This window comes from Methanosarcina sp. (genome assembly GCF_049706645.1).
In the GTDB taxonomy this organism is placed as follows: Archaea; Halobacteriota; Methanosarcinia; order Methanosarcinales; family Methanosarcinaceae; genus Methanosarcina.
Genome location: NZ_JBNAKP010000026.1, coordinates 57,672 through 108,283, shown reverse-complemented (window position 1 = coordinate 108,283; position 50,612 = coordinate 57,672). Strand labels below are relative to the sequence as shown.

Annotated in this window: 40 protein-coding genes and 2 pseudogenes (1 of these 42 only partly in view); 32 read left to right on the top strand and 10 right to left on the bottom strand. The window is 40.5% G+C overall.

The genetic code is table 11. The features are described from left to right. The first annotated feature begins 1,546 nt into the window (after positions 1-1,546). The 10 genes from ACPK8D_RS10915 to ACPK8D_RS10870 all read left to right on the top strand — a co-directional run bounded on the left by ACPK8D_RS10915 (position 1,547) and on the right by ACPK8D_RS10870 (position 11,704). Positions 1,547-1,723, top strand: coding sequence for a 4Fe-4S binding protein (locus ACPK8D_RS10915; protein ID WP_424717878.1), 177 nt, complete (start codon positions 1,547-1,549; stop codon positions 1,721-1,723). 569 nt (positions 1,724-2,292) lie between these two features. Further along, a complete protein-coding gene (locus tag ACPK8D_RS10910; RefSeq protein WP_424717877.1) occupies positions 2,293-2,784 on the top strand; it encodes a rubrerythrin family protein in 492 nt (163 codons plus the stop codon). 179 nt (positions 2,785-2,963) lie between these two features. After that, a complete protein-coding gene (locus ACPK8D_RS10905; RefSeq protein WP_424717876.1) occupies positions 2,964-3,659 on the top strand; it encodes a DUF6064 family protein in 696 nt (231 codons plus the stop codon). A gap of 533 nt (positions 3,660-4,192) precedes the next feature. Further along, positions 4,193-5,308 carry a PQQ-dependent sugar dehydrogenase gene (locus tag ACPK8D_RS10900; protein WP_424717875.1) on the top strand — a complete coding sequence of 372 codons (1,116 nt, stop codon included), beginning with the start codon at positions 4,193-4,195 and terminating at the stop codon, positions 5,306-5,308. 1,181 nt (positions 5,309-6,489) lie between these two features. Beyond that, a complete protein-coding gene (locus ACPK8D_RS10895) occupies positions 6,490-6,735 on the top strand; it encodes a hypothetical protein (RefSeq protein WP_424717874.1) in 246 nt (81 codons plus the stop codon). A gap of 200 nt (positions 6,736-6,935) precedes the next feature. Continuing rightward, positions 6,936-8,651 carry a circadian clock protein KaiC gene (kaiC, locus tag ACPK8D_RS10890; RefSeq protein WP_424717873.1) on the top strand — a complete coding sequence of 572 codons (1,716 nt, stop codon included), beginning with the start codon at positions 6,936-6,938 and terminating at the stop codon, positions 8,649-8,651. Between the two features lie 186 nt (positions 8,652-8,837). Then, positions 8,838-9,188 (top strand): circadian clock protein KaiB, encoded by a 351-nt coding sequence (gene kaiB, locus ACPK8D_RS10885; protein ID WP_424717872.1) that lies wholly within the window; start codon positions 8,838-8,840, stop codon positions 9,186-9,188. Beyond that, complete coding sequence (locus ACPK8D_RS10880; RefSeq protein ID WP_424717871.1) at positions 9,185-9,565, top strand: circadian clock KaiB family protein; 381 nt, start codon at positions 9,185-9,187, stop codon at positions 9,563-9,565. Before kaiB ends, ACPK8D_RS10880 begins: the two co-directional genes overlap by 4 nt. Positions 9,566-9,590: 25 nt before the next feature. After that, positions 9,591-10,844 (top strand): sensor histidine kinase, encoded by a 1,254-nt coding sequence (locus ACPK8D_RS10875; protein ID WP_424717870.1) that lies wholly within the window; start codon positions 9,591-9,593, stop codon positions 10,842-10,844. Between the two features lie 368 nt (positions 10,845-11,212). Next, positions 11,213-11,704 (top strand): serine protease, encoded by a 492-nt coding sequence (locus ACPK8D_RS10870; RefSeq protein ID WP_424717869.1) that lies wholly within the window; start codon positions 11,213-11,215, stop codon positions 11,702-11,704. A gap of 782 nt (positions 11,705-12,486) precedes the next feature. On the opposite strand, the gene ACPK8D_RS10865 is transcribed toward ACPK8D_RS10870, so the two are convergent. After that, on the bottom strand, positions 12,487-12,795 hold the full coding sequence (locus tag ACPK8D_RS10865; RefSeq protein WP_424717868.1) for a hypothetical protein: 309 nt from the start codon (positions 12,793-12,795) through the stop codon (positions 12,487-12,489). A 483-nt stretch (positions 12,796-13,278) separates the two neighbouring features. Here ACPK8D_RS10865 and ACPK8D_RS10860 point away from each other — a divergent pair, with 483 nt between their 5' ends. The 3 genes from ACPK8D_RS10860 (at position 13,279) to ACPK8D_RS10850 (ending at position 14,586) form a co-directional block, all read left to right on the top strand. Then, the gene (locus ACPK8D_RS10860) at positions 13,279-13,443 is read left to right on the top strand and encodes a BadF/BadG/BcrA/BcrD ATPase family protein (protein ID WP_424717884.1); all 165 of its coding nucleotides are present in this window, start codon (positions 13,279-13,281) and stop codon (positions 13,441-13,443) included. A 7-nt stretch (positions 13,444-13,450) separates the two neighbouring features. Beyond that, the gene (locus tag ACPK8D_RS10855; protein WP_424717867.1) at positions 13,451-13,855 is read left to right on the top strand and encodes an acyl-CoA dehydratase activase; all 405 of its coding nucleotides are present in this window, start codon (positions 13,451-13,453) and stop codon (positions 13,853-13,855) included. Positions 13,856-13,932: 77 nt separating this feature from the next. Beyond that, positions 13,933-14,586: a class I SAM-dependent methyltransferase gene (locus tag ACPK8D_RS10850; RefSeq protein ID WP_424717866.1), complete on the top strand. Its 654-nt coding sequence runs from the start codon at positions 13,933-13,935 to the stop codon at positions 14,584-14,586. Between the two features lie 136 nt (positions 14,587-14,722). Here the strand turns inward: ACPK8D_RS10850 and ACPK8D_RS10845 are convergent, their stop codons facing one another. Together ACPK8D_RS10845 and ACPK8D_RS10840 are read right to left on the bottom strand one after the other, a co-directional pair. Next, positions 14,723-14,992, bottom strand: a complete 270-nt coding sequence (locus ACPK8D_RS10845) for a carboxymuconolactone decarboxylase family protein (RefSeq protein ID WP_424717865.1) — start codon at positions 14,990-14,992, stop codon at positions 14,723-14,725. Positions 14,993-15,099: 107 nt separating this feature from the next. Continuing rightward, a complete protein-coding gene (locus ACPK8D_RS10840; protein ID WP_424717864.1) occupies positions 15,100-15,309 on the bottom strand; it encodes a hypothetical protein in 210 nt (69 codons plus the stop codon). Between the two features lie 575 nt (positions 15,310-15,884). Between ACPK8D_RS10840 and ACPK8D_RS10835 the strand changes: the two genes are divergently transcribed. Continuing rightward, complete coding sequence (locus ACPK8D_RS10835) at positions 15,885-17,111, top strand: Cdc6/Cdc18 family protein (protein WP_424717863.1); 1,227 nt, start codon at positions 15,885-15,887, stop codon at positions 17,109-17,111. A 417-nt stretch (positions 17,112-17,528) separates the two neighbouring features. Here ACPK8D_RS10835 and ACPK8D_RS10830 read toward each other — a convergent pair whose 3' ends face one another. Then, positions 17,529-17,768 carry a hypothetical protein gene (locus ACPK8D_RS10830; RefSeq protein ID WP_424717862.1) on the bottom strand — a complete coding sequence of 80 codons (240 nt, stop codon included), beginning with the start codon at positions 17,766-17,768 and terminating at the stop codon, positions 17,529-17,531. Between the two features lie 788 nt (positions 17,769-18,556). Between ACPK8D_RS10830 and ACPK8D_RS10825 the strand changes: the two genes are divergently transcribed. Further along, complete coding sequence (locus ACPK8D_RS10825) at positions 18,557-20,092, top strand: PKD domain-containing protein (protein ID WP_424717861.1); 1,536 nt, start codon at positions 18,557-18,559, stop codon at positions 20,090-20,092. Between the two features lie 135 nt (positions 20,093-20,227). On the opposite strand, the gene ACPK8D_RS10820 is transcribed toward ACPK8D_RS10825, so the two are convergent. Then, positions 20,228-20,443 (bottom strand): YjbQ family protein, encoded by a 216-nt coding sequence (locus ACPK8D_RS10820; protein WP_424717860.1) that lies wholly within the window; start codon positions 20,441-20,443, stop codon positions 20,228-20,230. Between the two features lie 338 nt (positions 20,444-20,781). Next, entirely contained in the window at positions 20,782-21,267 is a 486-nt protein-coding gene (locus tag ACPK8D_RS10815) for a hypothetical protein (protein ID WP_424717859.1), read from the bottom strand. A gap of 790 nt (positions 21,268-22,057) precedes the next feature. Between ACPK8D_RS10815 and ACPK8D_RS10810 the strand changes: the two genes are divergently transcribed. The 10 genes from ACPK8D_RS10810 (at position 22,058) to ACPK8D_RS10765 (ending at position 37,110) form a co-directional block, all read left to right on the top strand. Continuing rightward, positions 22,058-22,765, top strand: coding sequence for an HAD family hydrolase (locus ACPK8D_RS10810; protein WP_424717858.1), 708 nt, complete (start codon positions 22,058-22,060; stop codon positions 22,763-22,765). 408 nt (positions 22,766-23,173) lie between these two features. After that, positions 23,174-24,508 (top strand): glutathione-independent formaldehyde dehydrogenase, encoded by a 1,335-nt coding sequence (locus ACPK8D_RS10805; protein WP_424717857.1) that lies wholly within the window; start codon positions 23,174-23,176, stop codon positions 24,506-24,508. Between the two features lie 352 nt (positions 24,509-24,860). Further along, positions 24,861-25,277 (top strand): transposase, encoded by a 417-nt coding sequence (locus ACPK8D_RS10800; RefSeq protein WP_424717856.1) that lies wholly within the window; start codon positions 24,861-24,863, stop codon positions 25,275-25,277. A gap of 700 nt (positions 25,278-25,977) precedes the next feature. After that, complete coding sequence (locus tag ACPK8D_RS10795; protein WP_424717855.1) at positions 25,978-27,279, top strand: hypothetical protein; 1,302 nt, start codon at positions 25,978-25,980, stop codon at positions 27,277-27,279. Between the two features lie 414 nt (positions 27,280-27,693). Further along, positions 27,694-29,064, top strand: a complete 1,371-nt coding sequence (locus tag ACPK8D_RS10790) for an MBL fold metallo-hydrolase (RefSeq protein ID WP_424717853.1) — start codon at positions 27,694-27,696, stop codon at positions 29,062-29,064. Between the two features lie 74 nt (positions 29,065-29,138). Continuing rightward, complete coding sequence (locus tag ACPK8D_RS10785) at positions 29,139-30,323, top strand: DUF1015 domain-containing protein (RefSeq protein WP_424717852.1); 1,185 nt, start codon at positions 29,139-29,141, stop codon at positions 30,321-30,323. A gap of 522 nt (positions 30,324-30,845) precedes the next feature. Further along, on the top strand, positions 30,846-30,992 hold the full coding sequence (locus tag ACPK8D_RS10780; RefSeq protein WP_424717851.1) for a DUF1328 domain-containing protein: 147 nt from the start codon (positions 30,846-30,848) through the stop codon (positions 30,990-30,992). A 555-nt stretch (positions 30,993-31,547) separates the two neighbouring features. After that, the gene (locus ACPK8D_RS10775; RefSeq protein WP_424717850.1) at positions 31,548-33,761 is read left to right on the top strand and encodes a PGF-pre-PGF domain-containing protein; all 2,214 of its coding nucleotides are present in this window, start codon (positions 31,548-31,550) and stop codon (positions 33,759-33,761) included. 1,402 nt (positions 33,762-35,163) lie between these two features. Then, complete coding sequence (locus tag ACPK8D_RS10770; protein WP_424717849.1) at positions 35,164-35,529, top strand: hypothetical protein; 366 nt, start codon at positions 35,164-35,166, stop codon at positions 35,527-35,529. 21 nt (positions 35,530-35,550) lie between these two features. Beyond that, complete coding sequence (locus ACPK8D_RS10765) at positions 35,551-37,110, top strand: flippase (RefSeq protein ID WP_424717848.1); 1,560 nt, start codon at positions 35,551-35,553, stop codon at positions 37,108-37,110. Between the two features lie 157 nt (positions 37,111-37,267). On the opposite strand, the gene ACPK8D_RS10760 is transcribed toward ACPK8D_RS10765, so the two are convergent. Continuing rightward, a complete protein-coding gene (locus ACPK8D_RS10760; RefSeq protein ID WP_424717847.1) occupies positions 37,268-37,624 on the bottom strand; it encodes a DUF488 domain-containing protein in 357 nt (118 codons plus the stop codon). Positions 37,625-37,959: 335 nt separating this feature from the next. On the opposite strand from ACPK8D_RS10760, the gene ACPK8D_RS10755 reads away from it, so the two are divergent. The 3 genes and pseudogenes from ACPK8D_RS10755 to ACPK8D_RS10745 form a co-directional block, all read left to right on the top strand. Continuing rightward, positions 37,960-38,790, top strand: a complete 831-nt coding sequence (locus tag ACPK8D_RS10755; RefSeq protein ID WP_424717846.1) for a YihY/virulence factor BrkB family protein — start codon at positions 37,960-37,962, stop codon at positions 38,788-38,790. A gap of 742 nt (positions 38,791-39,532) precedes the next feature. Continuing rightward, entirely contained in the window at positions 39,533-42,874 is a 3,342-nt protein-coding gene (locus tag ACPK8D_RS10750) for a cell surface protein (RefSeq protein WP_424717845.1), read from the top strand. A 502-nt stretch (positions 42,875-43,376) separates the two neighbouring features. Beyond that, a pseudogene (locus tag ACPK8D_RS10745) lies at positions 43,377-43,745 on the top strand (IS5/IS1182 family transposase); the annotation flags it as partial. Positions 43,746-43,878: 133 nt separating this feature from the next. On the opposite strand, the pseudogene ACPK8D_RS10740 reads toward ACPK8D_RS10745, so the two are convergent. Further along, positions 43,879-44,184, bottom strand: a pseudogene (locus ACPK8D_RS10740) (MscL family protein). A 358-nt stretch (positions 44,185-44,542) separates the two neighbouring features. Between ACPK8D_RS10740 and ACPK8D_RS10735 the strand changes: the two are divergent. Further along, positions 44,543-44,725, top strand: a complete 183-nt coding sequence (locus tag ACPK8D_RS10735; protein ID WP_424717844.1) for a hypothetical protein — start codon at positions 44,543-44,545, stop codon at positions 44,723-44,725. A gap of 118 nt (positions 44,726-44,843) precedes the next feature. Here ACPK8D_RS10735 and ACPK8D_RS10730 read toward each other — a convergent pair whose 3' ends face one another. Beyond that, on the bottom strand, positions 44,844-46,124 hold the full coding sequence (locus ACPK8D_RS10730) for a hypothetical protein (RefSeq protein ID WP_424717843.1): 1,281 nt from the start codon (positions 46,122-46,124) through the stop codon (positions 44,844-44,846). 403 nt (positions 46,125-46,527) lie between these two features. Beyond that, complete coding sequence (locus ACPK8D_RS10725; protein WP_424717842.1) at positions 46,528-46,851, bottom strand: cupin domain-containing protein; 324 nt, start codon at positions 46,849-46,851, stop codon at positions 46,528-46,530. 572 nt (positions 46,852-47,423) lie between these two features. On the opposite strand from ACPK8D_RS10725, the gene ACPK8D_RS10720 reads away from it, so the two are divergent. From ACPK8D_RS10720 to ACPK8D_RS10710, 3 genes are all read left to right on the top strand, one after another. Next, positions 47,424-47,987 carry a GNAT family N-acetyltransferase gene (locus tag ACPK8D_RS10720; protein WP_424717841.1) on the top strand — a complete coding sequence of 188 codons (564 nt, stop codon included), beginning with the start codon at positions 47,424-47,426 and terminating at the stop codon, positions 47,985-47,987. A 526-nt stretch (positions 47,988-48,513) separates the two neighbouring features. Beyond that, positions 48,514-48,813: a carboxymuconolactone decarboxylase family protein gene (locus ACPK8D_RS10715; RefSeq protein WP_424717883.1), complete on the top strand. Its 300-nt coding sequence runs from the start codon at positions 48,514-48,516 to the stop codon at positions 48,811-48,813. Positions 48,814-50,025: 1,212 nt separating this feature from the next. Continuing rightward, a protein-coding gene (locus ACPK8D_RS10710) for a trypsin-like serine peptidase (RefSeq protein WP_424717840.1) crosses the window boundary here: on the top strand, positions 50,026-50,612 show its 5' portion. Its footprint extends 409 nt past the window's final position; 587 of the gene's 996 nt are visible here — the first part of the coding sequence; the start codon lies at positions 50,026-50,028; its stop codon lies beyond the right edge, outside the window.

Below are 50,612 nucleotides of genomic sequence, written 5' to 3'. Positions count from 1 at the left end.
CAATTTTGATTTTGGTAAAAAATAAGATGTACTTTTTTTGGGAAAACTACCAGTATCCTTAATTAATGGAATAAAAGAGAAATAGCCTTCAGTTTGATGATGAATTTAAGAGGACCCTATATCTTCATCATCGTTGCGAAGATCTTCCCATACTTTTCTATCTCCATAAAAAGATAAAGAAGAACAGATTATATTTTTAGAAAAGTTGACAACGATATATGGATAGTACGCTTCTGGACTAACAATAAGCTTTCATAAATTAATCTTTCAAAAAAATAAAAAATTTTATCTATACTACACAGGCATACTCATTTGTATAATCGGATTATAAATGTTCATGCAGAGTTAGTAATGGAACTTAGCAAATTTATTGACCTACAGAGCCACTTTAAAGTAGGTCAATAATAAATCTGAGTTTTATAAATGAATATTTATCATAGCCTCAATTACGTCGACCCATTTTTTAGAAAAATTAAACAGGTTTTTAAATAATTTATAATTTTAGCGAGATATATACAATATATAAAAATTGGAGAGTGTTTATTCTTCTCCCATTTCTTTTCTAAATTCGACGTAATCTCTTTCGACGTCTTCGAGCTCGTATTCCATTTTTATCCCCCTCATTTTATGATTCTTCATTTAGACTTCTCATCCGTAAATCATTATTGAATCGAGTCTTGCAGTACCTACTTTTGTCCAGTAACTGCAAATACTACAATACTGTGTCTCGCCATCTGAGCGCAATTTAAGGTTAGCATTGCATTTTGGACATATTTTTAGATGCTTCATGAATAAAACCTCTTGAAATTTGAAATCAGCAATCTCTGGGAAATTCTTTTTTTATCCCAACTCTAGCACATAGTAATAATCATAAATTATATTAAATAAATGACATCAAAAATTGTATTCAAGCAAAAAATTATTTGACGTAAAAAATTTCAGGTTCATTATAGACTAAGACTTACTTGAACTTAAGAAACAAGATGTCGGACTAAAAACATGTTGAAGTAAGCCAAAGTAGAAGGAAAAAAGCAAAAAATATAAAAGAAGCAAAGATAAAAAAATGTAGGATCATCTGGAATATAATTAACATAAGTGTCCATACGTCTTTTTGAGGAAACAAATTCATCATAAATGTTTTTTATCGCCATCAAATTTGTTTTCAAGATTTTGAGTAAATGGAAAGCAAAATTAAGAACAGTAAAACAATTATCAATAGGCTTATTTTCAGAATACACTATTTATAAAGAGAATCAGAGAGTGTTTTTCAAGATTATTAAATCTTAAAAACGTATTAATTCCAATTTTAGCATTTTTTGGTCTACTGACATTAAAATATTAGAAAATTATACAGCTAGATAGATATTTATAATATTAAATCAGAAAAAGGAAATGGGCTTCCGAAAGTGTAAATACTTGATGCGCCCCAGCTATACTTACTGAAAATTTAACCTGGCCTTTAAACTACACAGAACCATCAACTATATTCATATATAAAATTCAATAAATGAAATTAACTTACTGATGAAATAAGGAGTGAAAAACCATGGTAGCAAAAATTAATGCCGACTACTGCGCTGGTTGCGGAAGCTGTATAGGCCAATGCCCTGCACGTGCAATTTCCTTCAATGACAATGATGTTTCATTTGTGATTGAAGAAAAATGCAATGACTGCGGCTCATGTTTAGATACATGCGCACATGGGGCAATTACCATCGTATAAGGCTCTAAAAAACTTTTTATTTAGAAGTAAACGAATCAAGTTCAAGGATTACCCAGCCCGATCAAAGGCGCCGGACTTAAGATCCGGTTCGAAAGATTTCGTGGGTTCGAATCCCATCCCTCGCACTAACTTTTTGGGATGTATACAACTCTAAAAAAGTGTACGCTTTTGGAGAGATGATGCACAACCCTAGTTTTTTAAAGTGCCCTAAATAAAATAACAAAAAACGCTTATTTTATAAAGAATGCTTAATAGAAAGCCTCATTCATTTCTGATGAATAAATAAAACCAGAAATAAATAAAACCAGAAATTAACGTTGATATTTAAGATGCTGTCATAAATCATTAATAAATTCCTTATCATACGCCTTATCAAAGAGCTTTTGATCCGGCTGAAACTGATATTTCCTGAAAGTACATTGTAGATTTTTTTGAGTTTCCGTTCCATAGAAGACTACTCATCGTTAATATAGATGCTTTGATAATTTAACTACAGGCATTCCGGGCGCTAAAATGATATACGACCCGGTAGATAGGATAAAAAAGCTTTCAAATTAAGGGGAATATGTATGAGTTCTAAGGATAATCTTAAAGCTGCATTTACCGGCGAATCGATGGCAAACAGAACATACCTGGCCTTTGCAAAAAAGGCCGATGCAGAAGGGTATCATCAGATAGCCAAGCTCTTTAGAGCCGCAGCCGCTGCGGAAACGGTCCATGCTTTCAATCATTTCCAGCGTATGGGCGGAGTCGGAACTACAATGGAAAACCTGAAAGATGCCATTAGTGGCGAAACATATGAATTTACGAAAATGTACCCGGAATTCATAGAAGAAGCAAAGAAAGAAGAGGATAAGAGGGCCCTCTGGAGCTTTGAGGTGGCAAATCAGGTGGAGAGAATCCATGCCGCACTATACGAAAAAGCCCTGAATGAAATCGGCCAGAATGAAGAGGTTGATTACCATGTCTGTAGCGTCTGCGGATATACTATGGAAGGCGAACCTCATGATAAATGCCCTATTTGTGGGGCAGCCCCATCCAGATTCGAGAAAATTGACTGAAAAACAATTAAGAGAATAACGTTTCTGACGGTCAGTGGGACATATCGAGAGCTAACAAATTAGAAAGAGTAGAAAGAGCTCTCCATTTACTTTTTTACTATCTCATATCTCATCTGATACAGTATCTCTAAAGAGCCGAAAATCTTTTTCAAGATACTCCGCTTATATAGAGTAAATTTATGAAGATTAAAACAAATACAACTTTTATGAACCTGCCTTTTACACCTGAACAATTTTTTGGAGTTTTTGAGCAGTACAATGAGGCGGTATGGCCAGCTCAGGTGGCTATCTACATTGCCGCTGGTACTGCCTTTTACCTGATGCTCAGGCCCGGGAAGTATTCTAATAAAGTTGTTTCCGGTATTCTTGCCTTATTCTGGTTATGGATGGGCATAGTCTACCAATGGTCATTCTTTGCATCCATTAACCCGGCTGCCCGCGTCTTTGGCGCCCTTTTCGTGCTCCAGGGATTGATCTTCGTTTTTGAAGGACTTGTCAGAAACAGCCTGGCCTTTTCATTCAGCAAAAACTGGCGTTCGGCTGCCGGTATAACCCTGATGCTTTTTGGTCCTATCGTATACCCTATTCTGGGGCATTTCCTGGGCCATACTTACCCCAGCTCTCCGACTTTTGGTCTCCCTTGCCCGACAACCATCTTTACTATCGGGGCCCTCTTGCTTGTCAACAGACCCCTCAGGTATATAGCGGTAATTCCTCTGCTATGGTCAGCTATCGGCTTTTCGGCCGCAATATCCTTAGGTGTAGCAGAAGACGTATCTTTGCTTATAGCCGGTTTGATTGGAATGGTTGCCATTATGTTTAAACGTGCGAAGGTGAATAAGAAAACTGAAGCTGGAGTTTCGGGCTTGGTTTGAAGAAACTCTATTTGTAGATTTACTCAAGTGAATCTCTTTACAAAAGTCAGAAAAATTTTTACATTACCGAATCCCCAAATTTCTTTCAGGCAGACATGAAATCTTATATAGTTTAAATAGTCCTGGCGAAAACAATATAAAATTTCCGATAATGCTTGAGAAAATATTTCTATAAAGCCGAGAAATATATAACCCGGATAATCATTTCACTCCTTTTTCTTCTGGTTTCAAACGGGGGAAGCTTAATGAAAGCAGAGCAGGGGAGTTTAAAACAGGATGAGAAAATTAACCGATCGGGTGCAGATACTGGATAATATGGAAAAATTATCGGTCAACCTTTTTCGGATGTCAAACCAAAATCTCTTGCATAAGAGGTTATAGCCCGTCGGGAAGTGTCCGCCGAAAGAGCAGGGATCCAGGCCTTGAAATCGAAAAAGAGCGTATAGGGCTGTAGAGGCTTTTATACGACAATTAATTCTAAGTAACTGGTGGGGAAAATGAAAAGATCAAAGATAATATTTGGGTTTTTTTCTGTGATTGTACTTATTTTCGTGGCTTATGCCGCCCTGATAACCGTTTCTATTAATGACTGCGGGGAAAATGGTACAGGAATTGCATGTATTGAGCTTCCGCCCGGCTTTTCCATTGATTATTACGCTGAAGATGTTGAATGGGCAAGATCTATGACCCTAAGTCCAAACGGAACACTTTTTGTAGGGAGTCGGAATGCAGGAAAAGTTTATGCGATCCTTGACCGGAACCATGACAATAAAGCCGATGATGTGCTTGTACTTGACGAGGAACTGGATTTGCCAAGTGGGGTGGCGTTCAGGAACGGCTCTCTATATGTTGCTGAGGTTTCCAGAGTGATTCGCTATGATGATATAGAAGCAAGGCTTGAAGATCCGCCCGAACCTGTTGTGGTTAACGATAATTTCCCAATTTTATCCGACCGTATTCACGCTTGGAAATACATTAAATTCGGTCCAGACGGGAAGCTGTATGTGCCTGTCGGAATGCCATGCAACATTTGTAATAAGGAAGGGGAGGACGAGCGTTATGGAACGATCATGAGGATGCAGCCCGATGGAAGCCAGTTTGAGATTTTCGCAAAGGGAATAAGGAATACTGTTGGTTTTGACTGGGATCCCAATACCAAAGAATTGTGGTTTACTGACAACGGAAGAGATATGCTCGGAGATGACCTTCCTCCGGACGAACTTAACCGGGCACCTGTACAGGGAATGCATTTCGGTTTTCCCTACTGTCACGGGGGAGATATTCCTGATCCTGAATTCGGGAAACTAAGGAACTGCTCGGAATTCACGCCTCCTGAAATTAAGCTGGGTCCACACGTAGCTGCCCTTGGAATGACCTTTTACACAGGCACAATGTTTCCTGATGAGTACAGGAACCAGATCTTTATCGCCGAGCACGGTTCATGGAACCGGAAAATCCCAATCGGATACCGGGTCTCCCTTGTCAGGACAGAGAACGGAAAGCCTGTAAGTTACGAACCTTTTGCCGATGGCTGGCTCCAGGGACTTGCAGCCTGGGGAAGGCCTGTGGATGTCCTTGTAATGCCTGACGGAGCCTTGCTTGTTTCAGATGATAAGAATAACGTAATTTATAGAATCAGCTATAGCTGATTCGAATACTTTGCAAGTATAATTAGAGCTAGAGCAATTAAAAAAACGATTAAAGAACAAAATAATTAAAAACTTTCCGGATTTAGTAAAAACATTTCTGATTGATTACGCCTGCATATTACAGTAAGCAGGGGTGGTCGTTTGTTATCCAGAATGCCTGTAGATATTAAAAACGTCTAAGGAAAAATTGAAGAGATTCTCAGAGCCGGAATAATTGTCGAGCTTGATGCCGTAAACCTTTATGAGCATATGGCAAACTTAACGAAAACTGGTATAATCGCAGACAAAAAAGCAATGAGAACTGGAATTAATAACTGTGAATATATATTTAACGAATTGTCGATAATCGTTTCCAACCTATACCACATTGTTCATTAAGAACGTGAAAAAAACATGTTTTTTAATTTTTTACTAAATTTAAACAACGAGATTTATCAAAACTTCCATCAAGATTTATTTTCTCGGTGATTTCTGAGAGCTTAATGTTTTACTTACTATTCTCCTGAATCAGCATTTGAATGTCGTTTAACTCAAAACCCTTAGGGTAATCAGCTCTCTTAATGCATTCTTTATTTATAGGAAAAAACTATTTCTTTTTAAAAATTCTCTTTTTAAAATAAATGTTATCCATGAATTCCTAAAACTAAATTCTTCCATGCTTTAACCCTCTGCAAAACATGGCTATCAGGATGAAGAGCTCACTACTTCTGGCATTTTGCTTCACATAATGCAAAGCCTTCTTAAAAAACCCCAGTTCTTTCCAATCAGAATAAGAAATGCTGAGAATTTTTTGTCTAATTTCTTTAATTAATCCTCAAAACCCTAAATTCAGGGCTAAGAAAATCCAGCTTTCCGGCTTGAATTTTGCAGCAACGCCAGGGTAAAAACCTCAGGGTAAAAACGTTAATATATGCCAAACTTCATTATAGAATATTAAAATTACCAGGCAGACTTGCTACTTTTTAAAATGTCAAACATTACTTTGTATAATAGAATGAGAATTTCAGATAAGTTTTCTTGCCTCAAAAATAAAAAAATCACTCACATAGAATTAAACTGATCTCTAAAATTAATCCACATAAATTATATTTAATAGTCAGAGAAAAAGCTAGCTGAATCTAAATTGAGAAGTCTGTAATTCTGGTATCGATATTACTGGATGTGCTCTGGGGAACACATTTTTGTTAATTCCACCGGAAAAAAGAAGATTTGATGGACGTATTTCTCCTTACTCCAGATCAGGACTGAAAAATAACGGGTTTTTACCTGAACGACACAAATTTCGGAAGAAAATGAGTCAAAATTGCTCTCAAAAGTCTCTCTTAAAAGGTTCAATCAAAAGTCTTCCTCAAAAGGCTATTCCTGAAATTGATGTTTACCTGGGAAAGGGGCAAATCAAAACACTTTCTATATTAATTAGTATCTAAAAGGATGAAAGAGAAGGTTCAATTCAATTTGCTAAGAATCGGTTTAGAGAATTGGATAGATAATTTGGGTAAATAATTTGGTAAATAATTTGGTAAATAATTGGATAAATAATCTGGATGAATAATTGGATGAGAAAGTTGGATGAGAAAATTTGAGCATAAATAAAAGTGCAGTCAATTTCTGAGCTGAGGAGCATTAAATGACTGAAGAGAAAAACACGGCTTTAAAAGAAAAAAGCCTTGAAAAAACCCCCACAGGCATAAAAGGTCTGGACGAAATTACCTTTGGCGGACTGCCAAAGGGTCGCCCAACCCTGGTAACCGGAAGTGCAGGGTCGGGAAAAACCCTTTTTTCCATGGAATTCCTGATAGAAGGAGCCAGAAAGTACGGCGAGCCTGGCGTTTTCATGGCATTTGAGGAAACCGAAGAAGAGCTGGTTAAGAATTTCGCCTCCCTGGGATTTGATCTGGACAGCCTGGAGGCAGAGAACAAGCTTACAGTTGATTATGTCCACATTGATAAAAGCGAGTATGAGGAGACAGGTGACTACGACCTTGAAGGTCTGTTCATAAGGCTCGGGCTGGCCATAGATTCCATAGGTGCCAAACGTGTGGCTCTGGACACGTTAGAGGTTCTGTTCTCAGGATTCCAGAACGAAACCATATTGCGTTCTGAACTTCGCAGGCTCTTTCGCTGGCTGAAGGATAAAGGTGTAACTGCTATCGTTACCGGCGAACGGGGAGAATCGTCCCTTACTCGATACGGGCTTGAGGAATACGTTGCAGATGCTGTCATCCTTCTTGACAACAGGATGGAAGAGCAGATAGCTACCAGGCGCTTACGAATCATTAAGTACAGAGGCTCGAAGCACGGCACCAATGAATACCCCTTCCTGATAGAAGAAGACGGTATATCGGTCCTGCCCATTACTTCACTGAGCCTGGAACACGAAGCATCTGCAGAGAGGGTATCGACGGGCATAAAGCGCCTGGATAAAATGCTCGGGGGCAAGGGCTACTACCGTGGAAGCTCTATCCTGATCTCAGGAACTGCAGGCACAGGCAAGACCAGCTTTGCAGCCGAGTTTGCGAGAGCTGTCTGCGAAAGGGGAGAACGCTGCCTGTATTTCGCCTTCGAAGAATCACCAGGCCAGATCATAAGGAATATGAAATCCATAGGCGTAGATCTCCAGCCTTATATTGACACTGGACTTCTGCAAATCAACGCCTCACGGCCCATGGCCTACGGCCTGGAGATGCATCTGATATCCATGCGCAGGCTCATAGACAGGTTCGAGCCAAGTGCCGTAATTATAGACCCCATATCCAACATGACCAACGTTGGTACTCAGACCGATGTCAAGTTCACACTCACCAAGCTCGTCGACTATTTAAAGCTCAAGAATATCACAGCCGTGTGCACAAGCCTTGTAGAACAGGAGAGTATCGAGGGTGTTAATGCCCAGGGCGTATCTTCCATCATAGATACCTGGATCAACCTCCGCTTCTTTGAGAATGACAACGAGCGCAATCGCGGCATCTCGGTAGTCAAGTCAAGGGGCATGGCGCACTCCAACCAGATCAGGGAATACCTGCTGACTGATCATGGCGCGGAAATTCAGGATGTATACCTGGGACCTTCAGGAGGCCTGCTTATGGGCTCTTCAAGAATTGCCCAGGAAGCTAAGGAAATGACCGAGGCTGTAGCTGAAAGTCAGAATATGGCACGGAAGAAAAGAGATCTGGAGAGCAAGCTCAAAGCCCTGGATGCCCAGATGGCAACATTGAGCTCGGAGTTTGAGATGCAGAAAGAGGAACTCAATAAGCTAATTTCCGAGGATGAACTTAGAACCAGGTCACTCGCAAATAGCAAAAACAGGATGGCTTGTATAAGAAAGGCTGATGAGCCTGAATGAGCAGTACGATTTCAGGGCTATGAAGGAAACAAGCCGGCCTTATCAAAAATCAAAGATAAAGGCTAGATAAATGGGCATTTTTGTCCCATAGCCTGTATAGTTATAATCTATGGATTCCAAGAGTTGTATGGAAAGAGCCTGTTCAGGAAAGGGGTAGCCTTCTCAGGCTCAAGTGGTGGGTATTTGATGAAAGAAGCAACGCAAAATTGTGACGGACCTCAAGCTATTGAGTCCGATACCGTGCCTGAAGATGACATTTACATCCTGAGACTTTATGTGGCCGGGCAGACCAAGAAAAGCCTGGCAGCCTTTGCCAACTTAAAGAAAATCTGCGAGGAACATCTGGGCGGCAGGTACAGGATCGAGATTATAGATCTTGTGGAAAATCCTCAGCTAGCCAAGGGCGATCAGATACTCGCTGTCCCAACGCTGGTCAGGAGGCTCCCTCCACCGATAAAGAAGATCATAGGAGACCTCTCGAATACTGAGCGTGTGCTGGTTGGACTGGATTTGCTTCCCGAAAGGTGTACGCAATGACCCGGACTGAAAAGAGGACTGAAGAGATCATCTTGTCGGACGTCAAAGATGCTATAACGGACTTTGAGGAAGCTCTAACCAGAACTGAAGGCGGAAAATACGTTCTGCACCTCTATGTTGCGGGCATGGGCCCCAAATCCGTGCAGGCGATTGAGAATATCAAACGCATATGTGAAGAATACCTTCCAGGCAAGTACGAGCTGGAGGTCATCGATATTTATCAGTATCCGATCCTGGCCAAAGATGGTCAGATAGTGGCAGCTCCCACTCTCATAAAAGAGCTTCCGCCACCCTTAAGAAAGCTAATAGGAAGCATGGCGGATACAAGGAGAGTTCTGGTTGGAATGGACCTGAAACTCAAAACCGATAAAGAATAATCGATCTCTGGAAGGACAGTGTGATATGAGTTCTAAAGCGGAAAAAGGCCAGGAGCCCGTACCATACAAGGCATTGTTAGATGAGAACGACGCCTTACGAGACGAGGTAGAGACCCTGAAAGCAAGTCTGGCAGAAGCTGAAGAACTGAGGCGCGCCATCAGTGAGGGGGATCTGGATGCCCTGGTAATACCCGGGCCCCAGGGAAAAATGATTTTCACCCTGGATAGTGCGGATTATGCGTACCGCGTCCTGGTTGAGACAATGAATGAGGGCACTGCCACCCTGGCCTGCGATGGCACCATCCTTTACTGTAACCGCCACTTTGCAGAACTCCTGAGGATACCTCTACCTGCCATAGTAGGCACATCTATCTATCAATTCATTGCGCCTGAGAGCACGAAAATCTTTAAGGCGCTTCTGGAGAATGAGAAGAGCAGGGGGGAGATCAATCTCCAGGCTGATGGAGGCAAATTTTTGCCCGTGCATCTGTCCATCAGCTTATTGCAGACCAGGGGATTTGCGAATGCCTGGTGCCTCGTGGTCACAGACCTGACCGAACAGAAAAAGAATGAAGAGATACTCGCAAATATTGAGACCGCCCGTAAAAAGGAAATTCACCACAGGATCAAGAATAACCTTCAGGTAATTTCTTCCCTGCTGGATCTCCAGGCTGAAAAATTCAATAACAAAGGATGCATCAAGGATTCGGAAGTCCTTGAAGCCTTCAGGGTGAGCCAGGACCGGGTCATATCCATGGCGCTTATCCATGAGGAACTGCATGAAGGCGGAGAGATCGATACCCTGAGTTTTTCACCATATCTGGAGAGACTGGTTGAGAACCTTTTCCATACTTATAGACTTGGAGATTCCAGTATTAGCTTAAATACGGATCTTGAAGAGGACATTTTCTTTGATATGGATACTGCAGTGCCTTTAGGGCTGATTGTCAATGAGCTTGTTTCCAATTCTTTAAAATACGCATTTCCAGGCAGGCAAAAGGGAGAGGTTCAAATCAAGCTCTTTAGCCAGGAGGCTGGAAATGGGCTGAATGATAAAAAGGACCCTGGCGGAAAAGCTGGCAGGTATACTCTCATAGTCTCAGATAATGGAACTGGCATTCCCGAAAATATCGATCTTGAAAATCCGGATACTCTTGGTCTGCAGCTAGTATCCATTCTTGTTGATCAACTGGACGGTGAAATCGAGCTAAAACGAGATAATGGGACGAAATTTATTATAAAAATCAGTACAGCAGAAAAATTAACAGATAAATTCTAATTCTTTGCTTACTTTCTTTATATCCTGAATAAGTTTTTTAGTTTTCTCTTTTTCGATAAAGGCTTTTACTCTTCTTACAGGATATATAAAGGCATAGCCAACGATTTATAATGGCATAGCTAGCGATTATTTATAAAGGCGTAACAAGGACACGATCCAGAAGAGCCGGGTTTAAAAACTCCCCAACTTTTTTTAATCAGAGTAAGAAATATTTTAAGAAAAATCTAAGAGATAAGCAGGACTATACCCTATTTTTGGAAATGCCAGCTATCCGGGTTCCGTAAACATAAATAGAGCATAATTTAACATAAATATAGGAAATGCTATGAAATAGGTTTAAGTGAAATCAGCAGCTTGATGAAAGGTTTATGATAAAAGCAGGCGGTATTTTTTTCTATAAGGGAAAACGCTGTATTGTCGGCGCTGTTGTCTCACTCAAAGGGTTACCTTACATGGTCACGGTTTCTCATATATTTCGTGGGGCAGGAGACCATTTGTTAGTGGACGGAATGGAAGTCGCTGTTACAAGCGTTTTGAAAGCTCACGATTTGGCCCTGATAGAGCTTCCTCCTGACAGCGCGGTTAAAATTACCGAGCTTGGCAGTGCAGCTGAGCTGGAGGAAGCTTTTCTTGCCAATGATATCCATACTATCCGATGCAGGGTAGTTAATGCCGGAGCTTCGTTGCTTTATCTGGGTTTTCGGTGCCTCGATATGCCGGAACCGGGGGATAGTGGATCCCCTATCCTGCAGGCAGGGAAGGTAATAGGGCTTATATCCTCGGTAATGCTGGACAATTGCATGGGAATTGCAATAAGTACTGCACAGTTCCCGCATTTGTTTGACTATGCTTTAAAATAGACTTATTATTTTAATAAAATATATAATGTGTTTAGTGGAGACCGTGATACTATACATATTAAGGATAATAGCTAGTCTCTCGGGATGGTAAGAGTGATCCTTGGTGGATCAGTCTACCGCATCCAAAAGTATTCATGTTCTGGAACTTTACTGTATTTTAGGGAGAAAAATAGAGGGGCGCTATGCCTGGAGGAACTTTTATGATCTCTTCGTCTGAAAGGGGTTCATCAGGGGGAGACCATTACTTCCGCAACTAAAGGGCTGCGGTTTCAAGTCCCGAACAGTCTACTTAAAAACATTTAATAGTCCTGGATATTTAATAGTCTAGATATATTACTATGTATTCAAGTCTCTTTTACTCTTATCAACACTTTGCAAAAGCAGATAGTAGCTAGAAACTTTCCTTTCCCCCAGAATATCCTTTTCGCTTAATGACAGAACATTTTTAAAGAATTGAAGCAAAAAAGCTGAAGGCTCCAAACCCACTCTCGTACGCTACAGGGAATGCATAGTAGACAACGGATTCCGATGCAGATTACCTTCCTTCCAGACATTAGGCGCAACAAAGCTCGATATGATTACCTATTGAGGGCTATGCATCCAATCTTTGCTTTTTCTTCCTAATAGAGGAGCTTGCAGGCATCATTCGTTGCCTGTCCTACATTCGAGGATTCTGAACACTGAAATATCCAGGGGGGCTGTTTCTGTACTTCCTGCTTTTGTATTTCGTTATTTTCTTGCATATCTATTATCTTTACTTGTTTTGATTCAGGATTATTCATTTAGCACACAGAGTCGTGTAGAGAAATTCCGGTATCTGTAAGTCGGTACATCCCGTCTTCGAATTTCAGGAATTTTTCTTTAAGCAGGAAATCCATATGGAACTTAAAAAAGAAATCATTTAATTCTGACTCTTCCTTTAACTCTTTTTCAGTCTTCCCGAAGATTCCGACTATCCTAAGAAGTTTCCTTCTTTCGGGATTTACAGAAGCTTTTTCCATAGCCCAATGTCCATATTTAACGTTTTCAGCTTCAGTAGGTTCGCCTTTTTTGTCAAAATATGCATCAATTTCATCAACGTTTTCTGTCATATTAAAACTCCATCTTTTTGAGAATTCAAATGGATTTTTTAAAATTCCAAAAAAGACTAGGTGTAATTATATTATGAGCTGATCCCAAAACTCAAAATTGAGTCCCCGAATTTCAAATTCCCAATAACCAACCAAGTTTCCGGTTACGAAATTTGTTCTGAGATTCTTATTGATGTGAGAAATAAACTTGGTTTTGGGATGGACTCTATTACTTCTTTATTTAAACTATACATTTTAATTCTCTATAAGCTATAGGCAAAATTCTTTTTAATTTATATTCAAATTTCATTGTACTCCACAAATTAAAATTTCTTCTAACCTTTAAGCTGTAAAATTACTTAAAAACTTTTGTTTTATAGTTATATGACAATTCATATGATTTATCAGCTTTGATCCTAATAGAAAATAGAGGTAGTAAACGATTTAACATATTAAACACCAGTATTTTATAGAGAATATGCAACCGGATATGGCCGGAACAGCATAAAATTTGCTGATAGGGCTATAAGCGAGATAACCGCACATGCTAGAGGAGTTTATCACCTGTGCCCGGATGTTAATGGGATAATCGATATAGGCGGCCAGGACAGCAAGGTTATCTCAGTGAATGGCGGAAAGGTAACTGATTTTTTAATGAAAGGTAACTGATTTTTTAATGAACGACAAATGTGCAGCTGGCACAGGCAAATTCTTGGAGTACACGGCAAGGGCCCTTGAAGTAGCAATAGAGGAGCTGGGGAGTCTGGCGCTTGCTTCAAAAAAGCCCACATGCATAACGAGCACGTGTACTGTTTTTGCAGAGTCCGAGGTTATATCCCTTCGTGCAAGAGGATTTAAGAAAGAAGATATCGCAGCTGGACTCATTGAAAGTATTGCCAGGCGAGTTGCTGTCATGGCCAGGCAATTAGGGCTAAGTCAAAATGTTGCCTTCGTGGGAGGTGTGGCTAAAAACGCTGGCATTAAAGCAGCGCTGGAAAAAGAGCTGGGCATCTCACTCTATGTGCTGCCAGAGCCGCAAATTACTGGAGCACTGGGAGCAGCACTGTATGGCGTTAGTTGAAACATTATCTCTAAATTTAGAAGGAAGTAAATCAGATAATAAGAGGAGGTATTGATATTACTGAGTCACAATTCCGTGTGGAAAAGGACGTCATTAATAAGCAGCAACCTCACTGGGAGAAGATCTTTGAAAGTACCTGTTCCAGGTTTGGGGATGAACCGAGTTATCCTGCCAGAAAAGCAGCAGCTATTTTTGAAAAAGAAAGAAAGAATGATATCCTTGAGTTGGGAAGTGGTCAGGGGAGAGATACTTGTTTTTTTGCCAGTAAAGGCTTTCAAGTACATGCGCTTGATTACACCGAAAGCGGGGTAAAAGCCGTAAAAGAAAAACTCTGGAGTATGGGTCTCTCGGATTCGATAGTTGCCCTGAAGCATGATGTCCGGAAACCTCTTCCCTTCGAAAACGAATCGTTTGATGCTTGCTATTCTCATATGCTCTACTGCATGGCACTGACGACATCAGAACTGGAATTCCTAAGTAGTGAAATCAAAAGAGTACTCAAGCCAGGTGGACTCAATATTTACACAGCCAGGCACACTGGAGACGCTCAATATGGGACAGGAATTCACAGAGGAGAAGACATGTACGAGATTGCAGGCAGTTTTATAGTACATTTCTTCAGCAAAGAAAAAGTTGAGCACCTGGCAGAAGGATATGAAAGTTTCGAAGTAGAAGAATTTGAAGAAGGGGAGCTTCCAAGGAAACTATACCTGGTAATGATGCGAAAATAAGAACAAAAATACAGGCTCAAGTTTAATTTTTACTGCAACAAAAAGCCGCAGTGAAGATAACAGTCGGCTTAAAACCTTTACAGCAACCGTGCAGTTATCTTCTTTTGCGTTTATTTAATTTTGCCATATATTTACCTTATATTTTAGTCCACGCTATCTGTGACCCTGCACTAATGCACATTGCAACTGCAAGAGCTTCTGATATTTCTTCCCTTGTGCATCCGACCTCATATGCTCTTGGTAAATGGATATCTATACAAGGCTGACAGCGTACGAGCACGCCAGCTACAATGGCAATCAACTCTTTTGTTTTAGGGTCAAGAAAATTATCCTCGCGTAAAACGACATCTGTCATATGTTCATAAGCTTCAGCAGCTTTAGGCAACGTTTCATTTAAAATTGACATCTAAGACCCTCCTGATCCGAATTTAATTGATATCTATATTTAACTGATTTCCAACTTGCTCATAGCTTTGCTTTTTGTCAAAAGCAGAATTATATTGAATTTCAGGGTTACTTCTCCTCCTTCTTTTCATCCTTTTTTGAAGGACTATAACGAATGTCGGTACCGCTTTTGCCAAAAGCAGCGTTAATTATAAAGCCGGCGGCCATGCTCCTTGGTGGTGGCGGATGGGTATCCAGAAGATCTTCTTCATCATCTATATTGTTTTTAGAATCGCTTTCTTCTGATGCTTTTTTATCCTTCGACTCTTTATCTGACAACCTTCTCACCTCCTCTTTTTCTCATTTTTTAAGGGATCCCACGTTTTTTATTTAATCCCATTTAATTATTAGAATGTAAGTTTAAAAGGATAATGATATTATGTCAAAAAACTGACCCCATAATGATCTCAATAAAACGTATACGGGTAGCTTTTATCTAAAGTGGATAACTGGAGCCAGACTTAATGTTTGGCAATAGATTCCTTTTTTGGTAAGCAGAAATTAAAAAATTTTATGATACGCTTGACATTTCTCTAAAGTGGAGGCGTGAAAAAAGAACTATCCTGAAAGTGCCTCTTATCTTAAATTCTTATTATGATTAAATACTTATTTATACTATTGATTACAAAAAATATTTTGTCTTTTTTAGTATAATCTTTGCTTATATTTTAGTACTCAACTTTTATTTTCTACTCCTCCACTTTAGAGAAATACAAAGAACTCTTCTTTATTAATTTCTTTTCGTTAATTTCACAATCAGTCCACTGCATTTCAATTACGAACGCTTAAATAATCTAAAGTAATTACAACTCTTCTATAAGTTTATATACTTCACTTAAAATGGAAGTTTTATTATGGATTCTGCACCTAAACAAAAGAAGCTCTTTAACTTCACTAAACCTAGAATCTATAAAGAAAGGTTTGTTCTGGAAAGTGATTATGTGCCTGAATCTCTATTTAGGAGAGACGAACAAATACAAAGTGTCGCAGAAATCTATTATCCTTTAGGTGATAAAGGAAAACCTAAAAATACCCTGATTTACGGACCTCCTGGAAGCGGGAAAACCGTTACTATAAGGCATGTTCTAAACCGGTTATATTCAGAGCTTCCCGATGTGAATATAAAAGACATTACTATCCCTTGTGGTAAACATAATACGGTTGTGAAAATTCTTACTTTTTTAATTAAAAGTTTAGACTATGAGAAAGACTTGCCGTTACGAGGGGTTGCATCCAGCTTTTTCTATGATCTTTTTTATGAGCTTCTTCGACAGAAAAGGTATTCTTTGACAGTGATTTTCGACGAAATTGACAAGATACAGGATTATAATATTATTTACAACTTCAGTAGAGCAGAGGAATTTAAAGAGCTAAATGAAAGGCAGTATATTCACATAATCGGCATTTCGAATAAAGATCAGTTTATCAGTTCTCTTTATCGTAGAGCAGTCTCTTCTTTCCAGCAAGATACAATAGTATTCCCACCATACAATGAAGAGCAGATTATAGACATCCTGAATAGTCGTGTTCCTTTTGCGTTCTGTCCTAAGGTAGTAGGTAAAAACGTTATAAAATTATGCGCTCAATTAGCAGCAGAAGATGAAGGAGACGCTCGGAGAGCAATACTCCTGTTACAAGTAGCCGGTGATATAGCAATTAAAACAGAGTGTAACAGGGTGCAGCCTGGGCATGTACTAATGGCTATGGATAAAATAAATAAGGACATCAGCTATCAGTTCGTATCTAACATGTCCTATGGAGAAAAACTAGTAATTTTGGCATTAATCAAGACCGAGAAATACTTAAAACCCGGTAAATTTGTAATAACAGGTAATGTTTATAGAGTCTATGTTGATATGTGCAAAAAAGCAAACATAGAGCCTACTTCTCTGGGGGCATTATCTCAGAAAATAACCAAATTCAATATGATGGGGATTCTAAATGCTACGGTTACAAGCAGGGGCAGGGGCGGGCAAACAAGTGAAATAGTATTCATAAGCGCCCCTGACTCTTTAGAGGAAGCAATTTATCAAGACTGTAAATTCGTTAAGTTTTATAATTATGTTCCCAATGTAAAATGATTACTATCAACCAAGCTATGGTGATAACCAAGCTATGGTGATTACATGAAGTTGACCCTTAGCAGTAATTCACGAGAGAGTAAATTTAAGCGATTTATAGGTTTTCCGGTAGTGTTTCTCATAGTATCGCTTTTTAAATATTCGTCGCTTATCTGTCAGGTTTATAAACTAATATATACTTTTAAAGGATATAATTTTTTCAAGTTCTTGATTATTGGATATTAAAGTTCGCAAAATGCTTATCAGCACGCTGCAAACTCTCATTCATATGAAGTTAAAAATTAGGAGTTAAGTCAGAGAGTAAGTTGCTGAAAACAGGAAGCAAAAGAATAACTCTGAAAATTTGTCAAAAAGCAATGTATCCATTTTGTAAATTTGATCTGTAACTCATCACTCAACTTAACATCGTTTTTAAGTTTAAGCTGCTTCGACATCTACTTCTTCAAAGTCATCGAAAATTATAGTAACCCGTGGACTTTTTCCAACGCCTCTAACAGTAGTAATCATGACAAGGCTCTCTAAGCCATTTAATGCTTTTGTGAACGACCTTGGGCTCATTCCGAACATTTCCTTGCCGTTACCGCTAGAGACGATAATATCTTTTTTAGTCCGACTCAATCCAGATAGAAACCATATATAAAGCTTGTTTTGTTGCATTTACGCTATTCCCAAGAAGTAGCGCTTTTTAATCCAGTTATGAGGTATTGCCGGGATGAAATAACCCTTTATTTTACTTTTTACTACCATATTATCCCTTTAACAAGTTTCATGATCCTGTTTATAATGAAAACGGTTTTGTCAATAATGAAAAGCAGAATCTGATAAACTCCAGTTCAAAATATAGCAATAATTAAAATTTCCACTGATGTGTGAACCCAGGCAATGAGAATAAAAAAGGAAATTAATGAGATAGATAATGCTGTTGCTTCTGGAAGATGTTCCTTAGAAATCATAAGAACGTATATGCTATACATAGCCAAATATCTTACTTAGTTGCATTGTCAGGATCTCGACTATCTCTTTTTACTACCGCGGTCTCAGTTGCCTTCCAATTTACAGGAACTTTTGAATAAAGGTTATGAATTTAAGAAAATAGACCTTTCTCCTTGCTTTACTGATATGAAACTTATTAACATTTTCACATCTGCACATTGTTATTTACTTTAAAACCCTAAATATTTATTGCTAAAATGCGGGAAAAATTGTGAGTGGTAGCTTAAAAAATAAAGACGACTACTGTAAGCTTTTTTCTCATCAATCCCACATTTCACAGATGTACGCCAATGTAGAATTTATTTGCTTATTTATCCAGTGTAATTCGTTAAGGGCAGGAGTAATTCGTTAAGGGTAGGACAAGTTTTTAAGCCACTGCCGTATGAGAAAAGAGGCGGTATTTTTGTAAACTCTGAGGAAAGTGGGATAAGTAATAGGATTGGAGGGTTATAGTGAAAGAAATTACATGTGGTAAAGCATACAGAGGGCATGCCTTCATAAAAGTTTTAGGAATCACGGTGCTGGCGCTTTTAATGCTGGTGAGTCTAGCAGGCTCGACACCGTTTGCATATATTACGCATCAAGGCAACACTGTTTCCATAATTGACACTGCAACAGACACTGTTACAGCCACGGTGCCTGTAGAATCGTTTCCCTATGGAGTTGCAGTCACCCCTGACGGATCAAAGGTATATATCGTGAACATAGAAGGCGACGGTACGATCCAGGCAACTGGCACGGTCTCTGTAATTGACACTGCAACAAATAAGGTTACAGCCACGATTGATTTAGGAACATATCCTGAAGGAGTTGCAGCCAGTCCGGATGGAACAAAAGTGTATCTGGCAGCCTACTACTATAGCGGCATGGTCTCTATAATTGACACTGCAACAAACACGGTTACAGCCTCAGTAAATGTAGATGGTTATCCCAGGGGAGTTGCGGTCTCTCCGGATGGAACGAAGGTGTATGTGACCCACTGGGTAAGCGACACGGTTTCGGTAATTGACACTGCAACAAACACGGTTACAGCCTCGGTGAATGTAGGAAACTCTCCCTGGGGAATTGCAGTCAGTTCCGATGGAACAAAGGTATATGCGGCAAACTATTACAGCGACACGGTTTCCGTAATTAATACTGCAACAAATACGATTACAGCCAATGTGTCCGTAGGAAGATGGCCTTTTGGAGTTGCAGTCACTCCGGACGGAACAGGGGTATATGTGACAAACGCGGGCAGCGGCACTGCCTCTGTGATTGATACAGTCACCAACAATGTTATAGCGACTGTGGGTGTAGGATCGACCCCTCAAGGAGTTGCAGTCACTCCGGACGGAACAGAGGCATATGTAGCGAACTACGGCAGCGGCACAGTGTCTGTAATTGATACAACTCTAAACACTGTTACAACCACAGTGCCTGTAGAAGAACATCCTGTCGCTTTCGGGAAGTTTATAGGAACTCCTCCGGCGCAACCAGTGCTTCCTGTAGCAAATTTCACCAGCAATGTTACCTCTGGAATCGTACCGTTGACGGTCTCGTTTACTGATACGAGCACCGGATTCCCGACAACCTGGAACTGGGATTTTGAGGATGGGGACACTTCAAATGAACAGAGTCCTGTGCATACGTATTGTGCAGCAGGGACCTATATTGTTAACCTTACAGTGAGCAACTCAAATGGTATAGATTCAAAACTTGTCACAATCAATGTCCTGACTCCAGAGCAGAATGTCCAGCAAATGATCACTACTGTACAGGACTTTGTCACTTCAGGTACGTTGAATAAGGGACAGGGCAACGCACTAACTGTCAAACTCGATGCTGCGACAAAAAATATGGAAGCAGGGAATATAAATCCCGCAATTAATCAACTTAATGCCTTCATTAATAAGATAGAAAATTACATTGACAATGGAACACTTTCTTCAGCAGAAGGACAGCCTTTGATAGATGCAGCAAATGCTGTAATTAATGCAATCAAGTAAATTAAGCAAACATAAAGATTAAGTAAACGTAAAAATTAACTAAACATAAACTATTGGGACTAGAGGTACAACATATCGAAAGCATCTAAAAAGTGAGGAGCTAAATAACTCCTCTTTATTTTACAAATAACTCCTCTATATTTTACAGATAACCCAGATTTTTTGGTGGTGGTAATACTCATCCCGAGGGATTAACTTGACGAGGGTTTCGGAAGCGTCTTTCGAAAGTTTCGGCTCAAACCCTATTGGTCTTATCGCTCCGGTTGACTCATTGCAAAAGATAGCAACTGTCCCGTTTGCTATTTTTGATTCTGTAAGCCCTTCTAAGACCATTTCGGTAAGATCAACCATTCCACAATTTCTTCAGTGGCTGAGTTTTCTCCTGTTTCTACAGGCACAAAAATAAATTAGTAAATGAGCTAATCCCAAAACTCAAAATTGAGTCCCCGAATTTCAAATTCCCAATAACCAACCGAATTTCCGGTTACGAAATTTGTTCTGAGATTCTTATTGATGTGAGAAATAAACTTGGTTTTGGGATGGACTCAATAATTAATAATTCTTGCAGTTTCTGAAAAATGTCTCAGCTTTCAGTATTGCTTCATGGTTTATAAGGGGCATAATTGAGGCAAAATCCGGGAAAGATGGTGGGGAGATATCTATTTTTGGATTTTACAATGCCACTAACCTTAATTTTCGCTCTTGAAGCTGATTTCGCGGCCCTGGATGGTTTTACTGTTTCGGCTGGTTATGTTATTCTGGCTGGTTATGTTACTCTGGCTGGTTTCACGATCCTGGTTAGTTTCGCTACTCTGACTGGTTACGTTATTCTGGCTGGTTTCAGAAACCTGGCTAAGTTCATGCTCCTGACTGGCTGCACGTGCCTGGCTAATCTCCCGGTCTAATTGACCGTCGGGGTACCCTTCATCATAGCCGTGTGTGTAGCCGTCATCGTAGCTTCGGTTCTCAACCAGGCCGGCTTTGACATTATAATACTCGCCATCGAAAGCGGTCTGGTAGCTGGCCCGGTAGCCATCTTTGTAGCCCTGCTGGTAGCCGGGGGTTTTCATTCCCCATAAGTTTGCTGCTGCTAGTGTCAAAGCTACTATGGAAAAAACTATCAACAAAATAGTCAGAATCTTTTTCAATCTGTCAAATGGCCGTCTACTCTCCAAACTTTCACCTAATTTCATCCAGTTTTTATACGGTTGATTTATCAATTAACTTCCCCTCGGCAGATTATTACTCGTTACGCGTCCGCATTATTTTTTAAATAGTATAATTTGTAATTACCGGTATTGCTGTGATTACTGGTATTGCTGTAATTACCGGTATTGCTGTGATTACTGGTATTGCTTGCAGTTACTGGTAAATTCTCTTCATATCATATGCAGATTATTTATACATTTTTCAAGGCTATACTTGTCCTGTGTTACTTCTTAAAGTGTATATTTCTTTTGATTTGATTCTCTGAACCAGATCACTTATTTCCGGTTTACATTTAACTTTTAGACATGAGTTTAGACGCCAAAAATGCTACTGGAATTTTGATTGGAAAATTCCAGGCCCCCGGATAAAGTTTTCACTTCTGCCTATAAGCTTCTGATACCGGGTAGTAGATCCTTACCTGGAATGATCTGTCAAATCTCTTTCAGGTACTTTTATCCTGCACAGCGCAAAAGGCACATATTCAGGAAATGTCACCCGAAAATTCCGAATTCTGGAATCAACTCATGAAACCGTTTCATGAAATCCAGTTAAACCGTCGTGGATATGAGTTTTTATTTTTATACTAAAAGTTATGATAAAAGCCGCTTTTCGCAAGTGCTTTCGAGAGTATCTAGAATAATATCTACTGTATATTATAGGCCCTTCAGTTACTGTATATTGTGTGCCTTCCGAAAATTTTAAGCATCCGAATATAAAGAATAAGTAAAAAATCCTATTTTTGGACGAAAAGATATTATGTCAGTACAGCAGGACTGTATGCCAGAATTCCATGTCAGTAAAGCAGGACTCAGGACGAAAGAGATGAAGTATAGTACTATTATTTTCGATTTTGATTATACGCTGGCTGATGCAACGAATGGCATCGTATCAAGTTTTAACTACGCCTTCAACAGGCTGGATATTCCCGAATGTGACCGTGAAAGCATAAAAAAGACTGTCGGATTACCGCTTGATAAATCATTTATCCATCTGACAAACAATAAAAACGAAGTTTTGATCAATCGTTTTTTAAGTTTTTTCCGGGAAAAAGCCAATGAAGTAATGTCTAAAGATACCGTATTATATGCCGACACGGTAAACACATTACAGCGATTAAAGCGGAATGGGCTCAATACAGGCATCGTAACCACAAAATACCATTTTAGAATAGTTGAGACCTTAAACCTGCATGGCGTCCTGGATTTAATAGATGTTATTGTTGGGGGAGAGGATGTTAAGGTACCCAAGCCTTCTCCTGAAGGATTATTGCTTGCAATTGACAGCCTTAACGAACAGCTGAATAATGTGCTGTATATTGGAGATAGTCTGATAGATGCCAGAACAGCCTTAGCAGCAAATATTGACTTTGCGGCAGTGACTACAGGAACAACAAAAGAAACCGAGTTTTCACAATATCCGTATATAAAGATAGTAAAGAATTTGTCAGAGCTTTTTAGCGAGTAAAAACGGAAAACTTTCTTTTCCCTCAACCTGCTTGCCTTAAACCTGACCCTTTTTAAAACCTTACCTTCTTGAAGTCAATTTTCCCCACGCCTTAGCCTTCCGGATCGTGACCGTTAAGGGTAAAAGGCTTACTACTTCTGATGTTTTGCTTCATGTAATGCAGCTCCCGCAACAAGTCCCGATTTCAATAGAAAACGCTGGATATAATTTGAAACCCTTAGATAAAGTTCTGCAACAAATATATAGATTCAAGTAGTTTTTATAAAAGTAGCTATTATAAAATAGCTATTATGAACTTATTCTAATAGAGGCTCCTCTGCACTTTAAGGACAATTATAAATAAGCCGGTTATAAAAATTCGGTTATAAAAGGAGGCAGAGAAACTTCATTGGGTTGTGGGGTAGTATTATGAGAGCTATTGTTTATAAAGGACCGAACAAGGTTGCTGTGGAAGAGGTAGACGATCCAAAGCTGGAGCATCCCGGAGATGCTATAATCAGGCTTACCTCGAGTGCAATTTGCGGAAGCGACCTTCATATGTATCAGGGAAGGACAGTTGAAAAACCGGGTAAAGTGCTTGGACATGAGCCTGTTGGGGTTATAGAAAAGGTTGGAGACGCCGTGACTTCTTTTAAGAAAGGAGATCGAGTAGTTGTTACCTTCAATGTCGCCTGTGGGCACTGTATGAATTGTATCCGGGGCTTCTCCAGTGCCTGTCTGACCGTCAATCCCGAGATGGCGGGTGGAGCTTTCGGATACGCCAAAATGGGGCCGTATAAAGGGGCTCAGGCTGAGTTGCTTCGAGTACCTTTTGCCGATTTTAACTGCACTAAACTCCCGGGATCGCCCGGAGATCAATGGGAGGACGATTTTATCATGCTGGCTGATGTCTTCCCCACCGGCTTCTTCGGCACGATGCTTGCCATGGTAATGCCTGGACTGCCTGTAGCAGTTTTCGGTGCAGGCCCGGTAGGTTTGCTTTCGGCTTATTCTGCATTATTGCAGGGAGCAGGCCAGGTATTTGTGGTTGATTATATTCCGGAAAGACTGGAACTTGCCAGGGGTATAGGGGCTATTCCTATTGATTTTACCATGAGCGACCCGGTAGCCCAGATAGAGGCATTAAGGTCTCAGCACCCAGCTATGAATACGCTGCTTCCAGGAGAGAAGAAAATACAGGGAATTGTGTCCGGCGTACAAAACCTGGCTGAGCATGCAGGTATTCCTATTGAAGTTACCAGGAGTGATCCTGTAACCATGATCGAGATAATGAGGGCCATGAACCCGGCAATTGTGCAGTCGCTCCTGCCAGGGGAGGAAAAAATGAAGGGCGTGATGTCTGGCATAGATGCAGTCGGCTATCAGGCAAAAGACAGGGATGATCCTTCAAAAGAGAACCCGACCCAGGTGATAAGTGACCTGGTAAGGCTAGTCAATCCCACAGGTCATCTTGGAATTATAGGGGTTTATACGGCGGATGATCCAAGGGGAGTTAACGAGCACGCAAAAAAAGGAGAATATCTCTTGCCCTTTGGACAGCTGTGGGAAAAAGGCTTAACCATTGGAACAGGCCAGACCCCGGTGAAGAAGACCATTATAATGCTGAGGGATATGATAATTGCAGGCGTGGCAAAACCAGGCTTTATAGTAAGTCACAGGATCTCTATTGAGGACGCGCCTTCCGCATACAGGGAATTTTCTCAACGCGCAGATGGCTTTACAAAGGTAATAATCAAATTTTAACGGTGCCCTTTTTAAATTTATATTTTTCTCACTGAGTTTATTAATTTATATTTTCTTTTTTCCGGGCTAATGAGGGCAAAGGTCCCTCCTGATGGTTTCTAGACCTATTATGGAATTAACACTTGCTGGATCAAATTGCCTGTCAGGAGGATGGCCTTACCTTTTCTTTCTTTCAATTCTCACAAATAATAAATATGATGCGATATTATTTGTATAGTTATATGTCTTAATCTTATAACCAGTTTTAAATAACGATTGTCTTTATACTGAATAATCTGTCTGGAACAGATTGTCTGAAACCGAACCGAGCAAAATAAATATATTAGTGAAGTTACAACTTATTGATTATATTATGCCAGTTAAAAGCCTAAATGAGACTGTGTGCCCAAACCCCAAATGTGAGTACTATCTCAGGGTGGAAGGGAAAGCCATTATAAAACGGGGAAAGTATAAGACCGGACACCAGAGATACTATTGTAAACACTGCGGAAAGTTTTTCATGGATACCATAGGTACCGCTGTTTATCGCAAACATCTTTCCGGAGATGAGATCAGGCTGATATACCGGCTTTTTCTCGAAAAAAATGGAATACGTAGCATTGAACGGATAACAGGGCATCACAGGGATACGATAAGCCATCTGATAAAAGATACTGTAAAGAACCAGAAAACGGAAGAATACCTGATTAAGCAGATCGGGCTGACTGCCGGTGAATGCGAAAAATTATGGGCACTTCTGGAAAAAAAGAGAGAAACTTCCAGAAAATAATCCTGAAAAGAGCAGGCTCAGGCTTATTTTCCTGAGACGAGTAAGCAGGTGCACAGTATCCGAAAGTATATACCCTTGCAAAAAAGAAGTGTCCTGAAGACAGAATAAAATTATATATTATTATGCAATAAATACGTATTTTATACAACGACAAACATCTAATTTAAGAAAATAACTATTGTATACCGATTTTTATCTCTTCAATAAACGAATTTGTACCTGAGGAAACCGTTTATATACTGCGACACTTTTTTAAAATATTTAAAGGTTTCTAAAGATAATTCCTGGATTTATTTTTCTGACTTTAGATCCGGAGAATTATTTTATTGCACAGCGATGCTTTATTTTCACAGTATTTTCCAGATTATTGAATCAAACACTTTTTAATTTATTAAGTTGTAATAATTTTTCAGCCCATCTTATATAATTTTAACAGGCGGCTTTTACTTAAAAGCGAGCTCTCATTGCTGATCGAGCTTTACTGCAATCTTCAGAAATATTGTAAGCTTCATAAGTATTTTATAGAAGGACATATAATCAACTTATGCACATTGTAAAAAAATATCCACCCTTTGCTCTCTGTTAAAATATAGTTTATTTAAATAAAGACCTTACACTGATAATCTTGCAGGGGTTTGGAGATCCTGAGTGTGTCGATTCGAAGATTATAATTCCTTACTAAAAGAAAGGAGCCAGAAATATGAGTAAAAGTATAGCATTGAAGTCAGTATCCCAGTTTTTAAGTGTATTGCTTTGCCTGGTATTGATACCGGCTGCATTTGCTCAGCCCGAAGAGCTTAGCGGAAGTATATTTTATGAAAACGAAACTTACGAAAATTGTACGATTCCTGAACCTGAAATAATTGATGAGGATTATACTGTACACTTTATAGACCCAAGTTATTATTACGTATATCTCATGCCGGGAGACAGTGAAACTTTTAATGCCAGTTTCAGGAACGATGGCAGTGAAACACTCGATATAACCCCGAAAGTTGTGGCTTCACCTTACGGTTATTATAATTTAGACGAAAGCTGGATCAAGATTTCCCCGGCAAACATGACCGTAAGCCCTGGTATAAACCAGGACTTTGCCATTGAAGTAAGTGTTCCTGAGGATGCGGAAAGTGGGGAATACCAGACCCAGATAGTTTTTACAGATGACATTTATCCTGTATACTCTGATCCTGTATATATTCAAGAAGATACAGATCCCCAGTATGTCAATGTAATAAACCTTGGGATCTCAGTGCCTGTCCGTCCGAAACTTGAGCTCCAGACAAGTTATATTTCTGATACCATTGAGCCTGAAAAAGAATATGTATACGGGATAAAGATCAAAAATGTGGCAGGCAAAGATGTTACTATAGATCCCAAAATAGTAAATTATGACGAGTATTCTAACCAGCCTGCTTTTAGTGATGATATAATAGAAATTTCTGCACCTTCTACTATAAAAGCCGGGGAAATCGATGATATGACCTTCCGGGTCCCTGTTCCGAAAAATGCAAGTGGAAGCTATAACGCTTTCATAGAAATGAATGCCGATGGGAAAGAGAATGACGGATCCGTCCCGCAAATAACCCTGAGCTTTACGGTTGATAAACAGCCTTCTGTTCCTTACGTAAAAACCTTTAAGACGGTGAACGCCAACCCGATAACTATTGAAGTTTCAACTGCAACTTATGATCCGGATACGCCACGTATCTCCCCTGAAAAAGAAATGCCGGCTTTTGAAATGAACCTGAAATGCGATTCCAGTCCTGTTAATCTGACTCTTGTAAAAGCTACTGAAAGCGGCACAGTATACGCTCAGGGGTACAGTTTCCCAATCTGGTCTCTGGAAGACGGCTCAGGCTATCAGAGCTACAACACGCAATATATCGAAACCTATAAAGTACCCGGAGCAATCGGAGCCTGGGAACTTACAATTCTTCCAAAGAATACGAACAGTTTCGACTACTCAATAACTGTCGGGGATTCCGAAAAAAAACCGAAATGAAGTTGATATGAAAAAGGTTGATATGAAAAAGTTATGAGAAGCTGACAGGATTGGTCTTCATTTATTCCAGGGTTCTGTCTTGGTCTTTAATTTTTTTATTTCCCTTTTTTACTAATTTTTTACTAATATATTATATAATTCTACTTTCTTTTATTGCTATAACTTTACTTTCTTTTACCATTATAGTTCTACTTTCTCTTGACTATTATTTGACTATTATACTATATTTTTTCTTGACTATTATAACTGTATTTTATCTTACTATTGTAATTCCACCTTATGAATCGCGATCTGGAAAGTGCGATTTTCATAAAAAATATGAGGTATGCGGTTATATACATAGCTAGAGAGAAATCTGCAACAGGTAGAAAGTTATCATATAAAGCATAGAGTATAGCTAAAGGGGAGTTTAGTTTGAAATTCGAACGCATTAAATCTGAAGGTCTGGCTCATCTTTCTTATTTCATTGGCTCGAAAGACGAAGCCATAGTCATCGACCCGCGCAGGGACTGTCAGGTCTATGTCGATCTTGCCAGACGAGAGGGTATGAATATAAAATATATTTTTGAAACCCATAGAAATGAGGACTATGTAATCGGTTCCCTGGAACTGAAGAAACTTACCGATGCAGAGATTTATCACGGTCAGGGTGTAGATTTCCAGTACGGAAACTATTTGAGTGAAGGCCAGGAATTCGATTTTGGTTCATTGAGACTGACTGCTTTACATACTCCGGGCCATACCGACGAAAGCATGTCCTATACCCTGACAGACCTTGAGACAGGAAAAGAGCCGGTAATGGTTTTTACAGGAGATGCCCTGTTCATAGGCGATGCAGGAAGAACCGATCTCTATGGTCCTGAGGAAGCTCCAAGGCTGGCAGCAAACCTGTACGACAGCATTTTTAATAAAATCCTTCCCCTCGGAGACGGAGTAATACTATGTCCTGCACATGGTGCAGGCTCGGTTTGCGGGGGTGCTATTGCCAAACGGGACTACAGTACTCTCGGACTGGAACGCCTACAGAATCCTGCTCTGCAGAAGACCGACAGGGAAGAATTCATTAAGTTCAAACTTGAAGAACAGCTTGAATTTCCTCCTTACTTCAAGAAAATGGAGCAGTATAACCGGCAGGGCCCTTCCCTGCTGCAGGGTCTGCCCGTTCCGAAGCTGCTTTCACCCGGGGAGTTCAGGGCAGAAATAGAAAAAGGGGCAGTGGTCATGGATACGCGCATGCCCCATTCTTTTGGAGCGGCGCATATAAAAGATAGCTACAGCATCTGGCTCGGAGGAGTCCCTTCCTTTGCCGGGTGGGTGCTTCCCTATGATAAACCCATACTTCTTGTGCTGGAAGAAAAAGAGCAGCTGGAAACTGCTGTAAGGTATCTGGTGCGCCTGGGTTATGATAATATAGCAGGTTTTTTAAACGGCGGAATTGCAGCCTGGTACATGAAAGCTTTACCCGTAGACGGATTTAATTTCATATCCGTCCAGAATCTGAAAACTAGACTGGAGAAAAACGAAGAAATGACCCTTCTGGATGTGAGGAAGAAAAAAGAATGGGACGGAGGACATATTGAAGGAGCTGAGCATATATACGTTGGCGAACTTGAGAAAAACCTGGATAAAGTTCCTAAGGAGGCTCCGATAATTGTTTATTGCGATAGTTCCCGGCGTTCCAGTATAGCTGCTTCCGTTTTGAAAAAGCACGGCTACAATAACGTATATAATGTCCTTGGTAGCATGACTGCATGGAAAAGTGCCGGATATAGTGTAGTAAAATAATCTTATTTTTTAGCTTGTACACTCGGAAAAGGAGTTTAGAAATCTTTATATTCTCTCTCTTTTTTTAACTTAGCATGGTTTTACATGTTCCTCGCATCCTTCTTCCAAAGGATAATTGGGAAAAGTGGGCAGTAATTGCCTGTGATCAGCATACTCAGGATCTGGAATACTGGAAAAGAGTTGAAGAATTTGTTGGAGATGCCCCTTCTACTTTTAATCTTATTTATCCAGAGATATATCTTCCTTTAGATGAAAATAGAGTAAATAAGATTCACAAAACCCTAAGTGACTACAAAAAAATTCTTGTTGACCATGGCCCGTGCTTCGTTCTTGTAAGGCGTTCGATTTCAGGCAAGGAAAGAACCGGGCTTGTTGTTGCAGTCGACCTGGAAGAATACCAGTTCAACGGGTCGGATTCGTTTATCAAACCAACGGAAGGCACTATTAAAGAAAGGCTTCCTGCAAGAGTCAGGATAAGAGAAAATGCGGAACTGGAGCTTTCACATATTCTGGTATTATACGATGATCCTGATTTCTCGGTTATCCCCAGAAACCCGGATAACTTAGTTTGTGAGGACAACAAGGTTTATGATTTTGATCTGATGGAAAATGGCGGCCATATCAAGGGTTACAGGATCAGTAACGAAAAGATAATTAAAGAAATTTCGGATAAAATCCTGGACCTGGGAACCCTTCTTGTTGGCGATGGAAACCACAGCCTTGCTGCCGCAAAAAGTTTCTGGGAAAAAATTAAAGGGACCGTACGTGCCGATCATCCTGCAAGGTATGCAATGGTCGAACTTGTAAACCTTCACGATCCAGGGCTTTCCTTTGAGCCAATTCACAGGGTTGTAAGCGGGATCGATCCGGGAGAGTTGCTAAAAAAGTTCAATGCCAGGATCGAAGAGGTTCAGGCCTGTCCTTCAAATATCGATTTTTCGGCTACAGGACACGCAATCGGGTTTGTCACAAAAGATAGCTGCGGTATACTGGTTTTTGACAATCCTGAGCACGACCTTGAGGTAGAAACCCTTGATGAGATCATTGACAATTATTCAATTGAATATGAGCATGATCCCGAAGTTGTAGAAAAACTTGGAAAAGAAAAGGGCAATACTGGTTTCTTTCTTCCCCTGTTTAAGAAGAACGAATTCTTTTCCCTTATAAAAAAGAAGGGTGTGCTTCCGAGAAAATCGTTTTCCCTCGGAAAGGAAAATGAGAAGAGATATTATATCGAGGCCAGAGAAATTACTCCATAAGGCTTTCTGTCCTGTAATCTCTTTAAATTTTTCTTTTCTTTACCTTTATCCATTTTCTCTTTTCTTCTTTTTTCTTTCTTTTCTCTATCTATTTTTCTTACCTCTCTTTTTCTTTTTTACCTTTCTTTTTCTTTTTTTACCTTTCTTTCTCCCTTCTTTCCTCTCTTATTTCTCTTCTCTTTCTTCTCCTTTTTTCCCTTAATTAATTTAAACCCGATCTTTCAATTTTTCAGGGTGAAATAAATATCCTATTTTCATGAAGTTTTGGATTCGCATATTTATCCTATTGCTTCTGCTTAATTACTTTCTGTCGTTTGAGTACAGAATTTGATGCTTTTTAATTGGGATAAGCAGGAAGAACTTGGAACACTTACCTTTAACCTTAAAAGGGAAGATTTCAATTAAAAAAAGTTGCCCATTTATGAGAGAGGGACTTACTTTGACAGTCAAATTATAAATACCTTTAATCTAATAAATGTTTTATTGATTAGATAATCACTGGGGGAGTGAAATATACCGGATTTGATAGGACTTGCTGTAGTCTTTCTAATATTGGCATTGATTGCGTATATACTGGGCGCACGGGGGATTGCCGGTTTCTCAATGGAGATTGCAAAGTGGCTAGTTATAATCTTTATTATACTTGCAATCATCTCGTTCCTGTTATGACGGCAGCCTTTACGGATTGAACGCTGGTTAAAGATATATTAACAAACCGGGGTGATAGACAAGTAACAGTTCAGAGCCAATGATAGAATCTGTTTATTTTTTTCTTACACTTTTGCCTGATAACTATTCCTCAGGCACGTTGAATATTTATTTATTTTTCTTTTCACTTCAGGTAAGTTTGCTATTAGCAATTTACTATCAAACTTATTTTTATATTTTAAACGGCAACCTTCATTATTTGAGAAAGTTTTATGGGTTTTAAAAATCTCCTTAAAAATGGATTTTAACAGCAGTTTTAAAAATTTGATTTAAGGTTTAAAGATTGGATTTTCTAAGTAAGCTTTTGAACTGGCTTTTCCAGGTTATTTTAACTTAAGTTGAGTCCTGTTAAATTAATCGAGTCTTTTAATGACCGGATGGTCAATTTACTTCTACTATGTAATCTATGTAATTAGATTAGTATAATTTGTACCAATATACTTATATTACTTTATATGAATTCCCGGTTAACTAATCGAAGTATCACCCATACTTTGAATGTACTGGGGAATCAAATTGAACAGGTTAATCATTTTATTGACAGCTTTTCTTTTCTTAACATTAGGCTCGGGTATTGGAGCTGCGGCTGAGATTTATGTCCAGCCGGGAGATTCAATACAAACCGCAGTGGATAATGCAGTTTCAGGTGATGTGATTATCTTAAAACCCGGAACCTATACCGAGAACATCAAAATAAACAAGGATAACCTCGTAATAAGTTCGGAATCCGGAAATCCTGAGGATACGATAATTACGGCCAGGAGCTCAAGCAACCATGTAATCACCCTGGAGGCTGATAACGTGAAAATTAGCGGGCTTGGGATTACAGGAACAAAAGGCAGCTATACAGGAATTTATCTCTCAGGCTGTAATAACTGCATCATTGAGAACAACAATATTCTGAACAATGGTTATGGAATTTATCTTTTGAATTCAAAAGGAAATACGCTCTCAAATAACAGGGTTACGGATAACGGAGAATACGGAATCTTATTCTCAACCGCCACCAATAACACCGTCTCCGGAAATACGGCTTCGGATAACAAAGGCCGTGGCATCCATATAGGTACTTCCAAAGGCAACACACTTTCAGGCAATACTATGTCTTCAAACGGCGTTTACGGTCTTTTTGTCTGCCCCAAGAGTAACGATAACCTTGTGTATAACAACTACTTCAACAATATCGTCAATGCAGAGATTAGAAACGGGATCGGAAACGCCTACAATACTACAAAGGCAGACGGCTTAAACATTGTCGGTGGGTCCTATCTTGGAGGCAATTTCTGGGCAGAACCTGATGGTACAGGTTTTTCGGAAACTGCAGTCGATGAGGATGGAGACGGAATTGCGGATTCGGCATACAGGCTCGCGAACAGCATCTATTCTGACGAGTTGCCTCTTATCGAGGCATCCGGGCCGCAGCAGCCCGTACTTCCGGCAGCAAATTTCGAAATGGATAATAACAGTGGTCCTGCTCCTCTTTCTGTCCGGTTTACCGACCTTTCCGAAAATGCCGTTTCGTGGAGCTGGGACTTCGAAAGTGACGGAAACATTGACTCCACTGATGAAAATCCGGTTTACGTGTTTACGGTGCCCGGGACTTATACCGTTACCCTCAGCGTCACAAATGAAAATGGAGCAGCTTCAAAAACGGCAGCATTAACAGTTATACAGCCAACAGCTATACAGCCTGTTGAAAGTGATTCTGCAAACAATGTAACCGGGAATAACGAAACCGATGAAAATGCCGCCAGTGTGAATGGAAGTAACGGCAACGTGACCGGAGAGAGCGGAACCGACAACAATACAGTCGGAAACTCCGGAGAGGTTACTCCTGAAAATACCGAAACTGAGGGCAGTTCAGGAGATAATGCAGCCGAAAATAGTGGAACAGGCGGCGACGAAGCCGAGGATTACAGTCAAACTGGGGACAGCGGAGATGGAGACGGTGAAGATGGAGACAGTGAAGATGGAGATCGCGGAAGCAGCCGCAGCAGCAGTGGAAGCGGCGGTGGCGGAGGTGCAGGTGGCTCCCCCGAACCTGCAAGAAACGTAGAGACCAGGGAGATTTCAGAGACCTTCGTTACAGACGACAAAGAGGTAAAGTTTGATCTCAGAAATAATGCAACCTGCGTTCTTTATTTGACTTTCGATTCAAAAAAGACCGTGGGTAAGACAAGCGCCATAGTCGAGATGTTAAAAGCAAAATCCTCACTTGTTTCAGAGCCTCCTTCGGATGAGGTCTACAGGTATTTCAATATATGGGTTGGAAACGGGGGATATGCAACTTCAACCAATATCGAAAACCCGGTTATATGCTTCAAGGTTGAAAAGGCCTGGATGCAGGATAAGAATATCAATAAGAGTTCTATCACCCTTAACAGGTATAACGCCGGGAAATGGGAACAGTTGCCAGTAAGTCTTTCAGAAGAAGACAACAGCTTCCTCTATTTTACAGCACGGACGTCGGAATTCTCATTCTTTGCAATAACCGGTAAGAATGAAGCCCAGGAAACTCCGGTTGACGATTCGGAAATTAATTCACAGCCGGATTCACAGCCTGGGTCGGAGGCAGTCGGCCTTAACAAAGAAAAACCTGGTGCATTAAACAACTCGAATGTTGAAATCGCACTTGAGAGAAAAGCAAGTGCACCAGGGTTTGAAACCGTTTACGGGGTTATTTCCCTGCTTGCCCTGTTCCTGTACAGAAGAGTAAAACCAGGAAATTAAGTAAGAACAACAAAGGGATTAAGTAAGAACAACAATGGAATTAAGTAAAAAATAATAAGGGAATTAAGCAAGAGAAACAACCAAATTCGGTAAAAACAACAACCGAATTAAACAGAAATAAGAACAGGATCAAATAAAAGAGACTAAAATCAAATAGAAGTGATAAAAATCCAATAAAAGAAACAAAAATGAGGGGTTTAAAACCTTCATTTATCTTTTCTGTGTGTTTTTGCGGGGTTAAGTTGAAGAATACCTGTATATTTTACTACCTGTCACATACTGTATATTTTACTACCCGTCGCCTGGGAATACGCTTATTTACCGGTTATTAATGAATAAGTATTAATATAAGATTATTATTATAATAATTCCCGTGGGGGGTAATGCAAAGAAATTTTCGGGAAAAATAAAAGATTATTACAATGATCAATAATGATATTTCGAAAGTCCCGTTCGATTTATCTATCCTCGGAAATGACTTCTCTACCCTGCCTGCGTGCGAATAATCTCAGCAAAAATCTCCTCTGAACCAGGATTATTCCTGATTCATTCTGTCAGGATTATTCCTGATCGAATAAAAGAAATTAGGATTGTCCGGAATGGGCAAGTCGGATTTTCCGGTTATATCAGACCACTTTGAAGACTTATTTCCTGAATTTGAGGTATTTCATTGGCCTGAAATTGTTTCAGATTAATAGCTTCAAAAGTCGAGAACTGACATCCAGCCAGAGCTTTGACAGGAGACATATCAAATGAGTTTTCCTTCAGGCAGCCAGCTTACCTCATAATGATAAGTCAGGGATTATTCCGAAAAGCTTTTATATCTAGTCGAGGAGGTACTCCATAGAAATCTTGGGGGAAGCCTGAAAAATATTTAAAAAGTCATTTCCTTCAAGTTTCAGAAAAAACTGCATAATCCGGAATTCGCTTTGCCACCACCTGGATGGCTAAGTTGGTTACGAACGCTTGTAGAGTTAAAACGGAAAAAGGCTCAATGAGTTCGTACGCGGATCTATGCGTACAAAAACAAATTCCCTGCTTCGAAAAGCGGACAAGAAGTCTGTTGAATTCGGAAGCGAATCATAATTACACACAAGGCGGGTAAAACCCAGACCTGCCTTCCATAACCCAACCCTGAATCTTACCCAGGATTCACCCCATAATTCATAGAGGTCCTACCCGGGATCCAACCCAAAACCCAACCTGTGATCCAACAGGGGTCCTCCCGGATTCACCCAAAATCCAGCTCGAATATTCGGCACCCAACCGAGGATTAACCCAAGATCTGCATTCGAGCCAGTTCGGGACCCAGCCAGGACTCAACCCATGATCCAACCTGGAAATTGACCCTGGATCCAGTCAACGATTACCTCCGATCCAACCCTAAAGGTCGTAAGAAATCATGCAGCTTATCAGGAAACCCTACATAGACCTTGTCTTGAAAGTTCACAGCGGGGCAGCCAGACAAGAAGTTGAGCAAAAAGACAGATTTACAGACAGACTTAAAACTCACAGCTGTTTAAAGGAATTTGAGACAGCAAACTTTGAAACCCGAAACCCTAAAATGAGATTTTTCATTCCATCCAGTACCAGTTCCCTATCTGGTAATACCTGTAAGGTTGAAGAGCAAGGCTTAGCTTTTCTGCAAATTTCAAAGAAAAGCCTCCCGGACTTTAACCTGCGGCTGACTGAGAACCGTTTACAAGCAGTCACTGGTAAGGCAACCGAATGTTGCTTCTGCCCGTTGACCCCGGAAGTCGGGAACTAACCTCGATAAAACGGAGTTAGCATGTCAGTTAACGACTCGGTCAACCGGATAGTGGCAGGTTCCGGCGTAATACTTGCAGGAACCTTCATCGGAATGCTTCTCGACATCATTACCAAAAAAGTACTCACATCACATCTCTCGCCAGCTGACTTTGGCACGTACTCCCTTGCACTTACCGTAATCTCAATTACAGGTGCAATCGCGACCCTTGGGCTCAACGAAGGAGTGCCAAGATATATTGCGTTCTTCCGGGGCAGGCACGAGGAACAGAAGATACATGAATTGATAATCTCAGCCATGCTTATGGGCTTGATTGCAGGTTTGCTTGCAATTCTCGTCTCTCCTTCCCTGTTCCATAGTCTGGCCGGAAATGGCTTTGACGCACAGGGCAAAATCCTGTCCGTTGTGAAGATCCTGATCTTTGCAGTTCCGTTCACAATACTCCTTAACCTGACAGTAGCGATCTACAGAGGATTCGACCGTACCAGTGTTAACATGTATTTCTATAACATAATAAGGCCGGTATCCCTGCTCGGATTTGCTTTAGGTGCCGTATTAGTCGGGGTTTCCCTGAAAGGAATTGTGCTTGCGGATCTGCTTTCAATGGTCCTTACCTTCAGTATAATGTCCGTGTACTTCATAAAGAAGCCGCCAATCAAGAAGACAACCAAGCGGGAACGGAGAATTAAATTCAGCGAGCCAACCAGACAACTGATAAGATACTCGTTTCCGCTTTTGATAACCGCAACCCTGCTCAACCTCATGAGCTGGATAGACACAATAATGCTCGGTTACTTTAAGCCGGCTGAAGTAGTTGGGGTTTACAACGCAGTATACCCTCTTGTAGGATTCCTGTCCCTGGTAATAGCTTCCATGGGCTATGTGTATGTTCCCGTAACAGCCAGACTCTGGGGTCAAAACAATACCGTGCCCCTTGGCTCAATCTATGCGGTAATGACCAAATGGTGCTTCCTGCTCACATTCCCGCTCTTTGCATTGATCTTCGTGTACCCTGAGTACTTTATTACGAAACTCTACGGAGCGGAATATGTAAGTGGCGCCACGGCCCTGCGGATCCTTGCCCTGGGATTCATAACAAATTCATACTTCGGATTTAACTACCATACGCTGTTAGCCTCCGGGGACTCAGACTTCCTGATGAAGTGCTCGGTAGCAAGTGCAGGCATTAATGCCGTCGTCAACTTCATGCTTATACCTGAGTATGGCATGGTAGGTGCAGCTATAGGAACTGCGGTATCCTATGCATCAATCGAAGTCTCGATGACTTTAAGAGCCTGGAGGAAGCAGAAAATGCACCCGTTCACCTCAATGTACAGGAAATTGACCTGCATTGTTGTCTTAGTGGTCGGAGCCATGCTCGCAGCCAAGAATGCGCATCTGCTTACCGGAGCAACCTGGGAATACGCAGTCTTCATAGTCGGGTATTTCATGCTTGTCCACCGGGCAAAAGTTCTGGACAGCACTGAGATTAAAATGCTTGGCGAGATCCGGAAGGCTATCAGGTGCAACATCAGCCTCCGTATCCCCCAGGCAATCAAAACCCTTGCATTAATAATTTGATTCCCGTGCAGGGAAAGCCGGGAGCCCTCTTCTTGAAGGCTCCATCAACTCTTTTTTACAGTTTTCAGTAAAAATTTTATATTTAGCATCAAAAGACTATTCAAAAAGAGTTAAAACGGAGCTTTCCTGCTTTTATATTCGATTCGGGCTTTCAAAGCTACTGTCTTTCTAATCGGGATTCCAGATATTCCTTCAGAACTGTAGCGTTATTTAAAGTCTTATCTTTTGCAGCATAGAGCAGGGTCAGATCGGTTTTTCTCGCTCTTTCGAGGAGCTCATATACATATTCTTCTTTTTGCTCCAATTCTTTAAGGTAGCATTTCCTGAATTCCTCCCATTTTTCGGGATCATGGGAAAACCATTTTCTGAGCCTATCCTCAGGAGCTATTTCCTTCATCCAGAGATCAAGCCCTGCTTCACTTTTCCTGAGTCCCCTGGGCCAGAGCCTATCCACAAGTACTCTTAATCCGTCCTGATCGGACGGCTGTTCGTAAACTCTTTTTACTCTAATCAACGGCTACCCTTCTTAACCATTTTATCCCGCTTACCAGTTTACTCCTCTTAACCGGTTAATACTCTTTAAGTACGCCTTAGTCTTTTATATCCATTTTTAATTCAATTCTTATTCCTGTCTTTTCGGTTTTATTCGGGCTATTCGCCTCTCTTGCATAGCTTTCTACTTTTATCTACGCTAACGGCTGCGTTTTATTTGCCGCATCAGGCTTCCATTATCCCGGTATCCACCTATAAGTCGTTTTTGTTCATTTCTGCGAAAAAAACCCGAGTCTCGCAAAAATTTAATAAGAGCTATTTAATAAAAGCGCAATACATTATATATCGGGGGAAAACATGAGCCTGGGGTACGTAAGAAATCTGGTTACCAGAACAATGAAGGAATGGATGGAAGATGATGCAATGACTTACAGCGCTGCGCTGGCATTCTATTTTATATTGAGTCTTCCTGCACTCATGTTATTTTCAGTATCTATAGGCAGTATTTTTTTGATGTCGGAAAGCGTTCAGGAGAACATACTCAGTTACCTCGAGGGGGTTATAGACGAGGCAATAACAAATATGATAATTTTACTTTTCGAACGCATTCCGGAACTCGGCTCCCTGTCAATAAGCGCATTACTCGGTCTTATCCTGCTGCTCTGGAGTGCAAGTAATATTTTCAGGCAATTGAAGAATTTCCTTGAGCGAGCCTGGGGTGTCAAGCCTGCCGAAGCCAGTACTATCAAGGACTTTGTAAAGAACGCCTTAGTGTCTTTTGTTATTGTTATTTTCTTTGGAGGGCTGCTCGTACTGAGCATACTTGTTGAAGGCCTTGTTTATACGGTTTCAAGATATTTTCAGGATTATTTGCCTTTTTCACCTGCCATTGCGGATTATGCAGGTTCCATCGCCAGTTTCCTGATCCTTGTGCTATTTTTTACCCTTGTGTATAAACTGCTTCCGGACGCAAGTTTTGATTTGAAATCAATTTTTGTAGGGTCCCTGGTAACAGTAACCCTGATAACGATCGGAAAATATGCCATGGGGCTTTATTTCCTGTACGCCAACCCCGTAAGTCTCTATGGAGCAATAGGGTCGATTGTAGGGTTATTTCTTCTGATCTATTACTCTTCGATTATGATTACGATCGGTGCGGAGTTTACAAAAGTTTATTCTGAATCATAAAATGCCTGCTCCTGTAAAATTGGTTAATTTATTCCGGATCCAGAAAGGAATCTTTTAGTTTTCTCTCCCTGCGGCGCACGGGGCTGAAGCCGGCCTGCCAGTCAGGTAAAAACAACCGGCAAAAAGATACTGATTGCGATTATAAGAAATCAAATAACATGGGAAAAATCCCCCGGCTGAGACAACACTCCCTTAACCGAGGAGACCTTTTTTAATTTAAACTGTATAGGACGCCTCCGTCAGCCTGTCTGGAGACCCTTCAAAAAAGAAGTAAAAAAGAGACTTGAAAAAGAATGCTTTTAATGTGTATCTAATCCGTCTTGTTTGTACTCGTACCGGTTTTTTCTATCGTTTTTAATTTGTTCTGTTTATGCCACTTTTACTTTCCGGCTCGCATTTCTGGCCTTTTCTTATTTCTCTGCAAGACCGCTCTCCTTCGTCGAGTGTGACAGAAATCTAAGTTTCAAATATTTTGAAATTAATGCACAGGGTAGCCACAATAATGCTAATTGCTGTAAAAAAATGACGTATATTTCATATTTTAGATAATTAATGGTTATAATTAATAATAAGTTATTCGATTTTATTTCAAATCAGAATACATATATTCTTTTATAGAAAGTAACTGTGAAAAACTTTTTTTCTGCAATTTTATTTCGGTACGCGAATGTAGAAATAACTGGATTCTTGAATAAATCAAATCAGGGTTAAAAAATTCATTTTAAATTAGGGGTAAAATAAGATGAAAATAAACAAAAGAACGGCAATCTGTTTTGGGATATTTTTTGTTTTATTTCTGATGACCGTAGGGAACGCGGCCGCAGTACAGGAGGAGGGAACGGAAACTCAGATCACTATCGATAACTCAAGACAATCAAATCCCGATATCTACGAAGATAGGATAGTCTGGATCGATTGGCGTAATGGAAACGCAGATATTTACATGTATGACCTCTCCACTTCCACTGAAACTCAGATCACCAACAATGAAGCAGACCAGCTTAACCCCGATATCTATGGGGACAGAATAGTCTGGCAGGACAGTCGAAATGGAAAATCGGATATATACATGTTCAATGTTTCCACTTCCAAAGAAACCCGGATAACCACAAGCGGATCCGTGTATTATGGGTCTGAAATCTACGGAGATCGGATAGTCTGGATGGATAAGCGCAATTCCGGGAGTGTTCCTGATGATGGCTTCGGAGGATTTGACGTCTACATGTACGATTTGTCCACTAAGAAGGAAACTCGAATAACCAAAAGCACAATACCAGATAATCCCGATTTGAATGTTTTTGTAGATATTGACGACAATAAGATAGTTTGGGGCCCTGACATGGATGGCTCTAACATTTCTGTATATGATCTCTCGACTGGCAGGCAAGAAAATGTAAGTTCAGCCTTACAATTATATAATATTGCTTTCTCGGGTAACAGAATAGTAGGAACAAATAATCGGGAAGGACGGGAAGGAGTCGTCAATATGTACGATCTCTCCACTGCCACGGAAACTAAAATAACTGCCGACTTTTCAGCTTACGGAGGTCCCGATATCTCCGGAAACAGGATAGTGTGGCCAGATCATCGCAATAGTGACTATCCTCCTGATTCTGGATCTGGATTAGACCTCTATATGTACGATCTCTCCACTTCCACGGAAACTCAGATTACTACCAGTAAATCAGTAGCATGGTCTACTCCCAGCATCTACGGAGACAGGGTAGTGTGGTGTGATGAGCGCAACGGAAATGGGGATATCTACATGTTTACCCTTGCTTCGGATGAGGTTCCGCCTCAGGACAACAATGAGACCGATGAGGGCAATGGAACAGGCAATGAAACTGAGGGTATGGAAACTCGGATCACTACCAATACCTCAAGCCAGTTGAATCCCGACATCTATGGTGAACGGATTGTATGGCAGGATGGCCGTAATGGGAGCGGAGAATACTGGAACCCCACTGGAAACTGGGATATCTACATGTATGATACTTTCACTTCCACGGAAACCCGGATAACCACCAATGAATCACTTCAGATCAATCCTGCTATCTACGGAGATAAGATCGTGTGGCAGGATGACCGTAATGGAAACTCGGATATCTACATGTACAATCTTTCCAGTTCCACCGAAACTCAGATCACCACCAATGATTCAAATCAGATGTGGCCTGCTATTTACGGGGACAGAATAGTCTGGGTTGATAACCGGAATGGATCCGAGATCTACATGTACGATATCTCCACTTCTCAGGAAACTCAGATTTCTACCCGAGGATTAGTAGATTCTGGATCAGAGAGCTCTGGCCCTGATATTTACAATGATAGAATAGTGTGGCAGGAATCTTATGAATCCGACTTTAGCACCCACCGTCTCGTCATGTATGACCTTTCCACTCAACAGGAAACTCAGATCGCCGAAAATTACCTATTCATGCCATATCCGGGTTTTTATGCTTTTGCTATTCACGGTGATGAGATAGTGTATAATTATTTCCCTAGCGATGACAGTGGTATTATCGAGACGTATAATCTATCCACTCAACAAACAACTGGGATTGGCGGCGTAATATCAGCAAGTCCTGATGTATACGGTGACAGAATAGTGTGGGTGGAAACATCATGGGAGGGTGATTACGATGCATATCCTGACTATTACTATAATATCTACATGTATAACCTTTCCACCCAACAGGAAATTCAGGCCTCCACTAGCGGAACAGCGCACGATCCTGCGATTTACGGAGACCGAATAGTGTGGCAGGATGACCGTAATGGAAACCTTGATATCTACATGTTTATCCTTGCATCGGATGAGGTGCCAGCTCCTTATGACAATGAGACGGATGAGGGCAATGAAACAGATGATGATACTGAGGTTCCTGACAACAACTCTGATGACGATGATGATACAGGAGCAGACAATGATACCGAGGTTCCAGACAATTGTTCTTCGGAATTAACGCCACTTGATAATATACAGGCTCTCAAGGAATATGTGGAATGTACATACAGATGCCATGAAAAGACAAAAACAGAGCTGGCCTCCCTCCTTGATACCTCAATGTGCTTCTGTGAAAATGGTGAGGATGAAAAAGCCGTTTCCATGCTTGAGTCCTTTATTCATCTCGCTGAAAGAATGAAAGAATGCAAGCAAATTTCAGTTGATGAAGCGGATTATATGGTCAGGGAAGCAAAGAAAATTATCGACCAGATGGATGAAGGAGATGAAACAGGTAATGAATGTGAGGTTCCAGACAATGAATCAGATACGGGAACAGCCAATGTAACTGAAGAAGTCTGTGATGAAACCAAGCCAGTCTGTGAAGAAACAAAACCAGTTTGTAAGCCAGTCTGCGAAGAAACCAAACCGGTCTGTGAAGAAACTAAACCAGTTTATAAACCAGCCTGTGAAGAAACAAAACCAGTTTGTAAACCAGTCTGTAATTACATTGAAGAAGTAAGTGAAGACGCTGAAGAGGTAGGTGAAGAGAAAGAAGTAAGTGAAGACGCTGAAGAGGTAAGTGAAGAGAAAGAAGTAAGTTCGAATACTGAAAAAGCAGTTTCTGTACCTGTAAAGAAAGAAGTCGTGGCTGAAGTAGTTGCTGAACCTGTAAAGAAAGAAGAAGCAAACCTGAACACTGAAAAATTAAGTGAAGAGAGAGAAATAAGTGAAGAGAAAGAAGTAAATGAAGAGAAAAAGGTAAGTGAGGATAAAGAAGTAAGTGAAGATAAAGAAGTAAGCTCGAATACTGGAAAAGCGGTTTCTGAATCTGTAAAGAAAGAAGAAATCATGACTGAAGCAGTTTCTGAACCTGAAAAAGCAGTTTTTGAACCTGTAAAGAAAGAAGAAGTAAGCCTGAACACTGAAAAAGCAAGTGAAGATAAAGAAGTAAGCTCGAATACTGAAAAAGCAGTTTCTGAACCTGTAAAAAAAGAAGAAGTCGTGGCTGAAGCAATTTCTGAACCTGTAAAGAAAGAAGAAGTAAGCCTGAATACTGAAAAATTAAGTGAAGATAAAGAAATAAATGAAGATAAAGAAATAAGTGAAGATAATATCAACCAGAAAGAGGCAAATTAAGGGTGAGGATTGAAGTTAACACTATCAGGAGGTGATAACTAAAAACCAGTGACCTCTGTATTCAATCATCATTTTTTCTTTTTTGATCTATTAAAACCAGTTTCCCGGAATCTTACTCAAAAACTGAAGGAACTTCAGGAAACAATCTTCATTTCTTTTTTTAGCTTGAATTAGAGAGCAGAACGATTAATGAAAATAAGACTGAGAGCGAAGGACTGGAAACCGAACAGCATATTAAACCGGAAAAAAGCCCAAGCATGCCTGGCTTTGAAATGATTTACGGAATAGCTTGCAAGTTCGCATTATTCCTGTGTAAAAGGAATAGGGTCCTCTTAAACTCACTATCAAACTGAAGATTATTTCTCTTTTTTTTCACTAATTGAAATTAATACTGGCTTCCCAAAAAAAGTACATTTTATTTTCTGCCTGAATCCAGATTCAGGTCATAAAAAACCTTAAATTTTATTGAGGAGTACGTACAATCCTCCTCTGGCGATATATTATGAAAGCTCCGCTTATACCACTAAACGAAGATTTCAGATGGAAATTGTTATCGGAAATATTAAACGTTTTTGATTTGAGATCTTGCAGACAAATCCTTACAAAGAGAGGCATCCTGCCCCTCCAAAAGTCAGTGCCTGCTATTAAAATTGTGCTCAGGAGCATGTTTTTTTCCTGTGAAATCTCCTGTGCTATTAGGGAATTAAAAGAAAGAGAAAGCCTGAGAAACTTTTTAAAAATAAGTTCGGTACCCACTGAAAAGAAAATTTATGGAATTCGTAGTCAGTATAAACCCGAACAGTACTGATTTTGTTTTTAAATTATTGAATGATTCATGCCCTAAAGAAAAAGTGGATCAAGAGGCATTATAGATGGGCATCCCAGGCCAGAAATGTTATGAATCGGGAGCCATAATAAATAAAAGAAAAAGCAAGAAAAAGCTTAATTGCTTAACTTTATCGCTTAACTTTAAGGTCAGGTTTTATCGGTTAAATTATTCTATTTTACTTTTTCTCTACTTTTTCCTCTTTAAGAACCTTTTTTGCAACGAGAAAAACCACAAATGCAATAATAATGAAGTTTATTAATTCTGCCACAAAAGGTCCCCAGCCTATAACTACAGGCCCCAGTTCTATGGTTGCTGTTCTCTAGGCTCCGCCGGGGATAAAAGGCGTAATTAACGGCATGATTACATTATCCACAAGCGATTTTATAAGAGCTGTGGATGCAATACCCATAATGAAGGCGATAGCAAGCGGGATTACCTTATATTCATAAAGGAAATCTTTAAATTCACCTAGAAGCCCCATTTAGTCCTCCTATTAACGGATATACCTGAAATGAGCAGATATATTAAATTAATAGAGATACTTCAATTGTTAATTAAGCTCTTAAAAATATGAGAAACATTATTCAGGATTACAGGTAAAAAAACTGCCATCGGATACTGATTAAAGAAATTTAATAGAAAGAACCACCGTTCAGCTCGAAAAATTCCCACAGGACCCTGGTTAATCCGGGTCTATCCCAAGATTTTGCTGTAAATTTCCGGGAAACACAGGCCAGCAAAACAGTATCCAGTTAATAAAATAAAAAGGAAAGCTGCAAAGGAATCTTTTTCAGGAGTTTCCTTCACATATTCGGATTCCCGGGCTCTATGTGCCTTGCATGGGTCTTAAAGCTGACCAATCCGGGATAAACCGGCGCAATGCAAACCTTTTCACAAGCCTTTTCAAAAACGGCTTGATCGCAAACCTTTTCAAAAACGGCTTGATCGCAAACCTTTTCAAAAAAGGTTTGATCGAAAACGGAATTGTCGGCGTGATCAAACGGCGAAATGGTTGTGTTTGATAAATATTTCTAATCCCGAAGCCCTATCCGGCGTGATAAACCGGCCCAACGGTTTCGGCCCGACGGTTTCAGGCCAACGGTTTCGGCCCAACGATGCGGGATAAAGCGACGGACTGCTTCAATGCCAGCGCTCCATATGCCTTGAATGGGTTTCAAGGTAGGCTCCCTTCTCATAGAAGTGGTCATAGAAGTCAAGGTCCAGGTGCTGGGCCTGAAGATAGGGCATAACAAGGATGCTCGGAACTGTGCCAGGGAATTTCCCGAAACGGTCGTAAATGTACTGGGCCTGCAAAGCAACGCAAGCCTTGAATTCGTCGTTGTGGCGCCTGGCCCTGCTCCGTACTGTCCGTGTATCTTTGTAATAGCCTGGTGTTTCAGGATTGAAAGGGCCGTCTGGACCGAACTTCCTTTCAGTGAGGGCATCTACGGCCTGGCGCATATTCGTGTAATGAGGAGGCGTATAGCCCTCAAACACGCCCGGAAGCCCGGTGGGGTTGGGAAGGGCCCAGCGTTCATCCGTGTCGTACCTGAAGCCAAGGCCAGGCACGTCAGGTTTTCCGCTAGCTCCGAGAACGGAAAAAGGATCCATGCCATTAAACATCCAGCCGCCAAGCCCCATTGCCTGCAGCATAAGCATTCCTGCATAGCAGGCGATTGAAAGTTCTGCAGTGGCTTCTGAGAACGACCACAGTTCAAGAAAGCTCAAAGGCAAGGGGTTTTCGATATCAACAAGCTTGCTGAATTCCTCAAGCCCTTCTATCTTTTCCCCATGTAAGTCATCAAAAAAACAAACCCCATTCTGCGTATAATAACAGAGCCCGGCAAGCACATGCTGGGCAAGGTCGGCAACGGGAATAATCAGGGTCGTGCCCGGCTGGTTAACTACCCAGGTATTGTGGGCTTCAACATACGGAGTTTCAGGAGGAATCTTCAACCTTCCCTCCGCAATTTTTCGAATCCTTGCCCTGTGAGCTTTGAATAATTCTTCGGTATCGAAAGTTCCGCCCTTCGAACGTCTGGACAGTTCGGGAGCATCGCGGGTCTCAAAGAAGTAAACTCCTGTATCGTCCGTGAAAAAGAGTTCGCTTGTATGGAAGCCGGCAGCCGATGGAAAAGTACGCCCTCCTGCAGTGCAGGCGTAGTTGGAAAGGTCAGGTGCATATCTTTCCCCGCGCATAATCAGGTTATGCCAGCCAGTATTGCCTGCTGCTGCCGAAAGCACCAGCAGTTGCTCCTGCTCGGTCAGAGGCAAGGGATCATGCTTCGATTTATACTTGAAATAGCCGTCCGGAATCGAAGCCCCCAGAAAGAAACGGCGTGCCCTTCTGCCGAAAAGTGCATCTACAAACTTGAAGTCAAGAACATCCTTAAAACCAGGTGGAATATTTTCTCTATCCATATCTAACTCCCCATTATAGAGATTTGTAAAAACAGATATAAGACCTATGGCTCCGAAATATTAGAAGGAAGTTTCAGAAAGGGAAGTTCCAGAAGGGAAGTTTCAAAAAAGAAGTTTCGCATATTTAAATGAAAATCCCATAGGTTTAAATCCAGATCGAAAGGTCAGGCTAAACTGAAATATAACGAGGAATCTAAAGAAATTGAAAAATCGGCCTGCAATATCAAGTATGGCCAATATATATCGGATGCCAGGCTCGGATACAGGCAAGCTCAAAAGATAATTTTCATATGGGGATGTCTCATCCGAATTTAACAGGTGCTGACAATTCTGCAATTTAAGAAAAAAGTGCCATTACCGCCTGACTGAAACAGTATTGTTTCACATCCTTATCTCTTCTGGGTTACCTCATATACTCGTCTCTTCTCGGTGAGAATACCTCGATAGCTACGGAGTCCTCCAGAATTTCAACACCGTGAGCTACGCCGCCCGGAATAGTCCAGGAGTCCCCGGGTTCCACTTCAAAAGTATCTTCCCCGATGGTCAGAACAATTTTCCCTGAAAGCAGATAACCGGTCTGTTCATGAATATGGTCGTGGGTTGGAAGGACACTGCCCCTTTTCAGAAAAAATTCACTCATCAGAGTCTTTTCCCCATATACCATAGCTTTCATCTCAATTCCGGGAAGGACTTCCCTGTAGCCGTTTGCCTCATTCTTGCAGAACATAATACCCTCAAGTCTTCTCTTACTACCAGATCTATGCAAAATAAACAGAATAAATCCGGGCAGATTATATCTTTATATTATTTTTCTACTACTTCAGGATTTTTGTGATCAACTTGAGATTTAAGATCGAACTGCAAATTCAATATTTGATCTCTGGTTTAATAGAAAAATCTGTAAAATAGTTATAGTAAATTTGGTTTTATCTTACACGATCCGCACAAAGTTCGACATAATAGAATTATAACAATAATTTTATATATTATTAGCGAATATTAGTATATAGGGCATCTGATAAACGCTTTTCTCATACACCCAACCAGTTTTATACCCCCCACAATCCCAAACTACTCCTAATATCAGATGCCTGCTCCCCTCAATCTATTAATATCTCGAATCCTTCTAATCTTTTTAATTTCCTGTCTTTTTAATTTTTTTTTCGTTGCCTATATCTCGAATAAATTCTCTAATTTCAATTACCTACTAGTGTACTACCAGTTTAAAGATCACAAATCTAAAGTTGTCTTAAATCCTTCATCAAAAAGATTATGTAAAAGTAACTCCAAATCCGATACATGCCTTTTATCTTATCCCCAATCAATACCGAACGTTTACACCTGTTTCCTGCCACTGCGAAGTTGTATCTTCTGGAATTGCACGACCGCCCGACGTTTGCTTCAACACTCAGCGCCCATGTTCCCGACGAATGGCCGCCTGACCAGATAACTTCTGAAGTAATCGAAGAATTTATCGGTCGAATCCAGGCCAGAGAACGGAGAATCTGGAGTTTTTACTGGATTCTCCGTCAGAAAGGTGCTGAACAACCGGTTTTAATAGGAAGCGGAGGATTTCTTGCCCACAAGAACGGGACGCTTGAAATAGGCTATTCTTTGCTTGCCGGCTATCACGGCAGGGGATATGCGACCGAGGCCGTTCGGTCAATGGTGCAGTGGGCTTCTTCAAGCCTTAAAAGAGACAGTATTATAGCTTATACATACCCCCATCTAAAAGCCTCAATTCGGGTCCTGGAAAAGAATGGCTTCCTTTTAAAGGGAAAGGGCCCGGAAGAAGGGACAATAGCTTACGAATTTTTAAATCAAAATGAAAATTCTATCACGGCTCCAGAGAAATTAAGATAGAAGAGATTTTTACAGAAAAAAATTTGAGTACTTCGAGAAATCCCCACAAAACTGCGGTATAAACCTAATTTTATATATTTATAAGTATTATATTAAGCTGGGCATCTGTAAATTCTCTTTTTAAACACCCCACCTTTTCATCTCCGTTCCTCCTTTCCATAGACAGATGCCTTTTTATCCTAAAAACTTCTCGAATTCATACATGAAAAAAGTATGCTATGAAAACTCCTTCTTTATCGCCTCCCCCTTTCCTTTTCCTGCTTTATCCTATCCATTTCTCCCTTGATCTAATTCCTTTCTCTGTCTTTGATCTACTCCCCTTTTCTTTCCTTTCTTTTTGTTTGATCTACTCCCCTTTTCTTTCCTTTCCTCTTTCCCCCTCTGTCTTCCTTCTCTCACCTTTCTTTCCTTTTCTGTATTCTTCGATTACTTGGGGAAGGCTTTAAAATTGGTTGAGAGGTATAGTAATTAAAAACGGGATAGACAATAAAATCAAAACTTCCTGAAGAGAAAAGGAGATGGTACACTGACAGAAAATCCATTACAGGTTATTGTGGATCAGGACCCTGACTTATTTACGCTGCTCGAAAGTACACGCGAACTTGCTTTTGTGGAGAATGGGATTCCCCTTAAGTACAAGTTCCTGCTTGCAATGGCCCTGGATGCAGCCAATGGTGCGGTAAACGGAGTAAAGTTCCTTGCAATTCAGGCTATGCAGGCAGGGGCAACAAAAGAAGAGATAATGCAGGCAGTAAGGATAACTCAATACATTTTCGGAGCTGGAGCCGTTTATACAGCCTCAGAGGCCCTTAAGGATATTCTATAAGCGTTATAAAAGTATCAAAAACCGCAACAGGTATCGATTGTATTATTCCGCCTTACTCATATTGAATATTTCATCCGGTTTTGTCCTATTAATCCTGGTATGAAGTAAAAAACTACAGTTATATTATTTTATATGTAATCAAAAAATATATTCTACAGGATTTAGGGCGCCTGAAAAACTTTTTTTCTCAACAGATATCCCAAACTCATATCTAACTGTACTAAATCCCGGAATCAGATGCCCCAATTTCCCTCCTGAAACTCCTGACCTCCTGATTTTCCTGACCTTATTATATCCTGATCGTCCAGTAACTTTTTGTATTCCATTTTTTGGAACTAATTCTTTAAAAGTATTACTTTAGAACTGATAATTCTAAAAGAAATTCTTATAACAAGATTACTGTCCACAGCTATCTAAAATACTCATCAGTAATTAAAATAAGTTTATGATAAAAATAAAGAGGCAAGAGTAAGACATATAGGTTCATTTGATTTGTTAAATAGGTTCATTTTTTATTAAACAGGTTCATTTTTTGTTAAATAGGTTAATTCAATTTGTTAAGTATGAATATTGCTTAAAAAGCACAGAGTTAGCAACAAAATTATTATTTTTTTTGCATTCAATACCTGCCGTCAGGCATACTATATGCAATCGTGAATATAGGTTCTAAACACATTTTCTCTGATAATTTATAGTATTACTACATTTATATTAGTATCTTATTTAAGCAGAGAGACAAAACACTGTCAGTAAAAATCAATAAAAAATAATTCGTCCGCCAGAGCAAGACACGTATCTGCCGAAAATAGGATACATAATATTTCAGAAAAATTCAGGAACTTCAAAAAATCAGCCGGGCAGTAGTTGTTGCCGGATTATATTTTGAATCTTTAAAGCGAGAATTTAAATCGAGAACGGTCACTTCGGCCGGTCAAAACAAACCTGATATCCAATAAACAGGCCTGAAAGATGTAATAATTCACGGCGCTGACCAGTTAAGCAAAAATTGAGGCTGTGAAAAGGGGGGGGTTGAAGCCTGATTCTGGTCGCGGCTGATCAGCAGCGTACCGGCTGTAATCCTTAGCTTTAGCGCTACAGGATGTCTAAGATAACGAGCCAATCCCGGAAATCAAGAAACTAACCCTGAAAACGGTCAATGACCAGGAATAGAATGGATTCCGCGATAAACTCGACACCAGGAGGGGGTTTAATATGGAGAATATTCAGAAACTGAAAGAAATGCCTGTTAATGAACTGTTGCAGGAATTAAGAGCCCGTGAAGCAAAAACCGGAGAAACTACTCTGACTGTGTCTGCAGAGCCAAGTGAAGGTCTCCGGGCGTTCGACGACGCAACCATTGTTAAAGTTCTTAAAGACAAGCAGAAAGTAATTTATGACAGGGATGACCGTGTGGACGTGTGCGATCTTCCCAGCGGGCCGGATCTGGATGATGTGGACAGTGTAGTTGCCCTTTTCAGAGCTTCGAAAGTGGTTGATAACGGGGATGGCACCTCTGAGTTGCGAATCAATAACTTTGGTGCAGCTCAGAACCTGTGCGAGGGAGAGCGCTTCAGAAATCAGCCAACCGGGGCTTTTTGTTCCGGATTTCTCGTTGCACCAGATATCATAGCCACGGCTGGGCACTGTGTGAATGCCGATAATGTAACAAATGTTTGTTTCGTTTTTGGATTCCGGATGCGCGATTCGGAAACTGCGGAAACAACCATTAACAATTCGGAAATCTACCGTGGTGCAGAGCTTATAGGTCGAGAGGAGGTAGGAAACGGGCCGGACTGGGC

Bases quoted from the DNA above. Each gene is read 5' to 3' on its own strand.
- ACPK8D_RS10865 (WP_424717868.1), bottom strand. From the start codon at position 12,795: ATGACAGAAAACGTTGATGAAATTGATGCATATTTTGACAAAAAAGGC.
- ACPK8D_RS10810 (WP_424717858.1), top strand. From the start codon at position 22,058: ATGTCAGTACAGCAGGACTGTATGCCAGAATTCCATGTCAGTAAAGCA.
- ACPK8D_RS10870 (WP_424717869.1), top strand. From the start codon at position 11,213: ATGATAAAAGCAGGCGGTATTTTTTTCTATAAGGGAAAACGCTGTATT.
- ACPK8D_RS10720 (WP_424717841.1), top strand. From the start codon at position 47,424: ATGCCTTTTATCTTATCCCCAATCAATACCGAACGTTTACACCTGTTT.
- ACPK8D_RS10750 (WP_424717845.1), top strand. From the start codon at position 39,533: ATGAAAATAAACAAAAGAACGGCAATCTGTTTTGGGATATTTTTTGTT.
- ACPK8D_RS10725 (WP_424717842.1), bottom strand. From the start codon at position 46,851: ATGTTCTGCAAGAATGAGGCAAACGGCTACAGGGAAGTCCTTCCCGGA.
- ACPK8D_RS10905 (WP_424717876.1), top strand. From the start codon at position 2,964: ATGAAGATTAAAACAAATACAACTTTTATGAACCTGCCTTTTACACCT.
- ACPK8D_RS10880 (WP_424717871.1), top strand. From the start codon at position 9,185: ATGACCCGGACTGAAAAGAGGACTGAAGAGATCATCTTGTCGGACGTC.
- ACPK8D_RS10755 (WP_424717846.1), top strand. From the start codon at position 37,960: ATGAGCCTGGGGTACGTAAGAAATCTGGTTACCAGAACAATGAAGGAA.
- ACPK8D_RS10770 (WP_424717849.1), top strand. From the start codon at position 35,164: ATGCAGCTTATCAGGAAACCCTACATAGACCTTGTCTTGAAAGTTCAC.
- ACPK8D_RS10855 (WP_424717867.1), top strand. From the start codon at position 13,451: ATGAACGACAAATGTGCAGCTGGCACAGGCAAATTCTTGGAGTACACG.
- ACPK8D_RS10735 (WP_424717844.1), top strand. From the start codon at position 44,543: ATGGGTCTTAAAGCTGACCAATCCGGGATAAACCGGCGCAATGCAAAC.
- kaiB (WP_424717872.1), top strand. From the start codon at position 8,838: ATGAAAGAAGCAACGCAAAATTGTGACGGACCTCAAGCTATTGAGTCC.
- kaiC (WP_424717873.1), top strand. From the start codon at position 6,936: ATGACTGAAGAGAAAAACACGGCTTTAAAAGAAAAAAGCCTTGAAAAA.
- ACPK8D_RS10820 (WP_424717860.1), bottom strand. From the start codon at position 20,443: ATGGTTGATCTTACCGAAATGGTCTTAGAAGGGCTTACAGAATCAAAA.
- ACPK8D_RS10805 (WP_424717857.1), top strand. From the start codon at position 23,174: ATGAGAGCTATTGTTTATAAAGGACCGAACAAGGTTGCTGTGGAAGAG.
- ACPK8D_RS10845 (WP_424717865.1), bottom strand. From the start codon at position 14,992: ATGTCAATTTTAAATGAAACGTTGCCTAAAGCTGCTGAAGCTTATGAA.
- ACPK8D_RS10915 (WP_424717878.1), top strand. From the start codon at position 1,547: ATGGTAGCAAAAATTAATGCCGACTACTGCGCTGGTTGCGGAAGCTGT.
- ACPK8D_RS10800 (WP_424717856.1), top strand. From the start codon at position 24,861: ATGCCAGTTAAAAGCCTAAATGAGACTGTGTGCCCAAACCCCAAATGT.
- ACPK8D_RS10795 (WP_424717855.1), top strand. From the start codon at position 25,978: ATGAGTAAAAGTATAGCATTGAAGTCAGTATCCCAGTTTTTAAGTGTA.
- ACPK8D_RS10830 (WP_424717862.1), bottom strand. From the start codon at position 17,768: ATGCAACAAAACAAGCTTTATATATGGTTTCTATCTGGATTGAGTCGG.
- ACPK8D_RS10765 (WP_424717848.1), top strand. From the start codon at position 35,551: ATGTCAGTTAACGACTCGGTCAACCGGATAGTGGCAGGTTCCGGCGTA.
- ACPK8D_RS10785 (WP_424717852.1), top strand. From the start codon at position 29,139: ATGGTTTTACATGTTCCTCGCATCCTTCTTCCAAAGGATAATTGGGAA.
- ACPK8D_RS10910 (WP_424717877.1), top strand. From the start codon at position 2,293: ATGAGTTCTAAGGATAATCTTAAAGCTGCATTTACCGGCGAATCGATG.
- ACPK8D_RS10730 (WP_424717843.1), bottom strand. From the start codon at position 46,124: ATGGATAGAGAAAATATTCCACCTGGTTTTAAGGATGTTCTTGACTTC.
- ACPK8D_RS10835 (WP_424717863.1), top strand. From the start codon at position 15,885: ATGGATTCTGCACCTAAACAAAAGAAGCTCTTTAACTTCACTAAACCT.
- ACPK8D_RS10875 (WP_424717870.1), top strand. From the start codon at position 9,591: ATGAGTTCTAAAGCGGAAAAAGGCCAGGAGCCCGTACCATACAAGGCA.